54 protein-coding genes, 1 tRNA gene and 6 pseudogenes are annotated in these 57,671 nt (G+C 50.5%); 24 read left to right on the plus strand and 37 right to left on the minus strand.

Features of this window, described 5'->3' with window-relative positions:
• A partial coding sequence (locus tag A7589_RS17015; protein WP_050484504.1) for an IS30 family transposase occupies positions 1 to 264 on the plus strand: 264 nt, incomplete at its 5' end.
• Positions 265 to 276: 12 nt separating this feature from the next.
• On the opposite strand, the pseudogene A7589_RS17020 reads toward A7589_RS17015, so the two are convergent.
• Positions 277 to 534: pseudogene (locus tag A7589_RS17020) on the minus strand (IS3 family transposase); the annotation flags it as partial.
• A gap of 31 nt (positions 535 to 565) precedes the next feature.
• On the opposite strand from A7589_RS17020, the gene tnpC reads away from it, so the two are divergent.
• Positions 566 to 1,546, plus strand: coding sequence for an IS66 family transposase (tnpC, locus tag A7589_RS17030; RefSeq protein WP_286174539.1), 981 nt, complete (start codon positions 566 to 568; stop codon positions 1,544 to 1,546).
• A 39-nt stretch (positions 1,547 to 1,585) separates the two neighbouring features.
• Positions 1,586 to 1,663: pseudogene (locus tag A7589_RS23335) on the plus strand (DUF6404 family protein); the annotation flags it as partial.
• A 121-nt stretch (positions 1,664 to 1,784) separates the two neighbouring features.
• Here the strand turns inward: A7589_RS23335 and A7589_RS17035 are convergent.
• Positions 1,785 to 3,143, minus strand: coding sequence for an esterase-like activity of phytase family protein (locus tag A7589_RS17035; protein ID WP_000823247.1), 1,359 nt, complete (start codon positions 3,141 to 3,143; stop codon positions 1,785 to 1,787).
• Between the two features lie 281 nt (positions 3,144 to 3,424).
• Between A7589_RS17035 and A7589_RS17040 the strand changes: the two are divergent.
• Both A7589_RS17040 and A7589_RS23340 read left to right on the plus strand, forming a co-directional pair.
• Positions 3,425 to 3,556 (plus strand): annotated as a pseudogene (locus A7589_RS17040) (IS3 family transposase); the annotation flags it as partial.
• A gap of 64 nt (positions 3,557 to 3,620) precedes the next feature.
• A pseudogene (locus tag A7589_RS23340) lies at positions 3,621 to 3,751 on the plus strand (IS5/IS1182 family transposase); the annotation flags it as partial.
• A gap of 187 nt (positions 3,752 to 3,938) precedes the next feature.
• Here A7589_RS23340 and A7589_RS17050 read toward each other — a convergent pair.
• The 3 genes and pseudogenes from A7589_RS17050 to A7589_RS17060 all read right to left on the minus strand — a co-directional run.
• Positions 3,939 to 4,105: pseudogene (locus A7589_RS17050) on the minus strand (transposase domain-containing protein); the annotation flags it as partial.
• Between the two features lie 258 nt (positions 4,106 to 4,363).
• Positions 4,364 to 4,927, minus strand: a complete 564-nt coding sequence (locus A7589_RS17055; protein ID WP_096180045.1) for a YagK/YfjJ domain-containing protein — start codon at positions 4,925 to 4,927, stop codon at positions 4,364 to 4,366.
• Positions 4,928 to 6,136: 1,209 nt separating this feature from the next.
• On the minus strand, positions 6,137 to 7,960 hold the full coding sequence (locus A7589_RS17060; protein WP_001242276.1) for a hypothetical protein: 1,824 nt from the start codon (positions 7,958 to 7,960) through the stop codon (positions 6,137 to 6,139).
• A 100-nt stretch (positions 7,961 to 8,060) separates the two neighbouring features.
• On the opposite strand from A7589_RS17060, the gene A7589_RS17065 reads away from it, so the two are divergent.
• The gene (locus A7589_RS17065; RefSeq protein WP_001349431.1) at positions 8,061 to 8,309 is read left to right on the plus strand and encodes a helix-turn-helix transcriptional regulator; all 249 of its coding nucleotides are present in this window, start codon (positions 8,061 to 8,063) and stop codon (positions 8,307 to 8,309) included.
• 15 nt (positions 8,310 to 8,324) lie between these two features.
• Positions 8,325 to 9,890 (plus strand): DUF3987 domain-containing protein, encoded by a 1,566-nt coding sequence (locus tag A7589_RS17070; protein ID WP_063084857.1) that lies wholly within the window; start codon positions 8,325 to 8,327, stop codon positions 9,888 to 9,890.
• A gap of 223 nt (positions 9,891 to 10,113) precedes the next feature.
• Here the strand turns inward: A7589_RS17070 and A7589_RS17075 are convergent, their stop codons facing one another.
• From A7589_RS17075 to putP, 7 genes are all read right to left on the minus strand, one after another.
• Positions 10,114 to 11,322, minus strand: coding sequence for a tyrosine-type recombinase/integrase (locus A7589_RS17075; protein WP_000279862.1), 1,209 nt, complete (start codon positions 11,320 to 11,322; stop codon positions 10,114 to 10,116).
• Between the two features lie 458 nt (positions 11,323 to 11,780).
• A complete protein-coding gene (gene phoH, locus A7589_RS17080; protein WP_000533536.1) occupies positions 11,781 to 12,569 on the minus strand; it encodes a phosphate starvation-inducible protein PhoH in 789 nt (262 codons plus the stop codon).
• A 464-nt stretch (positions 12,570 to 13,033) separates the two neighbouring features.
• The gene (locus tag A7589_RS22870; protein ID WP_133174897.1) at positions 13,034 to 13,231 is read right to left on the minus strand and encodes a hypothetical protein; all 198 of its coding nucleotides are present in this window, start codon (positions 13,229 to 13,231) and stop codon (positions 13,034 to 13,036) included.
• A 79-nt stretch (positions 13,232 to 13,310) separates the two neighbouring features.
• On the minus strand, positions 13,311 to 14,582 hold the full coding sequence (gene efeB, locus A7589_RS17090; protein ID WP_001199152.1) for an iron uptake transporter deferrochelatase/peroxidase subunit: 1,272 nt from the start codon (positions 14,580 to 14,582) through the stop codon (positions 13,311 to 13,313).
• Positions 14,583 to 14,587: 5 nt separating this feature from the next.
• A complete protein-coding gene (gene efeO, locus A7589_RS17095; protein WP_000154421.1) occupies positions 14,588 to 15,715 on the minus strand; it encodes an iron uptake system protein EfeO in 1,128 nt (375 codons plus the stop codon).
• A 57-nt stretch (positions 15,716 to 15,772) separates the two neighbouring features.
• Positions 15,773 to 16,603 (minus strand): iron uptake transporter permease EfeU, encoded by an 831-nt coding sequence (gene efeU / locus A7589_RS17100; RefSeq protein ID WP_108188931.1) that lies wholly within the window; start codon positions 16,601 to 16,603, stop codon positions 15,773 to 15,775.
• A 219-nt stretch (positions 16,604 to 16,822) separates the two neighbouring features.
• A complete protein-coding gene (gene putP / locus A7589_RS17105) occupies positions 16,823 to 18,331 on the minus strand; it encodes a sodium/proline symporter PutP (protein WP_001018481.1) in 1,509 nt (502 codons plus the stop codon).
• A gap of 421 nt (positions 18,332 to 18,752) precedes the next feature.
• Here putP and putA point away from each other — a divergent pair, with 421 nt between their 5' ends.
• Complete coding sequence (putA, locus tag A7589_RS17115; protein ID WP_010357053.1) at positions 18,753 to 22,715, plus strand: trifunctional transcriptional regulator/proline dehydrogenase/L-glutamate gamma-semialdehyde dehydrogenase; 3,963 nt, start codon at positions 18,753 to 18,755, stop codon at positions 22,713 to 22,715.
• 38 nt (positions 22,716 to 22,753) lie between these two features.
• Here the strand turns inward: putA and rutR are convergent, their stop codons facing one another.
• Both rutR and A7589_RS17125 read right to left on the minus strand, forming a co-directional pair.
• Positions 22,754 to 23,392 (minus strand): HTH-type transcriptional regulator RutR, encoded by a 639-nt coding sequence (rutR, locus tag A7589_RS17120; RefSeq protein WP_010352087.1) that lies wholly within the window; start codon positions 23,390 to 23,392, stop codon positions 22,754 to 22,756.
• A 221-nt stretch (positions 23,393 to 23,613) separates the two neighbouring features.
• Positions 23,614 to 23,787, minus strand: a complete 174-nt coding sequence (locus A7589_RS17125) for a con-10 family general stress protein (protein ID WP_001273661.1) — start codon at positions 23,785 to 23,787, stop codon at positions 23,614 to 23,616.
• A gap of 361 nt (positions 23,788 to 24,148) precedes the next feature.
• Here A7589_RS17125 and wrbA point away from each other — a divergent pair, with 361 nt between their 5' ends.
• Positions 24,149 to 24,745 carry an NAD(P)H:quinone oxidoreductase gene (gene wrbA / locus A7589_RS17135; RefSeq protein WP_001151442.1) on the plus strand — a complete coding sequence of 199 codons (597 nt, stop codon included), beginning with the start codon at positions 24,149 to 24,151 and terminating at the stop codon, positions 24,743 to 24,745.
• Between the two features lie 20 nt (positions 24,746 to 24,765).
• Positions 24,766 to 24,993: a YccJ family protein gene (locus tag A7589_RS17140; protein WP_001143120.1), complete on the plus strand. Its 228-nt coding sequence runs from the start codon at positions 24,766 to 24,768 to the stop codon at positions 24,991 to 24,993.
• Between the two features lie 37 nt (positions 24,994 to 25,030).
• Here the strand turns inward: A7589_RS17140 and agp are convergent, their stop codons facing one another.
• Both agp and A7589_RS17150 read right to left on the minus strand, forming a co-directional pair.
• Complete coding sequence (gene agp / locus A7589_RS17145; RefSeq protein WP_000751740.1) at positions 25,031 to 26,272, minus strand: bifunctional glucose-1-phosphatase/inositol phosphatase; 1,242 nt, start codon at positions 26,270 to 26,272, stop codon at positions 25,031 to 25,033.
• Positions 26,273 to 26,429: 157 nt separating this feature from the next.
• Entirely contained in the window at positions 26,430 to 27,863 is a 1,434-nt protein-coding gene (locus A7589_RS17150) for a hypothetical protein (RefSeq protein ID WP_001285184.1), read from the minus strand.
• 272 nt (positions 27,864 to 28,135) lie between these two features.
• On the opposite strand from A7589_RS17150, the gene admX reads away from it, so the two are divergent.
• The 5 genes from admX (at position 28,136) to cbpM (ending at position 32,146) form a co-directional block, all read left to right on the plus strand.
• Entirely contained in the window at positions 28,136 to 29,050 is a 915-nt protein-coding gene (gene admX, locus A7589_RS17155) for an HTH-type transcriptional regulator AdmX (RefSeq protein WP_000776563.1), read from the plus strand.
• A gap of 50 nt (positions 29,051 to 29,100) precedes the next feature.
• Complete coding sequence (locus tag A7589_RS17160) at positions 29,101 to 30,354, plus strand: D-amino acid dehydrogenase (RefSeq protein ID WP_000746241.1); 1,254 nt, start codon at positions 29,101 to 29,103, stop codon at positions 30,352 to 30,354.
• The gene (locus tag A7589_RS17165) at positions 30,351 to 30,707 is read left to right on the plus strand and encodes a RidA family protein (RefSeq protein WP_024257426.1); all 357 of its coding nucleotides are present in this window, start codon (positions 30,351 to 30,353) and stop codon (positions 30,705 to 30,707) included. The genes A7589_RS17160 and A7589_RS17165 overlap by 4 nt, the downstream gene beginning before the upstream one ends.
• A 213-nt stretch (positions 30,708 to 30,920) precedes the next feature.
• Positions 30,921 to 31,841 carry a curved DNA-binding protein gene (gene cbpA / locus A7589_RS17170; protein WP_000420627.1) on the plus strand — a complete coding sequence of 307 codons (921 nt, stop codon included), beginning with the start codon at positions 30,921 to 30,923 and terminating at the stop codon, positions 31,839 to 31,841.
• Positions 31,841 to 32,146, plus strand: a complete 306-nt coding sequence (gene cbpM, locus A7589_RS17175; RefSeq protein ID WP_000024560.1) for a chaperone modulator CbpM — start codon at positions 31,841 to 31,843, stop codon at positions 32,144 to 32,146. Before cbpA ends, cbpM begins: the two co-directional genes overlap by 1 nt.
• Positions 32,147 to 32,186: 40 nt before the next feature.
• On the opposite strand, the gene torD is transcribed toward cbpM, so the two are convergent.
• From torD to torC, 3 genes are read right to left on the minus strand one after another with little or no spacing between them, the layout of a single operon-like run.
• Positions 32,187 to 32,786 carry a molecular chaperone TorD gene (torD, locus tag A7589_RS17180; protein ID WP_105282672.1) on the minus strand — a complete coding sequence of 200 codons (600 nt, stop codon included), beginning with the start codon at positions 32,784 to 32,786 and terminating at the stop codon, positions 32,187 to 32,189.
• Positions 32,783 to 35,329 (minus strand): trimethylamine-N-oxide reductase TorA, encoded by a 2,547-nt coding sequence (gene torA, locus A7589_RS17185; protein WP_001062081.1) that lies wholly within the window; start codon positions 35,327 to 35,329, stop codon positions 32,783 to 32,785. The genes torD and torA overlap by 4 nt, the downstream gene beginning before the upstream one ends.
• Positions 35,329 to 36,501, minus strand: coding sequence for a pentaheme c-type cytochrome TorC (torC, locus tag A7589_RS17190; RefSeq protein WP_105282673.1), 1,173 nt, complete (start codon positions 36,499 to 36,501; stop codon positions 35,329 to 35,331). The genes torA and torC overlap by 1 nt, the downstream gene beginning before the upstream one ends.
• 129 nt (positions 36,502 to 36,630) lie before the next feature.
• Between torC and torR the strand changes: the two genes are divergently transcribed.
• Complete coding sequence (torR, locus tag A7589_RS17195) at positions 36,631 to 37,323, plus strand: two-component system response regulator TorR (RefSeq protein WP_001120128.1); 693 nt, start codon at positions 36,631 to 36,633, stop codon at positions 37,321 to 37,323.
• Here torR and torT read toward each other — a convergent pair.
• Complete coding sequence (gene torT / locus A7589_RS17200) at positions 37,296 to 38,324, minus strand: TMAO reductase system periplasmic protein TorT (protein ID WP_001264944.1); 1,029 nt, start codon at positions 38,322 to 38,324, stop codon at positions 37,296 to 37,298. The genes torR and torT overlap by 28 nt on opposite strands.
• A gap of 81 nt (positions 38,325 to 38,405) precedes the next feature.
• On the opposite strand from torT, the gene torS reads away from it, so the two are divergent.
• Both torS and A7589_RS17210 read left to right on the plus strand, forming a co-directional pair.
• A complete protein-coding gene (gene torS / locus A7589_RS17205; RefSeq protein ID WP_108188935.1) occupies positions 38,406 to 41,150 on the plus strand; it encodes a TMAO reductase system sensor histidine kinase/response regulator TorS in 2,745 nt (914 codons plus the stop codon).
• Between the two features lie 72 nt (positions 41,151 to 41,222).
• Positions 41,223 to 42,296: a 4Fe-4S binding protein gene (locus A7589_RS17210; protein ID WP_000136745.1), complete on the plus strand. Its 1,074-nt coding sequence runs from the start codon at positions 41,223 to 41,225 to the stop codon at positions 42,294 to 42,296.
• A 48-nt stretch (positions 42,297 to 42,344) separates the two neighbouring features.
• On the opposite strand, the gene A7589_RS17215 is transcribed toward A7589_RS17210, so the two are convergent.
• From A7589_RS17215 to cspG, 5 genes and pseudogenes are all read right to left on the minus strand, one after another.
• Positions 42,345 to 42,518: a GnsA/GnsB family addiction module toxin gene (locus A7589_RS17215; RefSeq protein WP_001019202.1), complete on the minus strand. Its 174-nt coding sequence runs from the start codon at positions 42,516 to 42,518 to the stop codon at positions 42,345 to 42,347.
• The gene (locus A7589_RS23600) at positions 42,508 to 42,558 is read right to left on the minus strand and encodes a hypothetical protein (RefSeq protein ID WP_135486412.1); all 51 of its coding nucleotides are present in this window, start codon (positions 42,556 to 42,558) and stop codon (positions 42,508 to 42,510) included. The genes A7589_RS17215 and A7589_RS23600 overlap by 11 nt, the downstream gene beginning before the upstream one ends.
• Positions 42,537 to 42,735 (minus strand): annotated as a pseudogene (locus A7589_RS23085) (protein YmcE). The gene A7589_RS23600 and the pseudogene A7589_RS23085 overlap by 22 nt, the downstream one beginning before the upstream one ends.
• Positions 42,710 to 42,898: a cold shock small protein YmcF gene (gene ymcF / locus A7589_RS17230; RefSeq protein ID WP_071524879.1), complete on the minus strand. Its 189-nt coding sequence runs from the start codon at positions 42,896 to 42,898 to the stop codon at positions 42,710 to 42,712. The pseudogene A7589_RS23085 and the gene ymcF overlap by 26 nt, the downstream one beginning before the upstream one ends.
• 10 nt (positions 42,899 to 42,908) lie before the next feature.
• Complete coding sequence (gene cspG / locus A7589_RS17235; RefSeq protein ID WP_000066493.1) at positions 42,909 to 43,121, minus strand: cold shock protein CspG; 213 nt, start codon at positions 43,119 to 43,121, stop codon at positions 42,909 to 42,911.
• Between the two features lie 285 nt (positions 43,122 to 43,406).
• On the opposite strand from cspG, the gene cspH reads away from it, so the two are divergent.
• Positions 43,407 to 43,619, plus strand: coding sequence for a cold shock-like protein CspH (gene cspH, locus A7589_RS17240; protein WP_000087759.1), 213 nt, complete (start codon positions 43,407 to 43,409; stop codon positions 43,617 to 43,619).
• Here cspH and A7589_RS17245 read toward each other — a convergent pair.
• From A7589_RS17245 to hyaA, 10 genes are all read right to left on the minus strand, one after another.
• Positions 43,607 to 44,917, minus strand: a complete 1,311-nt coding sequence (locus tag A7589_RS17245; protein WP_024191095.1) for an AppA family phytase/histidine-type acid phosphatase — start codon at positions 44,915 to 44,917, stop codon at positions 43,607 to 43,609. The genes cspH and A7589_RS17245 overlap by 13 nt on opposite strands.
• 87 nt (positions 44,918 to 45,004) lie before the next feature.
• A complete protein-coding gene (cbdX, locus tag A7589_RS17250; RefSeq protein WP_000270308.1) occupies positions 45,005 to 45,097 on the minus strand; it encodes a cytochrome bd-II oxidase subunit CbdX in 93 nt (30 codons plus the stop codon).
• 13 nt (positions 45,098 to 45,110) lie between these two features.
• Positions 45,111 to 46,247, minus strand: a complete 1,137-nt coding sequence (gene appB, locus A7589_RS17255) for a cytochrome d ubiquinol oxidase subunit II (protein WP_000460782.1) — start codon at positions 46,245 to 46,247, stop codon at positions 45,111 to 45,113.
• Between the two features lie 11 nt (positions 46,248 to 46,258).
• The gene (gene appC / locus A7589_RS17260) at positions 46,259 to 47,803 is read right to left on the minus strand and encodes a cytochrome bd-II oxidase subunit 1 (protein ID WP_000263589.1); all 1,545 of its coding nucleotides are present in this window, start codon (positions 47,801 to 47,803) and stop codon (positions 46,259 to 46,261) included.
• A 134-nt stretch (positions 47,804 to 47,937) separates the two neighbouring features.
• Positions 47,938 to 48,795 carry a hydrogenase expression/formation protein gene (locus A7589_RS17265; protein WP_001285386.1) on the minus strand — a complete coding sequence of 286 codons (858 nt, stop codon included), beginning with the start codon at positions 48,793 to 48,795 and terminating at the stop codon, positions 47,938 to 47,940.
• Entirely contained in the window at positions 48,792 to 49,190 is a 399-nt protein-coding gene (gene hyaE, locus A7589_RS17270; protein ID WP_000606444.1) for a hydrogenase-1 operon protein HyaE, read from the minus strand. The genes A7589_RS17265 and hyaE overlap by 4 nt, the downstream gene beginning before the upstream one ends.
• Complete coding sequence (gene hyaD, locus A7589_RS17275; protein ID WP_000003649.1) at positions 49,187 to 49,774, minus strand: hydrogenase 1 maturation protease; 588 nt, start codon at positions 49,772 to 49,774, stop codon at positions 49,187 to 49,189. The genes hyaE and hyaD overlap by 4 nt, the downstream gene beginning before the upstream one ends.
• A complete protein-coding gene (gene hyaC, locus A7589_RS17280) occupies positions 49,771 to 50,481 on the minus strand; it encodes a Ni/Fe-hydrogenase b-type cytochrome subunit (protein ID WP_001186409.1) in 711 nt (236 codons plus the stop codon). The genes hyaD and hyaC overlap by 4 nt, the downstream gene beginning before the upstream one ends.
• Before the next feature lie 18 nt (positions 50,482 to 50,499).
• A complete protein-coding gene (gene hyaB, locus A7589_RS17285; RefSeq protein ID WP_000107374.1) occupies positions 50,500 to 52,293 on the minus strand; it encodes a Ni/Fe-hydrogenase large subunit in 1,794 nt (597 codons plus the stop codon).
• The gene (gene hyaA / locus A7589_RS17290) at positions 52,290 to 53,408 is read right to left on the minus strand and encodes a hydrogenase 1 small subunit (protein ID WP_010344442.1); all 1,119 of its coding nucleotides are present in this window, start codon (positions 53,406 to 53,408) and stop codon (positions 52,290 to 52,292) included. The genes hyaB and hyaA overlap by 4 nt, the downstream gene beginning before the upstream one ends.
• A gap of 405 nt (positions 53,409 to 53,813) precedes the next feature.
• Here hyaA and A7589_RS17300 point away from each other — a divergent pair.
• From A7589_RS17300 to tusE, 3 genes are all read left to right on the plus strand, one after another.
• A tRNA-Ser gene (locus A7589_RS17300) sits at positions 53,814 to 53,901 on the plus strand.
• 206 nt (positions 53,902 to 54,107) lie between these two features.
• Entirely contained in the window at positions 54,108 to 54,767 is a 660-nt protein-coding gene (yccA, locus tag A7589_RS17305; RefSeq protein WP_000375136.1) for an FtsH protease modulator YccA, read from the plus strand.
• A gap of 91 nt (positions 54,768 to 54,858) precedes the next feature.
• Positions 54,859 to 55,188, plus strand: a complete 330-nt coding sequence (tusE, locus tag A7589_RS17310) for a sulfurtransferase TusE (RefSeq protein WP_000904443.1) — start codon at positions 54,859 to 54,861, stop codon at positions 55,186 to 55,188.
• Here tusE and yccX read toward each other — a convergent pair.
• Positions 55,185 to 55,463, minus strand: coding sequence for an acylphosphatase (gene yccX, locus A7589_RS17315; RefSeq protein ID WP_000048236.1), 279 nt, complete (start codon positions 55,461 to 55,463; stop codon positions 55,185 to 55,187). The genes tusE and yccX overlap by 4 nt on opposite strands.
• Positions 55,464 to 55,556: 93 nt before the next feature.
• Here yccX and rlmI point away from each other — a divergent pair, with 93 nt between their 5' ends.
• Together rlmI and hspQ are read left to right on the plus strand one after the other, a co-directional pair.
• Positions 55,557 to 56,747, plus strand: coding sequence for a 23S rRNA (cytosine(1962)-C(5))-methyltransferase RlmI (gene rlmI, locus A7589_RS17320; RefSeq protein WP_000116310.1), 1,191 nt, complete (start codon positions 55,557 to 55,559; stop codon positions 56,745 to 56,747).
• A 57-nt stretch (positions 56,748 to 56,804) separates the two neighbouring features.
• Positions 56,805 to 57,122, plus strand: coding sequence for a heat shock protein HspQ (gene hspQ / locus A7589_RS17325; protein ID WP_001295356.1), 318 nt, complete (start codon positions 56,805 to 56,807; stop codon positions 57,120 to 57,122).
• Positions 57,123 to 57,166: 44 nt separating this feature from the next.
• On the opposite strand, the gene A7589_RS17330 is transcribed toward hspQ, so the two are convergent.
• Positions 57,167 to 57,580 carry a CoA-binding protein gene (locus A7589_RS17330; RefSeq protein ID WP_010348869.1) on the minus strand — a complete coding sequence of 138 codons (414 nt, stop codon included), beginning with the start codon at positions 57,578 to 57,580 and terminating at the stop codon, positions 57,167 to 57,169.
• Positions 57,581 to 57,671: the final 91 nt, after the last annotated feature.

A 57,671-nucleotide genomic window follows, 5' to 3' on the forward strand; every position in this document is an offset into this window, starting at 1 on the left:
GAACTGGCCAGACATCTAGAATTTACTGTCAGTACCGGCGTTAAAGTTTACTTCTGCGATCCTCAGAGTCCTTGGCAGCGGGGAACAAATGAGAATACAAATGGGCTAATTCGGCAGTACTTTCCTAAAAAGACATGTCTTGCCCAATATACTCAACATGAACTAGATCTGGTTGCTGCTCAGCTAAACAACAGACCGAGAAAGACACTGAAGTTCAAAACACCGAAAGAGATAATTGAAAGGGGTGTTGCATTGACAGATTGAATCTACAGTAGCCTTTTTTAATATTTCATTCTCCATTTCAATGCGTTGTAGCTTTTTCCTCAGCTCACGTATTTCGATTTGTTCTGGTGTTATCGGAGAGGCTTTTGGTGTTTTGCCCTGACGCTCATCACGCAGTTGTTTGACCCATCTTGTCATTGTGGAAAGGCCAACATCCATAGCTTTGGCGGCATCTGCCACCGTGTAGTTCTGATCAACAACCAGTTGAGCGGATTCGCGTTTAAACTCTGCGCTGAAATTTCTTTTTTTCATTGGAGCACCTGTGTTGTTCTGAGGTGAGCATATCACCTCTGTTCAGGTGGCCAAATTCAGTGTGCCACTTCAGACGGTACGGGAAAAACATGCCTGTACTCAGTGCGATGCCATCGTGCAGGCACCTGCACCTTCGCGGCCCATCGAGTGGGGTATCGCCGGACCGGGGCTGCTGGCCCGCGTGCTGACCTCGAAGTATGCAGAGCACACCCCGCTGTATTGCCAGTCAGAAATATACGGCCGGCAAGGTGTGGAGCTGAGCCGTTCACTGCTGTCGGGCTGGGTGGATGCATGCTGCCGGCTGCTGTCTCCGCTGGAAGAGGCGCTTCATGGCTATGTCATGACTGACGGCAAACTCCATGCCGATGATACCCCGGTCCAGGTACTGCTGCCGGGTAATAAGAAGACGAAGACCGGGCGGTTGTGGGCGTATGTTCGTGATGACCGCAATGCCGGGTCAGCGTTGGCACCTGCAGTGTGGTTCGCTTACAGCCCGGACAGAAAAGGCATCCATCCGCAGACTCATCTTGCTTGCTTCAGCGGTGTGCTGCAAGCGGATGCGTACGCCGGGTTCAACGAGCTGTATCGCAATGGTGGGATAACGGAAGCTGCCTGCTGGGCTCATGCCCGCCGAAAGATCCACGATGTGCACGTCCGCATCCCGTCAGCACTGACGGAAGAAGCCCTGGAGCAGATCGGTCAGTTGTACGCCATAGAGGCGGATATAAGGGGAATGCCGGCAGAGCAGCGGCTTGCTGAACGTCAGCGAAAAACGAAACCGCTGTTGAAATCCCTGGAAAGCTGGTTGCGTGAAAAGATGAAGACCCTGTTCTTCGGCTCTGGCCATGGTGGTGAGCGGGGAGCGCTACTGTACAGCCTGATCGGGACGTGCAAACTGAATGACGTGGATCCAGAAAGCTACCTTCGCCATGTGCTTGGCGTCATAGCAGACTGGCCGGTCAACCGGGTCAGCGAACTGCTTCCGTGGCGCATAGCACTGCCAGCTGAATAACACATCCCCGTCAATACGGCCCTCGCTGTACGCTTACTTTTGTTCGGACTGCTTATGGCCTTTTTCCACTGGTGGCGCAGGAAAGTTAACCGGCTGCCACCATGGGATGACGTGTAAACCGTGCAGGCATGTTTTCACGTGGTGACGCTTTCATTGGGGGTCTACGCCGGAACCCCAATATTGTTCACATACATGAATTTGAAAAACTAAGCGATACTGCTGTCCGTACCTTATAAACTTATTTCAACGCTTCCGGCAGCGTCACAATCCACAGTTCACTGTCAGACTCCGGTTTCTCCAGTGGCTTCACTCTGAGGGTCGTTTCAACCTGCTTGTCGTCAAGCGTCAGCTTTCCTTCCGCGTTCACCCGATAATCCTTGAATGTCTTGCCCTCGACCGGATGTTGCATCGCCACCTTCACGCCAAAGTCGTTATCGTTCGCCACCGCCAGCGTTTTGCTGTCGATCAGCGCCAACCCTTCAGCCTTCTCCTGCTGCCAGCCCAAGGAGCGCAGATCAACAACCTGCGTTTTCTGCGCAAGGGTAATGCCGCGCTGTGACAGGGTTTTCTCATCATCAAACTCCGGATACTCACCCGGCTTGTCGAAGCCTGACAGGTCGCTCGCCTTATTGAGATCGACCTTGTAAATCAGGTTACGCATTCTGTTGTTTTTATCTCTTCCCTGTTCGATCAGCAGGATGTGCTGGTTATCGAGCGCCACGATGTCTCCGATTTTAGCGTCGCTGTTTTTGCTGTAGGCCGCGCTGTCGATGGGATAACCGTACATCGCGGTTTTTCCGCTTGCCGGATCGAAGCTCACCAGACGCGTAAACAGCGCCTTGTTCTTGCTCTTAGCGTCGATATCCAGCGTACTTTGCACGGCGACAATAATACGCCCGTCCGGCATACGGGTGAGGCCTTCAAAGCCGCGGTTCGCCTGACGCCATTTGAGGATATTTGGCAAACCGCCCGCAATCGCTTTTTCCCCTTCCGCCGCCTGCGGACCGTGGATTGCCAGGATTTTCCCTTTACTGTCGATGTTAATCAGGAACGGGCCATACTCATCGCACAGCCAGTAACCTCCTTTACCATCCGGAGTGATCCCTTCCGTATCCAGCCCGCGATTATCCCCCTTCAGTCTATGTAACGTGTCGCTGAAGGCCACTTCATTGGTGGAGCCAATCACGTCGCTTGCCAGCGGCAGACCGTTGATCGCGCCTTTATCGTCATGCAGAGGACGGGGATCGATGGCCTCCGCTTTGCCGTTTTGTACACGAATCGTCATCAGCAGCGGCGCGAAATCTGGCGTAACGAAAATTTTAGTTTCGTTTTTCCCCTCTTTCGGTGAATCCGCGTTCGGACCGCGATCGGTAATGGTTGCGAATGTCAGGGCATCGCCCTGTTTACCGGTGAACAGCAGGCCAGAACCTATCCCAACCGGAAGGCCGTTCGGGAATGCACTGGCAAATGCGCCGGCGTAGTTCACGTGCGTGCCTTCTGGAAAACTGACGACATAGCGCTCAGCCGTAGGTTGTGCCGCCAGGGCAGAGAAAGAGAGCGTACAACCGATTAGCACGGGAATAATTTTTCTTTTCATATTGTTAGCATCCATAAAGTGAAGATCACACTACACCATAAAGAAGAAATGAGTCAGGAAAATGACATCGAATGGCAACATGCGCGGGCCTGAGGCCAAATAAATGTAAAACACTGTTGTTATTTGTAACAACGGAAACATTTACGGAAATTATTTGTCTTTCTTCGTGATCAAAAATGCTGTGTCTTGTTGGATTGGAGTGATGAGGGCTGCGTTTAGGAAACGCCCTATATTGTACGGTTGCATTATCGCGGTAGGGGTAATGCACGTGTCAGTATGATGAGCTGACCACACTCACGTGGGTGGACTGGTATAACAATCGACGATTGCTGGAAAGGCAGGGCCATATCCCACCGGCAGAAGCAGAAAAAGCTTATTATGCTTCCATCGGAAACGATGATCTGGCAGCCTGAATTCACAGATAAAACACTCTCCAGGAAACCCGGGGCGGTTCAATTGCTGGATAAGATCATAACGATACACCGGGTTAAACAGGTGGTCACTGCTTCACTGAAGCTACGTGATTATGATGGTCAGGTAGCAGAAGCTATGCCCATGATACCAAAATGACGAAAGCAGGTATACCTGAAAGCGTGCGTATTGCCTGAAAACACAACCCGCTACGGGGGAGACTTACCCGAAATCTGATTTATTCAACAAAGCCGTTGCCAAACCTGAAATAACACTTAGCTGTGATGATTCGCTATTACCTATCGATAGCTTCGGAAAACATAAATTAAAAATGCCCAGAGGAGTAATATTATCGTTAGCATTACCCGAACGCCGTATTAACGGTTATTTATTGGTAAGTGCTACGTTCCATGGCAAGAGTTCATCAACAGGTTGGAAGGCCATTCCGGCAAAACTCTCAGTATATGGCGCAGATACCATTCAGACAGCAGGTCCCGCTCAGCCCGTACAGTAGAGCGCCGTTCACTACCGTAATCGCTACCGAAGAACACATTGATTGCCCCTCAATAATCCTGCTGTTAACATCAAAATTGTTGGTCGGGCTCGATTTATTTAATTGTGTAAACAGGGTCTCTCAGAGAAAGGCCCTTATGCATCACCTGACGTTAAAAGTCACTACACCCAAGATGACGTTCAAAGTGTCATAGTCCCCTGCGCTGAGGACAAAGCTACGCATTAACGACAAAGCTACGCATTAACGACAAATCCACGCGATAACTTACGATGGTTCGGGCATAAGCCCCCGTAATTCAGTTATGTCGTGGTCGGCCCCGGTTACTTTTTTCGGGAAGCCTGCTACGGCCCAGAATAATACCGTGTTCTTTCTGATCCTGTTTAGCCAGGTAGCTGAGGGCGTAACGTAAGTCGTCTACTGCGGACTTATCACTATAGTGAATCACGTGATCGATACGCACCGGGTATTTATCTTTAGCCCGGCACAGATGAAAATAACCCTCCCCTTCCGTGATCCGCCTCCAGATATCCCCCAGTTGCCTGGATATCTGATAAGAGTTCTTGTGACGTTGTCCATCCAGATAGCCGATAAAATGAATATGAAGCCCTTTGTCTGGTGTATATTCCATAACCCAGTAATATCCTGCCAACATCGTCTGGGTTTCGCTAAGTAAACGGTATATTTCCATACACATACTGTGCTTACAGGAATGCCCGAAACTGGGCGTGTCTTTCCTGTAGGCAAAATCAATTCTGAAAGGTAACAGTTTAGAAAAACGTTGAAACAATCCCTCTATGTGTTCATTCACATCTTTCAGAATCGCGAAATTCATTTCGTAATTGGGATTGGCATTATACATTTTATAGTCCTTAATTTATAAAACTCACAGGAAGAGGAAATTATGTAAATACTGAGAGAACATAAACGCCGTAGCACGGCATTAATAAACGAAGTAAACCAGCAGCACAGACACCCTGATAAAACTGTTTTGTATTACCGCATCGCTGTAACAAGGTAATACTTCAGAATTCAGTGAGGCTCTCTTAAACAGAGGACCAGTAAGAATTACAATGGTAAAAACACACCTCATAGAATTGAGTTTAAGGAAGCACCATTCACTCAACCTGACATTCACAAAAGTCAGTACCAGGTAGCCTCAGGTAACATCGCTATTAATATTATCCTGCCATTAAGTAAAAACAGAAACTCTGTGAGGAAGCCTCACCAATATTTGACCAGTAGCATAAAGAATAACGATATGAGAGATACGCCCACACCAGAGATGATTAGCCCATACAAAAAGATAATATTTATTAATACCACCGAACCTCAATAGACTAATAACACACTAATAGCGTTTTGGTACACACTTAACACTAACTATGCACCAGACACACACTCAGGATTAACATTCCCAACACTTATGGTACTCTCAAAGAGTATAATTCACCACACAGGTAAACTCTCACACCAGTAGTATGGAGATAATGCTGTACACATACTTACAGAGTAAAGTGTACAGTTAGCATACAGTGGCGAGCAGACATTACAACATAAAGACATAAGATAGCATAATAAGAACATAACAAAACTCCCACTAATAATACTAATTAACCTTAATTCTTTTTTGAACAGGAAATCAACATTGCTCCAGACCTCTTCAGGTCATACACTTTTGTATTGGATGTTCAATGTGTACTTCTGCACAAACAAAAAAATAAAACCCGCAAAATAAAATATCAGCCCCAAAAATACAGCGTGAAACACCACGTTATGGATATGTTTTCATATCACCAGAAGCATATTTCACACATACAATACAGAAACAATTCATCATATAATCAGGGTTACTGTTCACTCCTCTCGGTTATCCGCGAGACGATAAAACATGACACTAATCACAAAAACGAGAGATAGTATTTGCGAAATATAAACAACATAAAAATCAATGCGTTGCGATTTTTTATTTTTTCAGACATGCATGCCCCCTCTGCTATTGTTGCTAGCCGGCTAGCAACAATAGCAGGGATATACAAACATCGGATGCCAAAAACACGTTCCGATAATATCATCGAGGATCTGACTGGTTGTTTTTAGTATCATCACCACAAATGATGGTTAATGCGTTGTAGATCAGTCTGCGTCTGTTCTTGTTTTCAGCATTATTTCCATACAACATCATGACGTTTTTAATATCATCAACCGGTGATATTACATAATCAACCAATACGCCAAGCTTCTCAATACATTGCAGTAAAGTATATTTGTGTCTGCCCGTAAATAATCCTATCAGGTTTTCTTTACTTTCACGACTGGATAATATTTTGTTCTCTGTAATTAATTCAGCCAACGTTTCACCATCGTAAACACGTTCTTTATCTATCAGAATATTTATCTTATCTAACGCCCTCTCTACATTATCAAGAAGACCTGTAATATACGGAGGCTGAATATCTGACTTTGTACTAATATTTGCAAGCATCGAATTATACATTTTAATGACACGCATCAGAGTAAAATTATTCGCATCATATTGTATTTCATCTTCATTATACGCAGGATCCGTCACGACCCTTAAGTCCATAAATGCATCCTGATAAGCTTTTACATAATCAAGTAATTCGAACAGTGAACCATGCTTTATTTTCTCCCTGTTTAATTTGATCTCCAGCGCTATCCTGAGAACTGAAAAAGCGCCGGGAAGATACCCAGAAGGTAACTCGTATTTTGGGGATTCATCATAAAACCGAAGAGCTTTGTGGAGTTTGTTCCGCCGAATCAGATAAATAAGGACGGCCAGTAACATGTAGCACCTGGTCACATAACCACGGGCATTCTGCAACTGTTCAAAATAATTAATAATGTTTTCCAGATATACATCATCATAACTTTTCTTATCAGAAAGATTAAACACCATATCTTTTAAAGATTCGATATATTCTTGTGATTTATCATCAAGTGACACAATATAACGAGTTAATGCTCCTTTGGGGCCACTCTCAAACTCATGAAACCGTTCAAGTAATGCTCTTGCATAAGGCGTTGTGTCAAAAATATTAAAATCATAAAGATAGCGTGCAGCGTAGCCATACAACCCATGTACCCAAAGCCCTTCTCTTATCAGCACTCTGAGATAATATGCAATACTGTCAAGTATCTTTACCTTCCGTTGCATATCAAGCAAAATACTTAATGAATAAAATGCATAATAGAACTTGTCAATGTTGTTGAGTATTCTGTCCAGCTCACTCTTATCAAGCTTCTTCTCTCTGTAATCCTTCTTGTATTCATTCTTACAGGCCTTTATATATTGTTTCATAAGGCTCTTCCTTTTACCGTACCCTTTTCGAATAGTTCCCTGGTATTTTCCCAGCTCATACATTTTTCCGTTTTCCCGAAAATCTTCTCTGTTAAATCCCAGTTCAGCAAGATACTCCCGGAGATAACGTTTAACGGCAGCCTCATCGCTTTCTGTACCAGAGTAATCCAGGCAGGGACAATATGATTTTTGCAAAAAATTATAGATATGATAATAAAACCCTGTTTCATTCTCCGGACGATATGTGTTATATATATCCAGCACAATAAAAACAACTCCAAAACTTTTCAGAAAATAGTTACGGATATATTCGGACTTTAATGTTGAATACACAGGGTAAGAATTCATCATGTAATAAAAATATTCATACCGGGAAAATATAATTCGCCGTTGTTCCAGACTATACACCCCTTCAGCATCAATAATGTGACTGAGCTCATTATAACGTTGATCCCAGAATCTTTGATGCGCTCCAAAATCAGTACTCTTCCGCTTATCTCTCGGACTCTCTCCTTCCTTAAACAACTCAAAAACTGTACAAATATCATACAAAAGATTTGTAAACATGCGCATCTGCTCTGATCTCCGGTTGGTTTCCGTTTTATCACAGGGGACATTCTGGCCTTAACGTAGCAAATTAATGACATAGCCTTCAACTCACATGGAGAACAATATGTCAACCCAGACCGGACATTTTTATACCCCCTCACGCATCCTGCGTATGGCTGAACTTACCCGACTCCTTGGTATATCAAGATCGACCATCTACGAAAAAATGAATCCGGCATCAAAATACTACGATGCCACCTTTCCCCGGCCTGTCCGGCTTGGGAGTTCGGCTGTAGGCTGGCGGGCATCTGCCATTGATGAGTGGTTAACTTTACATACAACACCAACCAGATCCGTAACTAAGGATAAATAAGGAAAACTGTACGCCATGACAAAATTATCCCCCCCTGAACTTGACATAACTAAACTGCCTGACAGGTGCCAGGCATTACTTGATGAAATGCATGAAGAAACGGGAATAAGCCGTGAAATACTGCTGTCTGTTATGCTGACGGTCAAGGCTGCCTCGGTCCAGGATACGCATGAAGTTGAACTTTCTGGAGGGCAGCGTACCAGTCTTCAGATATATATGTGTCTTTCATCAGCATCAGGCAGTGGAAAAACCTCTGCCTGCGCAAAATTAATCGCCCCTGTTCATGAAACAGAAGAAGAACTACATCAGGCATATATCGACGATAAAAAAAACTATGATCGCATGATGGAAATGTGGACAACAGATAAAAAAATCCTGGAGCGGAGATATAAAAAGGAAATGGAAAGATCCCCGGAAAATGCTGCTGCTGCACGAGCAGCGCTTGAAAAGTGTATAGCAAATAAACCCGTACCTCCCGTACAACAGGTTCTCATCGTGAATGACGCGACACCAGAAGGGATAGCTTTGAAACTCAGCCAGTCACCTTCTCTTCTGTTGCTGTCTGATGAAGGAGGAACTATTCTGGATAAGCGTTTCGAACGCAAATCGGCGCTGTACAACACATTATGGAGTGGGCAACCAGTCACCGTAGAACGGGCATCCAGACCCGGGTTCCGGGTAAAGGATTCCCGTCTCACTATGCTTATACTGACTCAACCGGTAATATTTGATAAGTTTTTTACTCTCACTGGCGACCAGATCCGGGGCAATGGCTTTCTGGCCCGGGTGCTATTTTGCGAACCCGGAGCAAATAAAATAATGACGACAGAACCGCATACTGCCACTCCTGTTGTAACGCAGCAATGTGCAACCTGTTTTCATGAGAAAAGTTTTGGCAGTCAGATCAGAGACTCTCTGAGAGCGTCCCGGGAAAGGCGTGCAAAAGGTGAGCAACGCATCCGCATGACATTATCACACGCAGCATCCCACGATCTGGAAATCTTTCACGAAGAAAATATGAGTGCTGTCAGGCAGAACCCACGTATGACCACTTTCGAAGACATTATCGTCAGGAAAAGAGAACAGGCTGTTCGAATAGCCGCACTTCTGGAGCTGGAGAACAATCCACATGGTACAGTAATAACACGAGAAAGTATCAATAGTGCTATTTATCTCGTTGATTTTTATTTTCAGCATCTTATATCCAAACTGGAATCACTTCGGGAAATATCTCCTGCAGAAAAACTGGATAAATGGCTCAGAGAAAATATCATCCGGGTAAAAGGATACGAATATCAAAAAAGCCATATACTACAATATGGTCCATATGCTCTCAGGAATAAATGTGTTCTTGATGAAGCACTTGAGATACTTGCAGAACAGAAAAAAATCGTAATTGATTATTCAATCGGCCAAAAAATCATTTATATCGGTGACGCGATTACACCTTGTGAATTAGCAAATGAGGCAAACATCCCGATAATGGAGCGTGGAATGTTTATAGTCTGTTGGGACCATAAGCTGAATAAGTACAGAAATGAAGAACAGACTAAAATATGGAACATAACTACAAAAAATTAAAGTTCCCGTCTTTTATCATTCAGTTACCAACCTGAATATCTGAAACAATGCCAGACATCGGTTACAGACTGGCATTGTTTTTATCATTCAATTTATAAACTACAATATTACGTATTATTTTTACATTTATGTCATTGCAAATATCAGACAAACAAGCATTATAACTCAATAAGTATATTTTTCGTGATTACAGACGACATCTGCAAATCTGTGAGATGTGATTTCATCGCTGGTTTTCCATAATCTGAGACATCACATAATCCGCCCATGCCTGCATCATCGGTATACGCTGATCCAGCAGATCAGTCCGGTGATATGCCGCCTCAACCTTATTTTTCAGCGTATGGGCAAGCGCCCTTTCCGCCAAATCCCGCGAATATCCCTGTTCGCTACACCAGTCCCTGAATGTTGAACGAAAACCATGTGCTGTAGCCACTCGTCCGGGTATATCACTGATGGCCTTCTTTTTACGCAGAAAACTCGTCAACACCATATCTGAAAGGATCTGCTGCTTTCTGGGAGAAGGAAACACCAGTTCGTCATGCAGACCACGTATATTTTCCAGAACGTGAATGGCCTGTCGGGATAAAGGAACACGATGCTGTATCCTGGCTTTCATTCTTTCTGCGGGTATCGTCCATATCCGCTTATGAAAATCAATTTCAGCCCAGCGCATTCCCCTTGCTTCGCCCGAGCGGGTTGCTGTCAGTATCACCATTAATAACAGTGCCCGGGTAACATTATAAGGTTCATCTGTATACACACTGGTCGCCACAAAAAGCGGTAACTGCCTCCAGGGCATTGCCGGCTGGTGTTCATCACGTCCTCTTGATTGCTGTGGAAGCAAATGATCAACCACATCAACAGGATTCGCCACACAAAAACCATGCGCCCAGCCCCACTGCATAACAACATGAATGCGCTGTTTAACCCGGCTTGCCGTTTCTGACAAGGTTAACCAGACTGGACGCAGTGTTTCTGCCACGTCCGCAGCCGTAATCGAATCCAGCGTTTTTGCTCCCAGTTGAGGAAACGCGTAATTCTCAAGCGTCGATAACCACTGCCTTACATGCTTTGGATTTTCCCATCCAGGAGACAGTTCTGCATGTACACGCCTGGCTGCATCGGCAAATGTTGGGATAACAACTTTTTCAGCTTCAGCCTTTTTAATCTCCAGAGGATCATCACCTGCAGCAAGTTGCTCTCGCATTATCCGGGCAGTACGTGCAGCTTCAGCAATACTGACCTCAGGATAAGTTCCCAATCCAGCATTACGCCTTTTTTGTGTCACCGGACTTACATAACGAAAAACCCATTTACCCCTCCCCTTTACTGAAGAAGGATGAAGAGTCAGTCCTGTAATTCCCCCATGGGGCAATGGTTTGTCATCAGGTTTGATATGCCTTGCTTTAGTATCCGTCAATACTGCCATACGCTAATTCCTGTTACTCTGGTATGCCATTCAGTATGCCATTAGTCTCTCACTTCACTAAGAATACATTAGATAACATCGGACAGCAAAAATTGTAATGCATTGTTTATAATGAGGTTATATAACACTCCCGGATTAAGTCAGATTTATTTCAGGCGGTCCCCCTCACCGCCATATTTTAAGAAGAGCCCGTACGTAAGTACGGGCTTTTTTTTCGCATATTGCACAACACCGGGGGGATGAGAAATCCCGACCGGGGTTCGTCAACTGGCGACAGCCAGTTGGACAGTCCGCGAACGCAGTGAGTGGACTGCCCGCAGGGCGAGCGAAGCGAGTCAATCCCCCCCTCATCGCTATATTTTAAGAAGAGCCCGTACGTAAGTGGACTGCACCTTACTCAGCTGAGTGTCCAACTTTTGGGGTGCACTCCACGCCAGAGCTCTCTACCATTAAAAATCTCAACTATAGGCATGTAGTGTACGTTGGCAAAGTGCCGAACGTACGCAATCCTCTTTACCGAATCGGACAATCCCGACCATTTCATCTTCTTCGAAACGTTCCAGCGCGTCACTTAATCCGGAGCGCACACCGCGAGGTAAATCGCACTGTGTAATATCTCCGTTAACAATAACCGTCACGTTTTCCCCGAGGCGGGTTAAAAACATTTTCATTTGCGCGGCAGTCACATTCTGCGCCTCATCAAGGATGACGACTGCATTTTCAAAGGTACGTCCACGCATATAGGCGAACGGCGCGATTTCGACCTTCCCTATCTCCGGTCGCAGGCAGTATTGCATAAAGGAAGCGCCCAACCGCCGAACCAGCACGTCGTAGACCGGACGAAAATAAGGAGCAAACTTTTCTGCGATATCTCCAGGTAAGAAGCCAAGATCTTCATCGGCTTGCAGAACCGGACGGGTGACGATAATTCTGTCGACATCCTTATGTATCAGGGCTTCTGCCGCTTTTGCCGCACTGATCCAGGTTTTACCACACCCGGCTTCGCCCGTGGCGAATATCAGTTGCTTACTCTCAATAGCCTTCAGATAGTGCAATTGCGCTTCATTTCGCGCGAGGATTGGCGAGGTATCACGACTGTCGCGAGCCATGCCAATGGCTTCTACGCCGCTCATCTGCACAAGCGAGGTGACCGATTCTTCTTCACGCTGTTTATGGCTGCGCGAATCCCGTCTCAGCACACGTTTTGCCTCGCGACGAGCTTTGATCACTGCTTTTTGTCTTCCCATGGAGAGCACCTTGAGTTGTTTGTATTCATCACACGCGCCGTTGGCAGCGCGATTATGCGCACGAACATCAGAGGGTTGGCTTCCTTGTAAGCCATAGTTTGCTTTTGGAGATAACACCGAAAACGGCTACGCGCACCGTTAAAGGCGTCGGTAACACGAATAAAGAAAGGAAGTGGGTAAAAATACAGAGTGACGAGATGACTACCGGAGGAGAACTCTCCGCGAGTGGTGAAGCGTTGCTTAACAAAACATTGTCCAGTACAGGACGTTACCATCCGCGATCTCCATAGTGACTGACTATCACTGCCGGGAACTACCGCTGTTACTTAATAAGTACAACAGTTTTTGCCTTTATTGCAACAATAAATTTACTTATATTTAACCATAAAACACCATTTTGATGACATTAGTTTCTACTGGAAAGATGACAGAGTGATGACAGTGATGGAAAAAGCTGTGTGCTTTCAGCAGGATTCGCGGTGCTGGTAAAATGTGCCTTGCGCTTGCCGGATGCGGCGTAAACGCCTTATCCTGCCTACCGATCCGGCACCGATTGTAGAACTGATAAGATGCGCCAGCATCGCATCAGGCACCAGCGCACGAACGTCGGATGCGGCGTAACGCCTTATCCTGCCTACCGATCCGCCACCGATTGTAGGCATGATAAGACGCGCCAGCGTCGCATCAGGCATCAGCGCACGAACGTCGGATGCGGCGTAAACGCCTATCCGCCTAAAAACATTAAACCCGCAATAATGCGCTTCCGAGATAATCGTTCGCGTCCTTCACCCCTGGCAACGCAAAGAAATAACCGCCACCGATAGGTTTAACGTATTCCTCCAGCGCCTCGCCGTTCAGCCTTTTTTGTACTGTCAGGAAGCCCTTTTCCAGATCGTGTTGGTAGCAAACGAACAGTAGCCCCATATCCAGTTGCCCGGAGTTGGTGACGCCCAGTGAATAACTGTAGCCACGGCGCAACATCAGGCTGGACTCACTCTCTGGCGTGCGTGGATTCGCCAGCCGGATATGGCTGTCCAGTGCTATCACCTTCCCTTCAGGATCGCTGGCGTAATCGGGCACATCATGCTCGTGCTGCATTCCTAGCGGAGCACCGGTTTGCTTATCACGACCAAAAATCATCTGCTGTTCTTTCAGTGGCGTTCTGTCCCAAAATTCCACCCGAAACTGAATCAACCGCACCGCCTGGTAGCTACCACCGATAGTCCAGGCAGGTTCCTGCTGATCTGCCGTGACCCACACCACTTTTTGCATCAACTTCGCATTATGGCTGTCGGGATTAGCAGTGCCGTCTTTAAAGCCCAGCAAATTAATCGGCGTCTCTTTGCCTTTACTACGCGCCGCATGATCGGAAATAAACCCTTCCCGCTTCCAGCGCACGCTGAGCAAATCCGGCGTGTGTTTAATGATATCGCGCAGCGCGTGGATCACCGTGTCCTGGGTATTGGCGCAAATCTGTAGCAACACATCTCCATGACATAACGCTGCATCAAGCGAGTCGTTGGGGAAACGCGTCATCTTCTGCAACTTTTTCGGCATCTGTGGCGCAAGGCCAAACCGCTCATCAAACAACGAGTGACCAACAGACAACGTGATGGTGAGATTATCAGGCGCAATGTAGCCGCCAAGAATACCGGAATCGAGTGGCGGCAGGCGCGGATTTGGCGTTTCTGGTGCCATTCCGCCCTGAGTCAGAAAAGCAAAACGCTGAGTCAACAAACGAAACAACCGCTCAAGATCGGTTTTATCACTGGCAAGTACATCAAACGCCACCAGCATCATTGCGGCCTGCTGTGGCGTCACAATCCCCGCCTGATGTTCGCCATAAAACGGCTGTTTCTCATTGCGCGCATCCGGCGAAAGCGTACCCGGCGCACTTTGCGTTTTTTGTGCATGAGCGACCGGGCAACTCCCCGCCAGCGCCAGCGCGCCAATCCCTTTCAGTAAACGTCGGCGTGACGGTTCATTCACGCCGTTTTCATCTTCATACTGCATAACGCTTAGTCCAGCCCCAGCACACCGCGAAGTTGCGCCAGATCTTCCGCCAGCGCGGTAATCGGGCCTTTTAGCGCGTTACGGTCGGCATCGGTCAATTTGTCGTAGGTTTCAAAACCGTCTTTGGTACGGTATTTCGCCAGAATGGTATCGACCTTTTTGAAGTTGGTATCGACTTTTGTTAACAGTTCCGGGTTAGCTTTTTTCAATTGTGGACGCAGCAGATCGACAATTTTCTGCGAGCCTTCAACGTTGGCCTGGAAGTCCCACAGATCGGTGTGGCTGTAACGATCTTCTTCACCACTGATTTTGCTGGCTGCCACTTCCTCAATCAGTCCGGCTGCGCCGCCGACCACTTTTGAAGGTGGGAAAGCCAGTTCACTGATGCGTTTATGCAAATCGACCACATCGGTATAAAGCTGGTCAGCGTACTGATCCATTCCTTTGGTGGTGTTGTCGCCAAACAAGGCTTTTTCCAGACGGTGGAAACCGGTGAATTTCGGGTCGGCAGCTTTTTGCTCGTAATCATCCTCACGGGCGTCAATGCTGCCATCCAGATCGGAGAACAGTTCAGCGATCGGTTCAATGCGCTCATAGTGCTGGCGCGTCGGCGCATACAGTGCTTTCGCTTTTTCGATATCGCCCGCTTTAATGGCGTCGGTAAAGGCTTTAGTGTCGGTCACCAGCTGCGTAGTTTCCGCCATGACATACGTCTTATATGCGGTAATTGCACCGCCGAGGCTTAACAGTGCATCACTTTGCGCCGCATCCGCCGTCGCCTCGCCTTTGACGATCAACTTCCCTTTCGGGTTAGTCAGCAGACCGCAGGTCATATCGTATTCACCAGGCTGTAAATTCGCCGTCATTTTTTGGCTAAAACCAGGGGCGATATTTTCCCGCTCTTCCACCACCATCACGCCTTTGAGGATCTCCCACTCCAGCGCCTTCTGACTGTGGTTCTGAATGATAAACTGCGTTTTCCCGGCGTTAACCGTAATAGTCATTGGTTCGCACTGCTTATCCGTCACGGTCACTTTGACCTGCGGCACATCAGCGGCATTTGCCATAAAAGCAGAAGAGAACAGCGCAGCCACGCTTAATTGCAGTGCACTACGGCGGAAGTTAATGGTCATGACGAGACTATCCCTTTAAAGTATGTTGTAACTAAGCAAGAGTTTGCGTCGTATTTGTTACGCGGAGCGAGACGCTGTCGTTCCTGCACGTGGCGGCAGAGCAAACGCCACCAGCGCCGGGATGAGATAAATAAACCAGACGGCGACTTCGCTGACGCTCGGCGCTTCCTGATAACCAAAAATACCTTCCATCAGCGTGCCGAACAGCGAGTGAGTTGAGAGCACCGCGCTCATATCGAAGGCGATTTCCTGAAAGTGGTTCCACAATCCGGCTTCATGAAATGCGCGAATGGCACCTGCTGCCAGCCCTGCGGCGACGAAGAGAATAAACAGGCTGGTCCATTTGAAAAATGCGCCAAGATTGAGGCGAATACCGCCCCAGTAGAGCAGGAAACCAAGCACCACGGCCGTGGCGAGGCCAAGCATTGCACCGAGCGGCGGCCAGATCCCGACATCTTGCTGAAATGCCGCCAGCAGGAAAAAGACCGACTCCAGCCCTTCCCGTGCAACGGCAAAAAAGACCATCATCACCAGCGCCCAGCCGTGATGATTCCCGCGATGCAATGCGCTATCGACCGCCTGCTCCAGTTGCACTTTGACGTTGCGCGACACCTTGCGCATCCAGAAAACCATCCAGGTGAGGATCACCACGGCGATCACCGCCACGATCCCTTCAAACAGCTCCTGCTCTTTTTGCGGAAATTCGCCGGTGGTTTCATTAATGAAGATACCCAAGCCCAGGCACAACGCAGCGGCAAACAGCATGCCAATCCACATCACACCAATCCATCGGCCTCGCTGGGTACGCTTAAGATAGCTGGCAATCAAACTGACAATCAGCGCGGCTTCAAGTCCTTCGCGCAACATAATGAGAAACGGAACAAACATGCCACCCACCCTTAAACGTTTTTCTGAGTCAATCTATGCAAAGAAAAGTAAATCGCAGTGATAGCGATTATCATTACGGTAAAGAAAAATACAAGCGGAATGTAGTGATAATGATGAGGAAATGTAAAAATATTTTGAGAGAAAACACAGAGAGCAATCACTGATTGCCCTCTGTCTGCTTCCCATTATGACGTGGAATTTTCGGTAAAACGCCTTCCCTTAACCTTCCTGCAACCGTGACGGTGGCGCCGAATGATAGTGCGCATCTGCTTCGGCAAAGCGTTTTTGCATCGCCGCTGACGGCGCTTTACCCAGCAAACTAAACACCACAATCCCAATGCTGCCGAAGATAAAGCCCGGAATAATTTCGTACAGACCCAGCCAGCCGAACTGTTTCCAGACGATAACCGTCAGCGCACCGATGATCATCCCCGCCAGCGCGCCGTTGCGCGTCATGCGTGACCACATCACCGAGAACAGCACCACCGGACCAAACGCCGCGCCAAAACCTGCCCACGCGTAGCTCACCAGCCCCAGCACGCGGTTTTCCGGGTTCGCTGCCAACGCAATGGCCACCAGCGCCACCACCAGCACCATAACACGCCCTACCCACACCAGTTCTTTCTGGCTGGCATGTTTACGCAGAAATGCTTTGTACAGATCTTCGGTAATCGCACTGGAGCACACCAGCAGTTGGCAGCTTAAGGTTGACATCACCGCCGCCAGAATCGCCGACAGCAGGATCCCGGCAATCCACGGATTAAACAGAATTTGCGCCAGTTCGATAAACACGCGTTCAGCGTTCTGGTTTACCGCACCTGCTACCGCCGGATGATCATTAAAGTAAGCAATCCCAAAGAAGCCGACAGCCACCGCCCCAGCAAGGCAGAGGATCATCCAGGTCATACTGATACGACGCGCATGGACGATGCTGTGGTGAGAATCCGCCGCCATAAAACGCGCCAGAATATGCGGCTGCCCGAAGTAACCCAGCCCCCAGCCCATCAGCGAGATAATGGCGACAAAATTCAGCCCTTTAAGCATATCAACGTTTTCAATGCTCTTTTGTTTGATCACTTCCAGCGAGTCGCCAAACCCACCAACGCTAATGATTACAATAACCGGCGTCAGGATCAGGGCAAAAATCATCAGGCTGGCCTGTACGGTATCGGTCCAGCTCACCGCGAGGAAGCCGCCAATAAAGGTATAAAGGATGGTCGCCGCTGCACCTGCCCACAGAGCCGTTTCGTAGCTCATGCCAAAGGTGCTTTCAAACAGACGCGCGCCTGCCACAATGCCCGAAGCGCAATAAATGGTGAAGAACAGCAAAATAACCAGCGCGGAGATAATGCGCAAAATACGGCTTTTATCTTCAAAGCGCCCGGTGAAATAATCCGGCAGGGTTAAGGCGTTATTGTTGTATTCGGTATGCACACGCAACCGCCCGGCCACCAGCTTCCAGTTAATCCACGCGCCTAATGTCAGGCCAATAGCGATCCAGCTTTCGGAAATCCCGGAAAGAAACACTGCGCCCGGCAATCCCATTAACAGCCAGCCGCTCATATCCGACGCACCCGCCGATAATGCCGTTACAAACGGCCCAAGGCTGCGACCGCCCAGAATATAGTCGTCAAAGTTTTTCGTTGATCGCCAGGCGATAAACCCAATCAATATCATGCCAAAGATATAGACACAAAATGTCACCAACATCGGTGTGCTAATAGCCATCTAAAGTCTCCAAAAAATTATTATCGGCAATGTCGAAACTCGCCGTTATATCTGCCACCGGAACGGGGTAACAGAGTTTATGTTTACCAGGGCGACCGTATCCTGCCGGAAGCGTTGGTTATTCACAATCGATTTAACACATCATTTACATTAAATTTTAGTGCCCAGCGATACTATTTTTCATCAGGTTGCACTCCCTCACATTTTTTGCGGTTGCACCTTTCAAAAATGTTAACTGCCGCAGAGAAAAAGTCTGCGTTATTTTTTTATTCCCTGTCATATCGATTTCTTTTATTAACATTTCATTCATTTTTAAGCTTGCTACGCAAGTCACATTTAACATGGTTGCACAAAGTTGCAACATAATGGATATTTCACAATAACGTTAAGTTGCACCTTTCAGAACAACAGGAGTAATGGCATGGGAACCACCACCATGGGGGTTAAGCTGGACGACGCGACGCGCGAGCGTATTAAGTCAGCCGCGACACGTATCGATCGCACGCCACACTGGTTAATTAAGCAGGCGATTTTTTCTTATCTTGAACAGCTGGAGAACAGCGATACCCTGCCGGAGCTGCCTGCGCTGCTTTCTGGCGCTGCCAATGAGAGCGATGAAGCACCGACTCCGGCAGAGGAACCACACCAGCCATTCCTCGACTTTGCCGAGCAAATTTTGCCGCAGTCAGTTTCCCGTGCTGCCATCACCGCTGCCTATCGCCGCCCGGAAACCGAAGCGGTTTCTATGCTGCTGGAACAAGCTCGCCTGCCGCAGCCGATTGCGGAACAGGCGCACAAACTGGCATATCAACTGGCAGATAAACTGCGTAATCAAAAAAACGCCAGTGGTCGCGCAGGCATGGTTCAGGGATTATTGCAGGAGTTTTCACTGTCATCGCAGGAAGGCGTGGCGCTGATGTGTCTGGCGGAAGCGTTGCTACGTATTCCCGACAAAGCCACCCGTGATGCGTTAATTCGCGACAAAATCAGCAACGGTAACTGGCAGTCACACATTGGTCGTAGCCCGTCTTTGTTTGTTAATGCCGCCACCTGGGGGCTGCTGTTTACCGGCAAACTGGTTTCTACCCATAACGAAGCCAGCCTCTCCCGTTCGCTAAATCGCATTATCGGTAAGAGCGGTGAACCGCTGATCCGCAAAGGTGTGGATATGGCGATGCGCCTGATGGGCGAACAGTTTGTCACTGGCGAAACCATCGCGGAAGCATTAGCCAATGCCCGCAAGCTGGAAGAGAAAGGTTTCCGTTACTCTTACGATATGCTCGGCGAAGCCGCGCTGACCGCCGCAGATGCGCAGGCGTATATGGTGTCCTATCAGCAGGCGATTCACGCCATTGGCAAAGCATCCAACGGTCGTGGCATCTATGAAGGGCCAGGCATTTCAATCAAGCTGTCGGCGCTGCATCCGCGTTACAGCCGCGCCCAGTATGACCGGGTAATGGACGAGCTTTACCCGCGTCTGAAATCATTAACCCTACTGGCGCGTCAGTACGATATTGGTATCAACATTGACGCCGAAGAGGCAGATCGTCTGGAGATCTCCCTCGATCTGCTGGAAAAACTCTGTTTCGAGCCAGAGCTGGCAGGCTGGAACGGCATCGGTTTTGTTATTCAGGCTTATCAAAAACGCTGCCCGATGGTAATTGATTACCTGATTGATCTCGCCACCCGCAGCCGTCGCCGTCTGATGATTCGCCTGGTGAAAGGCGCGTACTGGGACAGCGAAATCAAGCGTGCGCAGATGGACGGTCTTGAAGGTTATCCGGTTTATACCCGCAAGGTGTATACCGACGTTTCTTATCTCGCCTGTGCGAAAAAGCTGCTGGCGGTGCCGAATTTAATCTACCCGCAGTTCGCGACGCACAACGCCCATACGCTGGCGGCAATTTATCAACTGGCGGGTCAAAACTACTATCCTGGTCAGTACGAGTTCCAGTGCCTGCACGGCATGGGCGAACCACTGTATGAGCAGGTCACCGGGAAAGTTGCCGACGGCAAACTTAACCGCCCGTGTCGTATTTATGCCCCTGTCGGCACACATGAAACGTTGCTGGCGTATCTGGTACGCCGCCTGCTGGAAAACGGTGCCAACACGTCGTTTGTTAACCGTATTGCCGATACCTCTTTGCCGCTGGATGAACTTGTTGCCGATCCGGTCACTGCTGTAGAAAAATTGGCGCAACAGGAAGGGCAAACAGGGCTACCGCATCCGAAAATTCCGCTGCCGCGCGATCTTTACGGTCAGGGGCGCGACAACTCGGCAGGGTTAGATCTCGCCAACGAACACCGTCTGGCATCGCTCTCCTCTGCCCTGCTCAACAGTGCGCTGCAAAAATGGCAGGCCTTGCCAATGCTGGAACAGCCGGTAGCTGCAGGTGAGATGTCACCCGTTATTAACCCTGCGGAACCGAAAGATATTGTGGGCTATGTGCGTGAAGCCACGCCGCGTGAAGTGGAACAGGCACTGGAAAATGCAGTTAATAATGCGCCAATCTGGTTTGCCACTCCTCCGGCTGAACGTGCGGCGATATTGCATCGCGCTGCCGTGCTGATGGAAAGCCAGATGCAGCAACTGATTGGTATTCTGGTGCGTGAAGCCGGGAAAACCTTCAGTAACGCCATTGCTGAAGTGCGCGAAGCTGTCGATTTTCTCCACTACTACGCCGGACAGGTGCGGGACGATTTCGCTAACGAAACTCATCGTCCACTAGGGCCAGTGGTGTGTATCAGCCCGTGGAACTTCCCGCTGGCGATTTTCACCGGGCAGATCGCCGCCGCACTGGCGGCAGGTAACAGCGTACTGGCAAAACCGGCAGAACAAACGCCGCTGATAGCCGCGCAAGGGATCGCCATTTTGCTGGAAGCCGGTGTACCGCCGGGCGTGGTGCAGTTGCTACCAGGACAGGGTGAAACCGTGGGCGCACAACTGACGGGTGATGATCGCGTGCGCGGGGTGATGTTTACCGGTTCAACCGAAGTCGCCACGTTACTGCAACGCAATATCGCCAGCCGCCTGGACGCTCAGGGTCGTCCTATTCCGCTTATTGCTGAAACCGGCGGTATGAACGCGATGATTGTCGATTCCTCCGCTCTGACTGAACAAGTTGTCATAGATGTGCTGGCCTCGGCGTTCGACAGTGCAGGTCAGCGTTGTTCGGCGCTGCGTGTGCTGTGCCTGCAAGATGAAATTGCCGACCACACGCTTAAAATGCTGCGCGGCGCAATGGCTGAGTGCCGGATGGGTAATCCGGGTCGCCTGACCACCGATATCGGGCCGGTAATTGATAGCGAAGCGAAAACCAATATTGAGCGTCATATTCAGACTATGCGCGGCAAAGGCCGTCCGGTGTTCCAGGCGGTGCGGGAAAACAACGAAGATGCCCGTGAATGGCAAAGCGGCACTTTTGTTGCTCCGACGCTTATCGAACTGGATGACTTTGCCGAATTGCAAAAAGAGGTCTTTGGTCCGGTGCTGCATGTGGTGCGCTACAACCGTAATCAATTGCCGGAGCTGATCGAGCAGATTAACGCTTCCGGTTATGGTCTGACGCTCGGTGTCCATACGCGTATTGATGAAACCATTGCCCAGGTCACTGGCTCGGCGCATGTCGGTAACCTGTATGTTAACCGTAATATGGTTGGCGCAGTGGTTGGTGTGCAGCCGTTCGGCGGCGAAGGGTTGTCCGGTACAGGTCCGAAAGCAGGCGGTCCGCTTTATCTCTACCGTCTGCTGGCGAATCGCCCGGAAAGCGCGCTGGCGGTGACGCTCGCGCGTCAGGATGCAGAGTATCCGGTCGATGCCCAACTGAAAGCAGCATTAATTCAGCCACTGAATGCACTACGGGAATGGGCAGCAAACCGAACAGAATTGCAGACGTTATGTGCGCAATATGGTGAGCTGGCGCAAGCAGGAACACAGCGATTGCTGCCAGGGCCGACGGGTGAACGCAACACCTGGACGCTTCTGCCGCGTGAGCGCGTGTTATGTATTGCGGATGATGAACAGGATGCATTAACTCAGCTTGCCGCCGTGTTGGCCGTTGGCAGCCGGGTGCTGTGGACGGATGACACACTGCATCGTCAATTAGTGAAGGCATTGCCATCGGCAGTCAGCGAACGTATTCAACTGGCTAAAGCGGAAAATATTACCGTTCAACCGTTTGATGCGGTGATCTTCCACGGTGATTCGGATCAGCTTCGTGCACTGTGTGAAGCGGTTGCCGCGCGTGACGGTGCGATTGTTTCGGTGCAGGGTTTTGCCCGTGGCGAAAGCAATATCCTGCTGGAACGGCTGTATATCGAACGTTCGCTGAGTGTAAATACCGCTGCCGCTGGCGGTAACGCCAGTTTAATGACGATCGGTTAAGTGCTTGCCGGAGGATGTTGCAACTTCCTCCGGCATCATTAGCGTGGTCGAATCCCTTCAATAATAATCCGCTGCACGTTTTCAACCGTTTGATTGAAAAACACCTCATCGCGCAACGTCGCGCCTGTCACCGCCTCCACCTGGGGAGCGAAATCGGCGTAATGTTGGGTGGAAGCCCAAATCATAAAAATCAGATGCTGCGGATCAATCGGCGCGAGTTTGCCGCTTTTGACCCAACCGGCAATCAGCGCCGATTTCTCATCAATTAACGCCTTCAAATCCCCCGTCAGCTCATCCATTAACAGCGGCGCACCTGCCAGCATCTCCATACAGAACAGGCGCGAAGCCTGCGGATAATCACGGGAGACTTCCAGCTTCAGACGGATGTACTCTTTGATCGCCGCCAGCGGGGAAAAATCTTCACGAAACGCTTTTAACGGTGCCAGCCAGATATCGAGAATTTGCCGCAGCACGGCAATATACAGCGCCTCTTTCGACGGGAAGTAATACAGCAGATTGGTTTTTGACACGCCCGCCAACTCTGCGATCTGCTCCAGCCTTGTGCCGTGAAAACCGAATTGTGAAAAAGTGTCCAGTGCCGCACCAAGAATCGCTTTTTTCTTCGCGCTCACTGCGCGCGAACGTTTACCCGTTGTTTTCACTGCGCCTTGCGTCATGCACTCACCCCTCTTGTAGACTGGCAACAGGATAGCAAAATCAGCACGATGCCTCGACCATCAACATTCACGGTACAAATGAATAATGGTGAAATGAGCGAGAAAGGTATTAACACAAGGATATTAAGAAGAGTACCAGAACGAAAAACCGCCGGAATTACCGGCGGCAGTGGCGTAATGACGTGCGTCAGACAAAACGCATTGGTCATGGAGTAGCCCGGCTAGTTGTTGCTTTTGCCGTGACTGCTTTTGCCCCCTTTTTTTCCTGCTTCAGATGCGCGCTGCGGGTCATTTTTGAAATTCCCCCCGCTGTGCTGTCCACCTTTTTTACCTGCTTCTGATGCTCTTTCGCGGTCTTCTGCAAAATTGCCGGAACCGCCTCGATGGTTTGCCATTACTGACCTCCGTCATCATAGTGCCCAGGATTAACGCGGCGTATGGCGGGTGCCATATTTTCGCTACGTGGGACTAAGCTTAGTGAACTGACGCGGGTAAGCCTGCGTTTGGTAATATCCTGCAACAGCTTCTTAGCGAGAATAGATATCATTTCCGGTAATCAGCCATAAGCCGCTCTTATGATTAAAAAAACGCTATGGGATAAAAATGTATCATTTTGCGACAAAATTACATGCTTGTGAAAATTGTTATAAATCAAATAAGTGGTTGTGAAATTTGCACTCTGAATAGGACGTCTTATCTTTAAATGAGTGGTAGCGAATCGCTACGGAATAGAGATAACACGAGGAGTGGTTAGAAATGGCTAAAGTTCTGGTGCTTTATTATTCCATGTACGGACATATCGAAACGATGGCACGAGCTGTCGCCGAAGGCGCAAGCAAAGTCGATGGCGCAGAAGTTGTCGTTAAGCGTGTACCGGAAACCATGCAGCCGCAATTATTCGAAAAAGCAGGCGGTAAAACGCAAACTGCGCCCGTTGCAACCCCGCAAGAACTGGCCGATTACGACGCGATTATTTTTGGTACACCAACCCGTTTTGGCAATATGTCAGGCCAGATGCGTACTTTCCTGGATCAGACTGGCGGCCTGTGGGCTTCCGGCGCTCTGTACGGCAAACTGGCAAGCGTCTTTAGTTCGACCGGCACCGGCGGCGGTCAGGAACAGACTATCACTTCAACCTGGACGACCCTTGCACATCACGGCATGGTGATTGTCCCTATTGGCTACGCAGCGCAAGAGTTATTTGACGTCTCGCAGGTTCGCGGCGGAACGCCTTATGGCGCGACCACCATTGCAGGCGGTGACGGTTCGCGCCAGCCCAGTCAGGAAGAGTTGTCTATCGCACGTTACCAGGGGGAATATGTTGCTGGTCTGGCAGTCAAACTTAATGGCTAATCTTCAACAGGAGGATACACATGCCAACTCAAGAAGCGAAAGCTCATCACGTGGGTGAATGGGCATCTCTGCGCAACACGTCACCGGAAATAGCCGAGGCCATTTTTGAAGTCGCCGGGTACGATGAGAAAATGGCGGAAAAAATTTGGGAAGAAGGTAGCGACGAAGTGTTAGTCAAAGCCTTTGCCAAAACCGATAAAGATTCGCTTTTTTGGGGCGAACAGACCATCGAACGTAAAAACGTTTAACCAGTGACTCCCCCGCAGCTGACGGGGGAGTTTTCTGTTATTTCACCGCTTCATTCAACACGCTATCAAACTTATCCATCGGACAAAAACCATTAGCATCTATCGGGCAACCGCTTAATTCCAGCGTCACCCGCTGAGCCGGAGCCTGCAACGTTAACGCATCGGCATTACGTAACTGTTCCGCGCTCTGGTATACATACTCGATTTTCATCAAATTACGATTGGCTTTGCTGTCATGCCAACGCTGGAAAACGATTTTGCCGCCAATTGGCGTGCGTTCGTTCTGGTCATGCAACTGATAGGGTTTAAAATCCAGCGCGGTGAGCAGCGAGGCAATATTAGAGTCATGCCCTACCAACACAGTGATTTTCGGTGCGCTGGCGCGATCGGTGACCAGGGCTTTGTCGATATAACTAACCAGCGGTCTCGCAACATTGCGCGCTACTTCCGGTGAGGTAAACAGGCTGTCCTGGTAGCCGTTTTTCAGCTTCGACAACACCTTCCACTGTTGGTCAGATTTAATTTCCCCCCACGCCACCTGATCCATCGGGAAACCTTCGTAGTATTGCAACGTAAACGCATCTACCAGCGAGTTGCCGACTTTCAATGGCCCGGAAACGCCCGGCTCTTGTTGATACTTCGCACTGAAAGTATTTTTGCCATCCACCAGCGAACATTGCTGCTTCTCTTTACAGGCTGGAGAGTCTTTATAGTTAACGATTTTTTCCAGTAGCTGATAGCTGTCCGTCAGTTGTAGTTTGCTGAACTCTTTCTCCATTGCCGCCACCGCCTGCTCACTGAATGCGGCGGAATCATCGGTGATTACTGGGTTAAAAGTTGGGTCCATGGTGCCCATTTTTTCCTGGTGATGAACAGGAATATCACATCCAGGGAATGCGCCGGTAATAAAGAACTGCGCGGTAGCGACGGTACGTTGCAGGCTGTTCGCGTAGGCATAAACGGTGTCCGGCGGCGGGCATTCACCCGACTTTACCATCCCCTGCTCTGCCAGCCATTCACGCATGTAATGCCCCATATACACTTCCAGCACGCCACCTTTAGTGGTGAGCTGCCCGCCGGGAACATCCCATTCTGGCCATTTATTCGGCGTCGACTGCTCAAGCACGCTGCCATTATTTGCCAGCGGTGCACGTAAGTTATGGCGACTCATCATCAGCACTTGCTGTAGCTGATAGCCTTCCGGTACAGCCTGTGCCTGAGCATTTGAAGAAAGCAAAGCCATCCCTGCCACGGCTGCGGCGATTAGCGTTTTTTTCATTCCTCACACCTCTTTTGTTATCAATGATTAAAGAGTGTGACAGAAATATGACTTTTTTCCGGGAACAGGTTCGCAAATTAGCAGATAACGAGGCGGGAAACTTGCAGAGCACCAGGCGATAGCGGACAGTCGCTGCGCTATCGCCTGGTTTGTATCGTTAAACTAATACCTGAAACAGCACGGCAAAAAGAATGATATTAGCAATGACAATGGTCCAACCGTTATAAAGCATATATTTCAGATGGGTTGATTGTGCCAGCCCCATTTGACCAAACATATCCGATGAAGGGAAAGGCCCAAACCAGTCCACTTGCGATGAGGCTAACAATACCGCCGTTGTCCCCTGTGGCGGCACTCCCGCAGCCATCAACATTGGACCAAATATTTTGTGCGTAAAGGTCATCTGAGCAACAGCGGCGCCTGGCACATGACCGATAATGTTAAAAGCAAAAATACAGAAGCAAAGCCATGCCGGTGATATCCCGGTTAACAGTGGTTGGGTGTATTCGAGCAACCCCTGATACGCCTGCAGGCTATCCATAAGTTCGAGAATCGGGTTATACAGCCAGTAGAGCAGAAACATCCACACCAGTCTGCCACACCCCTTATACAGCGCCTGCAGTATCCCGGCAGGGCTTAATCCTCCCACTAGTCCGGTGATCAAAGCCACCAGTAACATCACGATAATGGCAAAACTAAAACCTGCTTTTATCACTACACCGATAACCGCCATAACAATAATGGTTGCGGCAAATGCCAGCGCACTGAGCTTGCGACGGCGAACGCGGGCGGGTTCCTCTTCTTCCTGAGTTTTCTCAGAGAGATCCACTTCGTAGTGTAATTTTCCTTCCGTCATCTTCTGAATTCGCCCGGCCATGATCCAGCCAGCGAATAACGTCACGGCGCTCATTGGTAATCCAACGTACATCAGGTATTGCGGATAAGTCAGGCCGCCGAGTTGTAAAATCGTCACGGTACTGGGGGTAAATGGCCCGGTAAACAATCCCACGGACCCCGCCGTCATCATCAGTGCAGCCACCGTAGGCGGTGTCAGCCGTACTGCCGCCGCCACAGGAATAATCACCGCGACAATAATGGCATTACCGCCTGCCATAGTGCCCAGCGCGCCACAGATGAGAATGGAAGAGACAACGATGCCAAATTTGACCCGCGTCTGGCTGGAAAGCCCGATACGATGTACCACAAATTTGACCAGTTCAACGGCGGCTCCGGTACGTGTTGCCACTTCACCAACACCGGCACCAAGCATAATGATCAGACCTACAGTGGCGATAAACGATCCCGTCGATTTTGCCAGCATGGTGCCCATTTCTGGTAAGCCGGTGGAGGTCATTATCATCGCAATAATAATCGATGAAATAACTGCCAGAACAATATCGACGCCTATCAACGAGAGCACCGCTAACGCTACCAGCGGTGTAAAACCAAGCAGTCCGAGTTCATTACCTGGACGCCCCTGACACCAGAACGCTGTCAGTAAAAAAACAACCAACAGCAAGCCAATAATGACATTCTTTTTGGTGATATTTTGTCTGGTTAGCGAACCACCAGCGAGCATTGAGTCACTCATATAACTCCTTAACCCCATCGAATCGACTTTCAATATCAGCCGATGTATTTGGACAGCTCAGAAAATATCCCCCCTCGTTATTATTGTTAGCAAAATGCACTGAGGGTTTGTCCGGGTACTACAGGTATTATTCTGAGTTCGTAATTAACCCCTTTAGGTGGGCAAATAACGCATTGTTACCAGAACAGGCGTTACAGATTAAATTTATGTTAACTTGGTGTTACCATGAAATGACTTTTTATCTATCGTCTATAACTCTGGGTTAACTCTTAATGAAACTGCGCCACCTGGAAATCTTCTATGCCGTGATGACATGCGGGACACTTTCCCGGGCTGCGGAATCGCTGAATATTTCCCAGCCGGCCGCCAGTAAAGCGTTAAAAAACGCTGAACAAAAACTCGGTTTTCAGCTCTTTCAGCGAGTTCGTGGCAAGCTTCTTCCAACCAGCGAAGCGATCACACTTTTTGAAAAAGCGCAGTCGATTTATCACGAACTCGATAACCTGCGACTGCTGGCCGATAACCTGACGCGAGATCCGCGAGCCAAAATAGCCCTGGGATGCCTGCCAAGTCTGGGGTTAAGTCTGGTGCCAGAAATAGTCACCGCGTTTTACCAGCAGAATGCGAATCTGGTAATGACACTGACGACAGAGCACACCGAAACGTTGGTTAAAAAGCTTGATCTGCGTGAGATTGATCTGGCTCTGACGCTACAGCCGATTCAACAGGGGGAGATTATGACGACGCTGATAGCCGAAGTTCCGCTGGTTTATATCGACCGGGACTATCGACAGGGCGCGGTAGAAATAGACAAGATTGACCAACAACGCTGGATTTCTCCCGGCCCCTATTCCCTTTCCGATGCAATAGCCAAACGGCGTGATTTTTTGACGACGCGCCTGAATGTCCAGACATATTACATGGCGACTGAATTTGTAAAACGAGGAATGGGATGCAGTATTACCGATATTTTCTCTGCCCGTCATAACCTCCCGGCAGAGACAATTCACTCCATCGAACCACCAATAAAAATTGATCTTTGCTTACTACGCCGTGCCGATGTTTCGCTTAGCCCTATTACACAAAAATTTGTCGATTTCCTCTGTCAGCAATTACGTCAGCAACTGCGAGCCATTAACCTTGAGTTATACCCTGAAAATAAAAAGTCAATTGCTCCTCAGGCCTAAATGTTTTGACATACCCCCAACGCATTTATTAGCGGTGGATATCTCAGGTGATGAAAAAACGCATTGTAGTTATTGGCGGCGGGGTAATTGGTCTGGCGACAGCATGGGTTCTGGTAAAACAGGGCCATCAAGTGCAATTGTTAGAACGTAACAGTCAGGCAGGCGTCGCCACCAGTTTCGCTAATGGCGGGCAACTCAGCTATCGCTACGTAGCCCCTCTGGCGGATAAAGGCGTACCGATGCAGGGGCTTAAGTGGATGGGGAAAAGTGACTCCCCTCTGAATATGCGTTTGCGCATGTCATTTAGCCAGTGGCGCTGGTTGCTGGCGTTTTTAATGTCCTGTAATAGCCGGACAAATAAACTCAATGGCGACCATATTTTACGCTTATCACTGTTAAGTCGTCAGGTCATGGAAGAGTGGCTGCTGGAGGATAATCTTGATGATTTTCACTGGCGCCGTTCTGGCAAACTGATTATTCATCGCCGCCAGCAAGATTTAGCCAAAGCAGCAAAAGGCATTGATCCGCAATTTCAACAGGCTTTATCACGCGAAGAGTGTGTTCATCTTGAACCAGCACTAAAACATATTGGTCATTCCCTGTGCGGTGGTATTTACTCCCCCGGCGATGAAACGGCGGATTGCTATAAGTTCTGTCAGGCATTACTTGCCAAACTTAATGCCAGTGCGAATTTTTCGCTACAGACCGATTGCGAAGTTTTGCAGTTGAATAAAAAAGGTGAGCGCATTGAGTCTATTACCACCCGCACTGGAACGCTGGTTGCGGATGATTATGTCGTTGCCGCCGGTAATGGCAGCACGCATTTGCTTGCCGGAACAGGGACTCACGTTCCGCTCTGCGGTCTGAAAGGTTACAGTCTGACGCTCCCCTTCCCACAAAAAATGGGGATCGCACCACAAATCAGTGTCACCGACTATGGTCATAAAATTGTCTATGCCCGGCTCGGTGACCGGTTGCGCATCGCCGCCATGGTCGATATTGGCTATGACGGTACTGAACTGCGCTCTGAACGCATTGGCGCCTTAAAACAGATCGTAGCTGCCAGTTTTCCGCAACTGCAAGGTATCGATGAGGCCGAATTATGGACGGGTATGCGTCCATCCACCCCTGCGGGTCCGCCACTATTAGGACGGGCGAAGTATCAAAATCTATGGATGAATCTTGGTCAGGGCAGTCTGGGCTTTACGCTGGCGGCGGGTAGTGCCGTGGTGTTAGGCGCTCTGCTGTCGGGCGAAGATCCTGCAATTTCACTTGATGGACTGACATGGAGCCAATCAGCTTGAATATCAAACGTAATAACCCACAACCGCGTCTTGCCGCCAGTGTGGAATATGGCAATCTTGTTTTTCTCTCCGGTCAGACACCGAAGAGCAATACTCCGTCCATCGCGCAACAAACGCGCGAAGTGCTGGAGAAAATCGACGCATTACTTGCTGAAGCTGGCAGTGATAAATTTCATCTCTTGTCCGCTCAGATATGGTTAAAAGATATCAGCCGCGATTTTGCAGAGTTCAACGACGTATGGGTTAGCTGGATACCAGAAGGATATAGCCCGGCACGTGCTGCCGTTCAAGCGGAGATGGCCCGCCCGGAGATTCTGGTTGAAGTGATGGTCACTGCGGTAAAAGCGGGATAAGCCCCCATTTTCTGCCCCCTGGCAAGGTCGTCATGGGGCATCCCTGAAGGTTAAATGTCCCCTCTTTTACCTGCCAACATTCAGGCTGAAAATATCATTTTTAGTTATGTTGTTGTCTCTGGCCTACGATTTTTTCTGATTTCCCCTACACTTAACACTGATACCTTGTCAGGGGTTTCCCTTTGTCTGTATTGATTTACGCGAGATAACGCTATGGAATTAAAGGATTATTACGCCATCATGGGCGTGAAACCGACGGACGATCTCAAGACAATCAAGACCGCCTATCGTCGACTGGCCCGCAAATACCATCCTGATGTCAGCAAAGAACCGGATGCCGAAGCCCGCTTCAAAGAGGTCGCTGAAGCCTGGGAAGTGTTAAGTGATGAACAACGTCGCGCTGAGTATGATCAGATGTGGCAACATCGCAACGATCCGCAATTTAACCGCCAGTTCCATCATGGCGACGGTCAGAGTTTTAACGCCGAAGATTTTGACGATATCTTCTCGTCAATTTTCGGTCAACATGCCCGCCAGAGTCGCCAGCGCCCCGCCACACGCGGCCACGATATTGAAATTGAAGTGGCGGTATTCCTTGAAGAAACGCTTACTGAGCATAAGCGTACCATCAGCTATAACCTGCCGGTTTATAACGCCTTTGGCATGATCGAGCAGGAAATCCCCAAAACGCTAAATGTGAAGATCCCGGCGGGCGTCGGCAATGGTCAACGCATCCGCCTGAAAGGCCAGGGGACGCCGGGAGAAAACGGTGGTCCAAATGGCGACCTGTGGCTGGTGATTCATATTGCGCCGCATCCATTGTTTGATATTGTCGGTCAGGATCTGGAAATTGTGGTGCCGGTTAGCCCGTGGGAAGCGGCACTGGGTACAAAAGTCACTGTACCAACACTGAAAGAAAGCATTTTGCTGACTATCCCGCCAGGCAGTCAGGCCGGGCAACGATTACGCGTTAAAGGCAAAGGTCTGGTGAGCAAAAAACAGACCGGCGACCTGTATGCAGTGCTGAAAATCGTCATGCCACCGAAACCGGATGAGAACACTACCGCGCTGTGGCAACAACTGGCAGACGCCCAGTCGTCTTTTGATCCACGTAAAGATTGGGGGAAAGCATGATGGCTAATGTTACGGTGACTTTTACCATTACCGAATTTTGCCTGCATACCGGCATCTCTGAAGAGGAGTTGAATGAAATTGTCGGTTTGGGGGTGGTTGAACCGCGTGAGATCCAGGAAACAACCTGGGTATTTGACGACCATGCCGCCATCGTGGTGCAACGCGCAGTACGCCTGCGTCATGAACTGGCTCTGGACTGGCCTGGGATCGCGGTGGCGCTGACGTTAATGGATGATATTGCGCACCTGAAGCAGGAAAACCGCCTGCTGCGCCAGCGGCTTTCCCGGTTTGTAGCTCATCCGTGAGTTTGTTGCCTGATGCGACGCTTAACGCGTCGTATCAGGCTTACAAATCGGCATTATCTCTATTGATTATCGCAAGCAACAACTGGCTTAGTGCCGCGTAAAAACCAAAGCTATCATACTGACGGCAACGCGCAGCAAACTCAGGTAACCATTGCCACAGTGCCGTTAGCGTTTTTTGCCGCAAACAGTCGATTCTTCGCGCAGGAACAGTCCCCTCTCCCAGTGAAAAATGCAGATGACTTAACAACTCTAGATAGATCGCCAGATGATCTGACGGTTCGTTGAAATTGCCACTGGTTTCCATCCCCGCCTCAACTAACAAGCGTTTAATCTCTTGCTCGTCCTGTTTGTAGGCCGATGCATAAGGCAGCGCCGCTTGTTTGTCAGTCATCAGAAACAGTCCGCAAAAGTCAGCGGCGAGTTCCAGACGGGCGTCGTCACGAACCGTCAATGCGGCGATTTTAGCTTCCAGTTCGTTCACCGCCGCAGCTAACGGCGGTTCGCTTTTCAGCAACGAAAACCATTCAGCCATCTGCGCACTGGCGATTTGCGTCAGTTGTTCATCGTCCAGTTCACGGGAGAACAACTGCGCCAGCCAGGCGTAAACACAGGCCGTCTGCTCCGCCGTTAGTGAAGTCATGATTTCACCTGCGACGCGGGAACATATTCGCACTGCGCCACCATCTCCACGGGGCCGTTAAACGCCGTCACCTGCTCCACTGTTCCGTTGTACTTCTCAATTTCCACCAGCGTAGTGTGCGCACTGGTCGCCTGCGCCAGCTGCGAAGTACCGATGTCGATGGTCAACACGTTGGGGTTACCGTATTTGCACAGCGCACCAGGCTCGCCACCTTTATCTGGATCGTACCATGCCCCTTCGTGAATTCGCGCCACGCCGGGTGCATAGCGGTCAGAAACTACTGCTCCTGCCAACACCTGACCGCGAGCGTTAAACACGCGTACCACATCACCGTTACGAATACCGCGCGCGCTGGCATCCTGCGGGTTAATGAACACTGGCTCTTTACCCGCTACCGTATATTGCTGACGCAGCGTTTCCGACTCACATAACTGCGAGTGAAGTCGGAAATCCGGATGCACAGATTGCAGATGCAACGGATACTTTTGCGAGCCAGGCCCACCGTGGGAGCGTTCGATTTTCTCAAACCACATCGGATGCCCCTGACAATCGTCGTAGTTCATATCGGCGATGGTTTTCGAGTAGATCTCAATCAGGCCACTCGGCGTGCCCAGCGGTTCGAGATCCGGATCTTCGCGGAATGCCTGGTGGCGAACAAACATCTGCGGATGGTCAAACTCGACGTACTCTTTGTTATTCCAGAATTCATCAAACGCTGGCAGATGAACGCCGCGTCCTTTGCCTTGTTGTACACCTTCCTGCCAGATGCGTTTCAGCCAGCCCATTTCGTCCAGCCCTTCGGTAAAGGCTTCTTCGCGATTAAAGCGGCGGCACAGCTCGCGGAAAATATCAAAGTCGTTGCGCGCCTCGAACTGCGGCGGCACGACCTGTTTCATGGCGATAATGCCACGGTTGGAGTGGTTGCCGTACTGGTCGAGATCGTTACGCTCAAACTGCGTGGTCGCAGGCAGCACGATATCGGCAAAGCGGCAGGTTGAGGTCCACTGGTTATCTATGGCGATAACCGTTTCCAGCTTGCGCCAGCCTTCAATAATACGGTTGATCTGCTGATGGCGATGGAACGGGTTAGTTCCGGCAAAAATACACATTTTCAGCGGCGGCAGTTTTACCGATTTACCGTTCCAGTTGATCACTTTCCCCGGTTCGAGGATCGCATCGACAAAACGGGCAATCGGAATGGTGCTGCTGTAGCCTTTGTAGTCGCTGTTGTCGTGGACAGGCGGAATCGACGTAGAGCCAGAGAAACCACTCAGAATAACGCCTTTACGCCCCGGCGTGCCTGCACCGTTATAGTGCCAGCCAAAACCAAAGCCACCGCCTGGCAGGCCAATTTGCCCCAGCATCGCCGCCAGAACGACAATCATCCACGCCCACTGTTCACCGTGCTGCATACGCTGCACGCACCAGCCAGCAATAATTTGCGTTCTGTTCGCCGCCATCTGCCGCGCCAGCCCACGAATGGTTTCGGCATCAATGCCGGTCAGTTTTTCAGCCCATGCGGCATCTTTCGGCTGACCGTCTTTCTCACCCAGCAGATACGGCAGGAACTGCTCAAAACCCACACAGTAGTTAGCGAGGAAATTTTTGTCGTACAGGTTTTCGCTGTATAACGTATGCGCCAGCGCCAGTTGCAGCGGCACGTCAGTTTGCGGGTTAACCGCAATGTGTTTTACATGCTCGCGCCCCAGATACTCGTGAGTTGACGTCACAACCGGATCGATGCTGATGACCTCAATTTCACCTGCGGCAACTTTCTCTTTTAGCTGCTCGTAATATTCATAAACATCGTGATCCGGGCACCACCAGTTCGCTTGCTGGTTTTTCAGCAAATCGGAACCCCACAGCACAATGGTTTTGCTGTTTTGCAATACCAGCGGCCAGGAGGTCTGCTGTTCATACACTTCCATTGAGCCAACCACGCGCGGCAGGATCACCTGCGCAGCACCGGTAGAGTAATCTCCGCCCGTACCAACGCTATTACCATGCAAGGCAATAGCTTTCGCCAGCATCCCCGAAGCGTTATGGAACATCCCCGTCGATTGCCAACCACTGGCGGTCAGCAAGGCACTCGGCCCGTGAGTTTTCTGCACGCGTTCCAGTTCTTCATAGAATATGTCGAGGGCTTCATCCCAGCCCACGCGCACAAAACGGTTATCGCCGCGCTGGGAGGTATCGCTCAGATGGCGCTTACGCAGCCAGTCCACGCGTACCATCGGGTAACGAATACGCGCCGCGTTGTGTACGTGATCCGGCAACCCGGCGATCATTTTCGACGGATATTTATCCAGTTCGAACGGTTTTGCCGCCACAAAGCGACCATCCTTCACCGTCGCGCGGATAGCTCCCCAGTGCGATCCAGTCAGAATGCCCTCTTTTGAGGTGACAGCCTCAGTCGCCGCTTGCGCCGCATTCGCACGGCGCGGCGTTAACAGTGACGGCCCCAGCATCCCGGCGACAGTTAAGCCGCCGAGTTGTGCCAGAAAACGTCGACGTGATGCCTGAAAGAGATCGTTATTGTTCATTATTTTTCTTCCTTCTTATCGCCGTGAGCCTTACCTGCGGTGTCAGACGCATTCATTTGCAGATATTTCAGCAAGGTGCGTTCTTCACGTTTATCGAGACTGGTAAAGCCAATCATGCCGTTGAGCGTGCCGATCCAACCGTTAGCGTCAAAGTGGGCGATTTCCGGTGCGCCGTGGCACTGGTTACAAGTGCCGTTGTACAACGAATCCGCATAAGCCCAGATCGGTTTGATATCGTTTACCATGTCGCCTTTTTTCATCCACGCGGTGGCCTGCAACTTGCTCCACTCGGTATTGGTGTCGGCTACGGTGGTTTTCTCCAGCGTTTTCACCTGCTGCTGCACATCACCACGAATCGAGGCAACAAAGATGCGTTTACCTGGGAACTGGGTGAGTACACGCTGACGTCCGGCACTTTCTGTCCAGCCGGTGATTTCAATTTGTAGCCAGTCGCCGTCACGTTTAAGAACTTTCACTGCCGAAGCAGGCAGCAGAGAACCAGACGCTTCTTTATCGCCTTTCGCCGCATAAATCGGCTTGATATCAATGGAGTACAGCGTGTCGCCACTGTCATTAGCACTGGCGCGCAACTCATCGAACTGCTTACGGAAGCCGCTACTCATATCCGGTAACTGGTGGGCAATACCTTTATGACAGTCGATGCAGGATTGATTATCTTTCGCTGCCACCTTCATCTGACGTGCCGCTTCCGGATGCTGCTTTGCATGATCCATCGCGTCGTAGTTATGGCAGGAGCGGCAGGTTGCCGAGTTGTTTTCTTTCATTCGCGCCCATTCACGCTCGGCAAGTTCCGCGCGTTTGGCTTCGAATTTTTCAGGTGTATCAATGGAGTGGGCAATAAAGGTCTGGTAGATGTCGTTGCTCGCTTCCAGTTTACGCTTCACCATGCCTGGAATATCCGGCGGGATATGGCAGTCATGGCATTCAGCTCGCACGCCGGAGGCGTTCTGGAAATGCACCGACTGTTTATATTCTTCATACACTGGTTGCATACTGTGGCAACTGACACAAAATTCGGTTGTGCTGGTGACTTTGATCCCAACGTGTGGCAACACAATCAGCGCAATGCCAATCACAATCCCAATAGCGACCAGCGCCAGTACCGACCAACGAGCACTGGGTCGGCGTAGCGCGTTCCAGAGTTTACGCATAATAGCCCCTGTAAAATTATGGTTTAGTGAAGCGATCTTAATGAGCAAATATGAACAGCGGCACTGGTCAGGATGAACGGCTTACGGCAGAATATGAACAGATATGAACAGAATGAGTAAAACCCTCTGATGCCACATCATATTGTTATTGTTGAAGATGAGCCAGTTACCCAGGCGCGATTACAAACCTACTTCACTCAGGAGGGGTATACCGTTTCCGTTACGGCGAGCGGTGCCGGGCTGCGGGAAATTATGCAGAATCAGGCAGTGGATTTAATTCTGCTGGATATCAATTTGCCCGATGAAAATGGCCTGATGTTAACCCGCGCCCTGCGGGAACGCTCAACGGTGGGGATTATTCTGGTTACCGGACGCAGCGATCGGATTGACCGCATTGTCGGACTAGAAATGGGCGCAGACGATTACGTCACCAAACCGCTGGAACTGCGCGAACTGGTGGTGCGGGTGAAAAATCTGCTCTGGCGCATCGACCTCGCGCGACAGGCTCAACCGCTCACTCAGGACAACTGCTATCGCTTTGCGGGTTATTGCCTGAATGTGTCGCGCCATACGCTGGAGCTGGATGGCGAGCCGATTAAACTGACCCGCGCAGAGTATGAAATGCTGGTAGCGTTTGTGACTAATCCAGGCGAAATTCTCAGCCGTGAACGTCTGCTGCGTATGCTCTCTGCGCGTCGGGTGGAAAACCCTGACCTGCGCACCGTCGATGTGTTAATTCGTCGTTTACGCCATAAACTCAGCGCGGATTTACTGGTGACGCAACATGGCGAAGGTTATTTCTTAGCCGCTGATGTGTGCTGATAAAAATAGACCGGACGAAATCCCCCTGGCGACAGCGAGCGGCGGATATGTTCACGGTCAGCATTTTTCGGCGTCAGAACTAAAATCGGTGGGCTGACATTATCAGACACCGATTGTCCCTGTAATTGCCTGATAGCCTGCTCGACCGCCAGTTCCCCCTGCCAGACCATTTGATCGCTGGCAGCCATAATCACTCTTCCCCGCTTCAGCCCGCGATACACCTGATGTGAAAGATAAAACGACACCACGGTAAGCGGCGTTTTCAGGTTGCGCCCTTCGCCCATTGCCGCCTCTGCCGCAATGGCCGTTCCGGCAACGACGTCGATTTCTGGATGGAGCTCCAGCATCTCCTGCAACAGGTTGCGCTGGATTTCAATATCGTTGTCACCTAGCGCAATATCAACAATACGTACCGGACTTCCGGTAATGGCTGTGCGGAATCCCTCGACCATCTCCTTACTGCCCCCTGCGTTATCGGGGCCAGGCATCAACAGTACGTTCAGTGGTTTTCCGTGGCTCCATTGCACCAGATATCGCCCTGGCTGATAACCCATCTGAAACCAGGGCACGCCAACGCGGCTTTTTATCTGTGAGCCGTCAATGGCATTCACCAGTTCGATCACTGGCAGACTTGCTACCAGCTTTTGCAGATCGGGAAATGACGTTGTACTGCTGCCGAGCAAAATTGCCTCTGCGCCCCATTGTTTACACTGGTCGATTTGCGCCTGCTGGGTAGCTAACTGACTGTAACCGCCTGCCTCCAGCACTTTTAAATCCACACCGTAGCGGCGAGCGGCCTCCTGCATTCCATAGTTCAACGATAACCAGTATGAATCTTTCAGGCTGGGGTAAAGCGCACACAGTTTCCATGCGCGTTTGGCTTTAAGCGGCATAGAGGCTTGCACCATGAAATGCTGCGCATCATGCCAGCGCAACAGGTTATCAGCCGAAAATGCCGACAACATGAAAAGAGAAAGAAGTAAAAATAGCAGTACGCGCATGATAGCCTCATCAATAATAAGGCTTTATGCTAGATGCATTCCGCTTTGCGACTCAACTTTTTTCACCTTAGTGCACCGGCCGTGAATTTAACCCTGACCCGAAGACTCTGGATGGGCTTTGCCCTGATGGCACTGTTAACCCTGACCAGTACCCTGGTGGGATGGTACAACCTGCGTTTTGTCAGCGAGGTGGAAAAAGCCAATACTCAGGCATTGATTCCTACCATGAATATGGCGCGCCAGTTGAGCGAAGCCAGCGCCGGGGAACTTTTCGCCGCGCAGAACCTGACCAGTGCCGATAACGAAAAGATGTGGCAGGCTCAGGGGCGAATGCTCACCGCACAAAGCCTGAAGATTAACGCATTGCTGCAAGCGTTACGGGAACAAGGTTTTGACACCTCCGCGATTGAACAACAGGAGCAGGAGATCTCCCGTTCGTTACGTCAACAAGGGGAGCTGGTGGGGCAGCGTTTGCAACTGCACCAGCAACAACAGCAACTCAGTCAGCAGATAGTCGCCGCCGCCGATGAAATCGCACGCCTGGCGCAAGGTCAGGCGAATAACGCTGCAACCTCCGCCGGAGCTACCCAGGTCGGGATTTACGATTTGATCGAACAACATCAGCGTCAGGCCGCAGAAAGCGCACTCGACAGGCTGATTGATATCGATCTTGAGTATGTTAACCAGATGAATGAACTGCGCCTTAGCGCCCTGCGGGTACAGCAAATGGTGATGAATCTGGGGCTGGAGCAGATCCAGAAAAATTCGTCAATGCTGGAAAATCAGCTCAATAATGCAGTGAAAATTCTGCAACGTCGGCAAATACGTGTTGAAGATCCGGGGGTTCGTGCGCAGGTCGCAACTACGTTATCTACCGTTCGCCGTTATAGCGATTTACTGGTGCTTTATCAGCAGGACAATGAAATCAGCAATCGCCTGCAAACTCTCACCCAAAATAACATCGCCCAGTTCGCGCAGTTTAGTAGCGAAGTCAGTCAGCTGGTCGACACCATTGAGCTGCGTAATCAGCACGGACTGGCGCATCTGGAAAAAGCCAGTACACGCGGGCAATACAGCCTGTTATTGCTGGGAATAGTTTCACTTTGCGCACTGATTCTGATCCTCTGGCGTGTGGTTTATCGTTCAGTCACTCGCCCACTAGCCGAACAAACGCAGGCGCTGCAACGCTTGCTGGACGGCGATATCGACTCCCCTTTCCCGGAAACCGCTGGCGTGCGGGAACTGGATACCATTGGGCGGCTGATGGATGCGTTTCGCAGCAGTGTTCATGCGCTTAATCGCCACCGCGAACAACTGGCGGCGCAGGTCAAAGCGCGTACAGCTGAATTGCAGGAGCTGGTGATAGAACACCGACAGACACGGGCGGAAGCAGAAAAAGCCAGCCAGGCAAAATCGGCATTTCTGGCGGCGATGAGTCATGAGATCCGCACACCGCTGTACGGTATTCTCGGCACCGCGCAACTGCTGGCAGATAACCCCGCACTTAACGCCCAGCGTGATGATTTGCGGGCAATTACCGACTCTGGAGAATCGCTGCTGACCATCCTTAACGATATTCTCGATTATTCGGCTATCGAAGCAGGCGGCAAGAATGTTTCGGTCAGCGATGAACCCTTTGAACCACGCCCGCTGCTGGAAAGTACCCTGCAATTAATGGGCGGACGGGTGAAAGGTCGTCCGATTCGACTGGCAATGGAAATTGCCGATGATATACCGACCGCGTTAATGGGCGATCCGCGACGTATTCGCCAGGTTATTACCAATCTGTTGAGCAACGCCCTGCGTTTCACTGACAAGGGGCAGATCGTTCTGCGCAGTCGCACTGATGGCGAGCAATGGCTGGTCGAAGTAGAAGACAGCGGCTGCGGTATTGCTCCCGCGAAACTAGTAGAAATCTTCCAGCCATTTGTTCAGGTGAGTGGCAAACGCGGCGGCACCGGGCTGGGGCTAACAATCAGTAGCAGTCTGGCTCAGGCGATGGGCGGCGAACTGAGCGCCACCAGCACGCCGGAGGTTGGAAGCTGTTTTTGTTTACGCTTGCCGTTACGTGTTGCCACTGCCCCCGTGCCAAAAACCGTCAATCAGGCGGTGCGTCTGGACGGTTTACGTTTGCTGTTAATTGAAGATAACCCGCTAACCCAGCGAATTACCGTTGAGATGCTGAACACCAGTGGGGCGCAGGTCGTTGCTGTTGGCAATGCCGCGCACGCGATAGAGACGTTGCAAAATAGTGAACCGTTTGCTGCCGCACTGGTGGATTTTGATCTGCCGGATATCGACGGCATTACCCTTGCCCGGCAACTGGCACAGCAATATCCGTCGCTGGTTTTGATTGGCTTTAGCGCCCATGTCATCGACGAAACGTTGCGCCAGCGTACCAGTTCGCTCTTTCGCGGGATAATCCCTAAACCGGTGCCGCGTGAAGTGCTCGGTCAGTTACTGGCGCACTATCTCCAACTGCAAACCAATAACGATCAATCGCTGGATGTATCGCAACTCCATGAAGATGCTCAGTTAATGGGGACGGAGAAGATTCGCGAATGGCTGACATTATTTAAACAACATGCCCTGCCACTTCTCGATGAAATAGACGCGGCCCGCGCCAGACGGGACGGCGAAAAAATTAAACGTGCCGCGCACCAGCTAAAAAGCAGCTGCTCAAGTCTGGGAATGCGTAGCGCCAGCCAGCTATGCGCGCAACTGGAGCAGCAACCATTATCTGCGCCCCTCCCACACGAAGAAATTACACGCAGTGTTGCCGCTCTGGAAGCGTGGTTGAATAAGAAAGACCTGAACGCGATTTGAATCAATATCAACCAGTTAAGAATTATTTAGAATAGTAGCATTTATTATGCAACTTAACGGACTGGCAAAATCATGACAGAGAAAAAAAGAACCCGCTGGCAGCGGCGGCCAGGCACGACGGGCGGCAAATTACCGTGGAATGACTGGCGCAATGCCACGACCTGGCGTAAAGCGACGCAATTATTACTGTTAGCAATCAATATTTATATTGCCGTCACCTTCTGGTACTGGGTGCGCTATTACGAAACAGCAGGTAATACGGCATTTGTCGCCAGGCCGGGAGGCATCGAAGGCTGGCTACCGATTGCCGGTCTGATGAATCTGAAATACAGCCTTGAGACAGGTCAATTACCTTCCGTCCATGCCGCCGCGATGCTGTTGCTGGTCGCTTTTATCATCATCAGTCTGTTGCTGAAAAAAGCCTTTTGTTCATGGCTATGCCCGGTTGGTACGCTTTCTGAATTAATCGGCGAGCTCGGGAAAAAACTGTTTGGTCGGCAATTTGCCCTTCCCCGCTGGCTGGATATTCCTCTGCGCGCAGTGAAATATTTGCTGTTGAGTTTTTTTCTCTATATCGCGTTATTGATGCCCGCTCAGGCGATTCACTATTTTATGCTATCGCCCTACAGCGTGGTGATGGACGTTAAAATGCTCGATTTCTTTCGCCATATGGGAACAGCGACGTTAATCAGCGTGATCGTTTTACTGATTGCCAGCCTGTTTATTCGCCATGCCTGGTGTCGTTATCTCTGCCCATATGGTGCGCTGATGGGACTGGTTTCATTATTTTCGCCGTTTAAGATTCGTCGCAATGCCGAAAGTTGTATCGACTGCGGCAAATGCGCAAATAATTGTCCGTCACGGATACCTGTCGATAAATTAATCCAGGTTAGAACGGTGGAATGTACCGGCTGTATGACCTGCGTCGAGTCATGCCCGGTCGCTTCAACATTAACTTTTTCGCTGCAAAAACCTGCGGCAAATAAAAAGGCCTTTGCGTTGTCTGGCTGGTTAATGACGCTACTGGTTCTGGGGATTATGTTTGCGGTGATTGGTTATGCGATGTATGCGGGTGTATGGCAAAGCCCGGTGCCAGAAGAATTGTATCGACGCTTAATTCCGCAAGCACCAATGATTGGTCATTAAAATAGCAACAAGCGGAACATCACCTCGTGCGGGGTGATGTTCACAAAATCACATTATTTTGATTTTGACGTCATAACCTTCAAGCCCGGTCATTTTCTCCCGCGCAGTAAAGCGAATTTCAGAGACTTCTTTCCCTGTGTTCTTATTCAACTCGGCGATTTTTTGCGCAATAAACTCGGAGATTTCCGTTTCGGCTTGTTTTTTTAGCTCTTCAATATTCACTGTTAACCTCTTCTGGTCTTAAAAGACAGCAACACGCCAGCAAGGTGTTGGTTCCGATCCCCTGGTCAGGTTAGAAATGTTATAAGCCATCTGCATGAAAGATTCAATAATCAGTAGGTTATCGCTCAATATGCGTACAGGGATAAGTGCAAACAGAAGATATAAAAAAGGCTCCGCGAGGGAGCCTGATATTATTTTGTGAAATCCAGCGGCGCATGGTCAGTGCGTATTTGCAAGGCAACGTTATCAAAGGTGATCATCGTCGATTTACAGAAAATACACTTAGCGCCCAAAGGGTTTCGCTCCGTCACATCGAATGCCGATGTGCGGTACTGTGAACCATGACAACATGGACAGCGGAAATGGAGATGTTGAGTAATAACGGCAACCTTAGAGCGTAACAACGTTCGCTGCCGAGGGACCACGCTGCCCCTGCTCAATAGAAAATTCGACTTTCTGATTTTCATTCAGCGTGCGGAATTCATTGCTCTGGATGGCGGTGAAATGAACGAAAACGTCCTTGCTGCCATCATCAGGAGTGATAAAGCCAAAACCTTTATCTGCGTTAAACCATTTTACTAAACCAGTCATTTTATTAGACATATTTTACTTCCTTCATTTTGGGCCTTTCGGCAAACAGGGCTTTATTACAGAAACTACTTAGTGTTCAGGAGAGAGACTCAAAAGAAGGGGATAATGCCTGATAATGAGAACTGCTTTAGTAAACTACTTTGTATGCTGTCTGTCTTTCAAACCGACGCAGCTATTAACGCATGATAAATATGATTAAGCAAATTTTATTTTAGCCGTCCGGCGGTCTTAAATATCGCTGGCTTTATTTTATTAACCCCGTATAGTGCAGCGCAGTATTTTTAGTAAGGAATTTGTTTGTCCCGTAAAATGACAGGAATTGTCAAAACCTTTGATCGCAAAAGCGGCAAAGGATTCATCATCCCCTCCGACGGTCGTAAAGAAGTCCAGGTTCATATTTCCGCATTCAGTCCCCGCGACGCAGAAGTGCTCATCCCAGGATTACGCGTAGAATTTTGCCGCATTAATGGCCTGCGTGGACCAACAGCGGCAAATGTTTATTTATCCTGATGTAAACTACATGCCGGAATGCGCGCTTCATTCACTATTTGCGTAAAATCCGCCAGTGAACACATGCCCTGCGCGTTTCTCTCCTCACATTCTGCCAGTGTCAGTTTTACCTCTCCAGGCGGCGTTTTTAGCGATAGCGGCGTTTTATCACGCATCTGCTGCAAGGTCTGGAATACCAGCGAAACCTGAATCCATTGACTGTTATCACTTAGCCGCCGCCAGCGTTCAAATACCAGTTCACCACCCGGCGGGGTGTTATCCGGTTGGCCCGGCAGCGTCCAGTTAAGCTTCAGTGCGCCGCCGAGATTCGCCAGGTTGGTATCGTGCCCGGCAATAAACAACAGTGAAGTCGGTAGCGTAATTCCATAGATCGATTTTTGCGGGTTGTTTGGCGTCAGCGCCGTCAGAACTAAATCCAACAACGGTGTGGCACGGCTACGAGCCACGTCAGGGGTACGTTGCAGCAAATAAAACTGCGCATTATGCAGACTTAACAAGGTGTTCCACTGATGTGAATCAGTGATTCGTCCCCAGCCAGGCTCCGGCATTCCCTGTGCTTGTTGCAGGAGAAAGATCTCCGTCAGCATGGATGCGAGGCTTACCGCACCTGTTAATGAGACGTTATCAGCACTCACCTTGAGTTCAGAGGGTAATGCCTGCGTAAACGAACAGCTTTCGTCTTGTTTCTCTCGTTTGAGGCACAGACTTGATTGCGGAAAATTGAGTACCCGCTCCAGTTCGTGAAATGCCGTTTGCCGATGATCGGTAAAATCAACGAGAGAGCCGCCTGCCCTGCTGAGAATCGCCTCAGTCACGTTCACTTTATCCAATTGGCAAACACCGGTTTTCAGGGGATTAAATAACGGATCGGGACGGGAAGTGTCTGACTGAGTATGTACGGTTATTGCACAATCGGGAGCCAGCCCGGCAGCAAAGGCTTCACCTGTTTTACGAGTGCGCTCATCGACATCGGCAATAATCTCGACCTGCCCAGCTTTCGGGCAACCATTTTTTGCCAGTAAACCGTCAGCCACCAGGCGTTGGCGTTGGTAATGTCCGAGATAAGAGATCAGCTCACCGCCTCGTGGTGTCAGCCAACCCAGCTTCACCGGCCAGCCAGGCCAGGTGTCTGGAGTAACGTCCTGCATGAGTTGCGTAGATTTGGTGGGTGCTCGCACACCATGACGGCTGACAATCACTACACTTTCCAGCTTCAGTTCCGGCGCCCCCTGAGCAAATGCAGGTAGCGGTGTTAACGGAAGCAAAAGAGAAAAAAAGGGGATCAAAATCGCTTTCATCGCCAGGTTTCCGTTTTTCATGTTTCGCATTATTGCCTGATGCGACGCTGATGCGTCTCATCAGGCCTACGTTCGTTGTGCGTCAAATCAACCTTTCAGACGCTGTTCCAGCCATACCAACACCACGGTGGAGAGTGAACACATCAACAAAATTCCGACGAACCACAATAAATACCACATTGATCATCCCTCCTTAGTACAGCTCACTATCGTGACGGCGAAGAGTTTCAGTTGTCATGCGCCCCCACATTTTGTAGTAGCTCCATACAGTGTAGAGCAACACAATAGGCAAAAATATCAGCACAATTACTAACATAATGCTCAACGTCAGCTGACTGGAGGTGCTGTCCCACAGCGTCAGGCTGGAGATCGGACTGATGCTCGAAGGCATGACAAACGGAAACAGCGTGATACCTGCCGTGAAGATAACGCCAAATTGCATCAATGATGCCAGCAGAAATCCCCAACCGGGGCGACCACGATAAATCGCCATCACCGTCAGTAACGGGCAGAAAAACCCCAGCAGCGGGAAGATCCACAATATCGGCGATTCAACAAAATTATTCATCCAGGCACCGGGCAGTACGGCAACCAGTTTCATTAACGGATTGGACGGGCCGTTAACATCCTGGGCAAGCAATACGAAGCCATCAATACCCACCCACAGCCAGTAGCCAGCCAGCAAAAAGCACAGCATGACCAACAGCGCAGCGCGTTTGGTCGCCAGTTGCGAACGCAGGTGAATAGCACCGACTGTTTTTAGTTGTAACCAGACGCCCCCTTGCAAAATCACCATGCCCAGACTGAGCAAACCACACAGTAATGGGAACGGTGTCAGCAATTGCCAGAAAGAACCGAGGTACTCCACGCGTAATTGCGGCGTGAAGACAAACGGCACGCCAAGTAACAAATTGCCGAACGCGATACCGAAGACCACCGGCGGCACCAGACTACCGATGACCAGACCGGCATCCCACATTTTACGCCAGCGCGCATCGGCGATTTTTCCACGATAATCAAAAGCCAGCGGGCGAAAGAACAGCGAGCACAGCACCAGAATCATCGCCACGTAAAAGCCAGAAAACGCCGCTGCATAGACTCTGGGCCAGGCGGCAAATAATGCCCCGCCCGCAAGAATCAACCAGACCTGGTTGCCTTCCCAGTGCGCACCTACGCTGTTAATCAATACCCGACGTTCATCATCATCACGCGCTACCAGCGGCAGCAGACAGCCAATCCCCATGTCAAATCCATCGGAGATCATAAAGACCACCAGGATGACGCCAATCAGCAGCCACCAGATGAAGCGCAATGTTTCATAATCAAACATGATTCTCTCCTTTACCCCTGTTGCTGCGTCGGTTGTTCACTCTGCATCGCGCTCGGCCCCAGACGGGCATATTTCTGCATCAGGTAGACTTCGGCGATTAAGAACAGGGTATAAAGCCCTACGATCATGATCAGTGAGAAAGCCAGTTGGCCCGTGGTTAATGCGGAGTGCGCGGAGAATGTCGGTAAAATGTCCTGAATCGCCCACGGCTGACGACCAAACTCGGTCATAAACCACCCGGCTTCAATGGCAATCCACGGCAGTGGCAAACTCCAGAGCGCCATTTTCAGCACCCAACGATGCTGGTCGATTTTGCCGCGCAGCGTCTGAACGAGCGCAATCAGCATTACCAGTAACAGCAGCGAACCGCAGCCCACCATGATGCGGAAACTCCAGAACACCGGCGCAACCTGTGGAATAGCGCCACGCATCGCCGCCTGATACTGCGCAGGTGTGACATGATTCATATCCGGCGCATAGCGGGAGAGCAACATGCCGTAACCGAGATCGCTTTCCAGATTACGAAACGCCTGCAGAACATGCGGCTCACGGTTGCCCTGCGAGATCTCCTGCATCAGCAGCCAGGCCATACGTCCGCGTTGCAAGCGTGGATAGGTTTCAGTCATCAAATTTTTCAGCCCCGGAACGGGCTTATCTAATGAGTGAGTGGCGAGGATCCCTAACAGTGCGGGAATTTTGATGGCAAAGGCATTACGTTCTTGATCCTGTTCCGGCCAGGCAACCACATGAAACGGCGCAGGTGCGGGTTCGGTTTGCCACTCCCCTTCCATTGCTGCCAGTTTTACCGGCTGAACGCGTGCGACTTCATAAGCAGAACTGTCTCCAAGTTGCAGCGCGCCGATTATCGCCAGTGTGCCAAAGACCGAGCCAATGGCAAACGAACGTAGCGCAACATCACGCTCCCGTCCGCGCAGTAAATACCAGGCGCTGATCGCCATAATGAACATCGCCCCGGTCACATAACCCGCCATCACCGTATGGACAAACTTCACCTGGCTGACAGGGTTAAAAACCAGATCGCTGAAATTGGTCATCTCCATACGCAGGGTGTCGATATCGAAATGCGCGCCGGTCGGGAACTGCATCCAGCCGTTGGCATTCAAAATCCACAATGCGGAGATATTGGAACCGAATGCCACCAGCCAGGTAACCAGCAGATGCTGGTATTTATTCAGCCGTTGCCAGCCGAAGAAGAACAGACCGACAAAGGTGGATTCGAGGAAGAAGGCCATTAATGCTTCCATCGCCAGCGGTGCGCCAAAAATGTCGCCCACATAGTTGGAATAGAATGACCAGTTAGTACCAAACTGAAACTCCATCGTCAGGCCGGTGGCCACGCCGAGAGCGAAGTTGATACCGAAGAGCTTACCCCAGAAACGCGTCATATCGCGGTAGACTGTTTTGCCGGTGACCACGTAAATGGTTTCCATGATAGCCAGCAAAAAAATCAGCCCCAGGGTAAGGGGCACGAATAAAAAGTGGTACAGCGCGGTCAGTGCAAACTGCCAGCGCGATAAGTCAATAACATCCCACATGCGAACTCCTGTAGGCGAAGAGAGGGAAATAACCCTTTAATAGTAGATCTCCCTTTTTACCCTTACAGTTTGTAGGTGGTTGTATTCGCTGATTGCGATATTCATAAGACTGAAAGCGACATTTGCCGCCGTTTTCACTGTTGCTCGTTTTCCACCAGCCACTGGCACACCTCGCCCAACCGCTGCGCAGAATCCGCCAAATCTTCCGGCGCTGCCAGCACAACTTCCGGTATAGGGCAGATTTCATAACTCTCAAGCAGCGGGCCTTTTAGGGTGTCCGTGCAGCGTAAATGCCAGACATGGCGTAACCCGGTGGCGTTGATATAGCTCTCGCCATAGCCAATAGTGCGAATCTGAATATTCCCCGCCCCGCAAAGGCGCGAGAGAAAAAGTCGGTCAGCCTCGCTGATGGGCAATTGCGTCAGGTTAATACTGTGCGGCTGCGTCTCAGGGTTACGCACATGCGCCAGCAATTCATGAGCCAGCGGCAGTCCGTTCATCAGGCCATCAACAGGCGGCGGTAACAGCGAATCTGTCGGCAAGACGTTTTGCGTTGCCGCCTGCCACAACGGCAGCGGCGCGCAGCCCACCTCCAGTTTGTCCTCCAGCAACTGTTCGCCGCGACGTCTGCGCACTCGCCATAATCCGCAGAAGATCGCCTCCTGAATTTCACTTTCACTGCCATCAACATGTTGGATGCGAACTGACACTTCCCCTTCCCCGAGAAGCGTATTGATAAAGTGGCGATCGTAAGCGTTGAGATTGAACAGATCGACTGCCAGCACCTCACCCAAAGGGGGGATACGTTGACTTAGCTGTTGTTGCAGTTCGTTTAACAGCACAATCACCTGCGGGCTATGTGCACACTGTTCCAGTGCCGCCATGCTCGGTTCATCATTCACCTGGCAGGTGATCGGCAGCGGATTCATACTGAAACTGTCGTCGTCAGGTTGCGTTCCTGGCCCCAGCAAATGGAAAAAAGTGTCACTCATGAGGCACGCTCCTGTTGCGGTTCGACAAGCCCACGCATCAGGTTTATCAGCTCCGCCCACGGGTGAATACCATTCAGCACGCCGCGATAGCTACCGCCGGTAAACACTAGTGTGGCGGGAAAGCGAAAAACACCAAAGCGATCGCCGATGGCTTCGCTCTGTGCAAGATCGGCTACCGCCACCTGCCAAACATAGTCTGGAAATTCGCGCAGTAATTCGCCAATCATTACCGGATTATCGCTGACCTCCGGCGTGCGTTTCGGATCGCTGCTTAACAGCACTACGCCGTCTGGCGCCTGCGATAACCAGTCATCAAGGCTGGATTCTGTGACAGGTGTCCATCCACGCGCCAGCATACGCTGCCACAACGCATTAAAAGGAGAGTCATTGATCATCCCTGCTCCTCCAGCGTCATCCGGTACTGGCGTAAGCGAACGCCTTCATAATTTTCCATCGACAGACAGTCATAGTTGAGACAGCGTGATTCCTCTGCCAGATGCGGCACTATTCCCCACTCAGCCAGTTGCGCCAGCGCCAACTGTTCTGCTGCTGGCAGTTGTTCACGCGCCAGCTCGCTCAGGCTGCCGCCGTAGTCGTCGAGCATTGCCGGTTGCAGCCCGACCAGGGCGATTTGTGCAGGCAAATGCCCACGAATATCCGCCAGCGCCAGCACTTCGGAGAAACTGTTCTGGTGCAGACTCATTTTCTTCGCGCTGAGGTATGCCGGAATGCGCTCTCCGGCATACGTCCGTAGCGTTCCTGGCTCCAGCCCATAATCAATGGCATCGAGGATCAACAAGTGGCTGGCGCTTTCAACGTAGCCCAGCAAATTCAGCCCCTGAGTGCCGCCATCGACAATCTCCACGTTTTCGGGCCAGTGATAATGGGCATATAGCCGTTCCGCCACCCGCACGCCGAAACCTTCATCGGCCCACAGCAGGTTACCCAGCCCCATCACCACCACGCGCTGCTCGCTCATGAACGCTCCTTGTTGCTTTTGACTTTAAAAAACTTGTGGCTGCGGTAGCCGTTCACCATCGTGGAGATCACCGTGTCGTCGGACATAATGTCTTCACGCAGCGCCATATAGACATGACCGATCACAAAAGCGCCAATCAACCACATGCCCAGCCGATGCCAGCTGTGAATGTCCATTGAGTTGCCGCCCGTCCAGTAGAAAAATTCCACCACGTAACGAAACGGTGTGAAGATAGCGTACTGACTGTGTTCGCTGAACAGCGCAAAACCGGTGACGATCATAAAGACAGACATCAGGAAATAGCCGAACATCGCCGCCTGGGCGATGGGGTTATGACCAATATCGGCACTCGGGCGTTTTGCCAGAAACAGATACCAGCGGATTTCATACCACACGCCCAGCCACCAGCTTTTACGCCATACCGGTACGATGAAAAGCTCGCGTGAATAGCGATTACCAACGAACGCCCAGTAAATCCGCATCAGCAATATCACGGTAAAAATCATCCCGGCGCTGAAGTGAATTAACCTGATGTAGCCCATATAGAACAGATACGTCGCCTCGCCGCTGACCGAAGGCAGCGGCTTGCCGATAAAGTAACCGGTGACCATCAACACCGCCATGCATAACACCGTCAGCCAGTGCCATATCCGCACAGGTGCTTCAAAGACATAATGGCTGACAACGTTGTCGCTTTTCTGTTGCATGATGATTCTCCTTCGCTGTTAACGCACCTGCACGGAGATAAGCTCGCTACCGTCGTCGCCCAGCACGTGTGTTGAACAGGCGAGGCACGGGTCAAAGCTGTGCAGAGTACGAAGGATCTCCAGCGGTTGCTCGGGGATCGCCATTTTGGTGTTCATCAGCGCCGCTTCATAAGCGCCAATCTGCCCTTTGGGATCGCGCGGGCTGGCGTTCCAGGTGGTCGGCACCACGCACTGGTAGAGATCAATCTTGCCATCGCGAATGGCGGCCCAGTGACCTAACGCTCCGCGCGGCGCTTCGGTAAAGCCGACGCCACGGCACTCTTTCGGCCAGGTCGCAGGCTCCCATTTTTCGGTAGAGGCAGTGGCAAGATTGCCGTTTTTCAGGTTGGTCATCAGCTTGTCGAAGAAATATTGCAACTTGCCTGCGGCCCACTGCGCTTCATGCGCGCGGCACAGAATGCGGCCTAACGTTGACTGGATGCCAGAAAGCGGCAGGTTCAGCGCCGACATCATGCGATCGACCGACTCAACGGTCGCAGCATCACCTTTGTGGTAGGCGATTAACGTACGCGCCAGCGGCCCCACTTCCATCGCATGACCGCGCCAGCGTGGCGCTTTGATCCACGAGTAACGTTCCTGTTCATTCAGTTGCTGAATGTTGGTATCGCTGCCTTTAACATCGCCAGGGTTGTACCACGGGTCGGTAATACCATCGAAGGGATGACGCCCGACCTGATCGTTGGGATAACGATACCAGGCGTGGTCGACAAACTCCTGCACCTGCTGCGGATCAACCAGATCCACTGGCAGCACATTGTTGAAGTCGCCGTTAATCACCGCGCCGCCAGGCATCAGCAGACTTTTCTCGCCAAAGTCGTTGGCAATATCCGGGAATGCGCCGTAGCTGAGGACACATTTATCAGAAAGACCAGTGCCGATTTCGCTCCACGGTTTGTTGAACTGACCGATGGCTAACGCGTCGGGGATCATCACGTTGTTAATGAAATCCGCCGTGCGGGTGATAATCGACTGCACCAGGTTCAGGCGTTCCATATTGACCGCCCCGACCGCGCCGCTTTCGTCAATGTTAATGGCGCACGGCATCCCGCCGACAATCCAGTTCGGATGTGGGTTTTTACCACCAAAAACAGCGTGAATTTTGACGATCTCCCGCTGGAAATCGAGGGCTTCCAGATAATGAGCAAAGCCCATCAGGTTGGCTTCCGGCGGCAGTTTGTACTGCGGGTGCCCCCAGTAGCCGTTGCGGAAAATCCCCAACTGCCCGCCTTCAACAAATTTCTTCAGTCGGTTTTGTACGTCGAAGAAATAGCCAGGGGATGATTTCGGCCACGAGGAGAGGCTTTGCGCCAGCTCTGACGTTTTCCGTGGGTCGGCTTTCAGCGCATCTAACACATCTATCCAGTCCATCCCGGCGAGCTGATAGAAGTGGACCAGATGGTCGTGGCACCAGAGGGTCGCCAGCATAATGTTGCGGATGATATTGGCGTTGTCCGGCACTTTAATGCCGATGGCGTCCTCAATTGCATAGACTGAAGCCAGAGCATGTACACCAGTGCAGACGCCGCAGATACGTTCAACGAACGCCCACGCATCGCGCGGATCGCGGCCTTGCAGGATGATCTCCAGCCCGCGAAACATAGTGCCGCAGGAAACTGCATTGGTGATCACATTCTGATCGTTAATATTCACTTCGCAGCGCATATGACCTTCGATGCGCGTAATCGGATCGACCACCAGGCGACGTCCGGCATTATTGATGGTATATCCCTGAGTTTCGTACTGAGTGCTCATGCCTGTTTATCCTCGTTGCCCGGCTGTTGTTCGGCTTCTGCAAGTTGTTGGTTATGACGTCTGCGCTGGTCAACGGCGCTGGCGACTGCATGTACACCAACAGCCGCTGCCACGACACCAAGCGCGGTTAAGCCCACGGTATCGGCGGTAGAGTGCGTTCCCATCTGCGGAATATCGACCACGCGACTGTAGAACGAGCCGCGATCCCAGAAGCCATTCTCAGAACAGCCAAGACAGCCGTGACCAGACTGAATCGGGAAGGAAACGCCATCGTTCCAGCGGGTAGAGGAACAGGCGTTATACGTAGTTGGTCCTTTGCAGCCCATTTTGTACAGGCAGTAACCTTTACGCGCGGCGTCATCATCCCAACTCTGCACGAACTCTCCGGCATCAAAGTGGGCGCGGCGATAACATTTATCGTGGATTCGCTGACCATAGAACATTAGCGGACGCCCCATTCTGTCGACATCCGGCAGGCGATCGAACGTCACCATATAGGTAATGATGGCGCTCATCACATCCGGGATCGGCGGGCAGCCAGGAACTTTGATAATAGGTTTGTCGGTAATAACTTTGTCGATGGGTGTTGCCTGCGTAGGATTGGGCCGCGCGGCCTGCACGCAACCCCAGGAAGCGCAGGTTCCCCAGGCGATAATCGCACTGGCTCCGGCGGCGGCACGTTTGAGTTTCTCAATAAACGGTCGACCGCTACTGATACAGAACATCCCCTGCTCGCCCAGCGGCGGGTTACCTTCTACTGCGAGGATATATTTGCCGTTGTATTGCGTGATGATGTCTTCAAAGACTTCCTCTGCCTGAGTGCCTGCGGCAGCCATCAGAGTATCGTCGTAGTCAAGAGAAATAAGGGAAAGAATGACATCCTTCGCCAGCGGATGAGCAGAACGGATAAAAGATTCGGTACAGCAGGTACATTCAAGACCGTGGATCCACACCACTGGAATGCGCGGTTTATTCTCCAGCGCCCAGGCAATCTTTGGTGCCATCCCCGCGCCTAATCCCAGCGACGTGGCAGCCAGACTGCAATATTTAAGAAAACTTCGCCGGGTAACCCCCTGACGTCGCATAGCCTGGTAAAAGGTTTCCTCGTTATTCATATAGCACGTCTCTTCTCCTTGCGACACCGACTGGAGTGCCGGGCGCTTTTGGTCGGCAAGCGACGTCCCTGGAGCAAGGCAAACCATCGCTTCACGAGAGAGACAGAAAACGAAAGCTCATCCTTCTGCACTGGCGCACGTCGCCAGAAAGTATTGTTAATAAAGCGTAGTGAAACTTTTGCACAAAACAATACAGAGTGTGTGGATTTATCTTTTAGCGATAAAAATGAACCTTATTTTCCTTAAGGTTTACCGCAGGAAGGTTATGAAGCGATTTTTATGGCGATGGAATGCGCAAATTGCTGTTATTTCACGCAATCAACACGATTTTGTCTGTTTTTCAGGCAAACAAACACATTGGGGGTTTACACGACGCATCGGGATGTTTATAGTTCGCGTCATTCCGGAAGTGTGGCCGAGCGGTTGAAGGCACCGGTCTTGAAAACCGGCGACCCGAAAGGGTTCCAGAGTTCGAATCTCTGCGCTTCCGCCAAATAAGATAAGGGGTTAGCTAAATGCTAACCCCTTTTTCTTTTACCTGTCAAAATCGCCATGCCGTTATGCCATCCCAATGACTTAATCTGTCTTTGCTAAACCTGTTCCAGATCAAATGCGTAAAGATGGGTAAAACCTCTGGGTAGCTTTCGGCAATATCATTATGCTGCTTTATTAATTACACCTGTCATAGAGAGTGACTCCATGGATCGTATAGTTAGTTCTTCACATGACCGTACATCGCTACTTAGCACCCATAAGGTGCTGCGTAATACCTATTTCTTGCTGAGCCTGACGCTGGCCTTTTCGGCGATTACCGCGACGGCCAGTACGGTTCTGATGCTACCATCTCCGGGTCTGATTCTGACGCTGGTAGGGATGTATGGTTTGATGTTCCTGACCTATAAAACGGCGAATAAGCCGACCGGGATTATCTCCGCGTTCGCCTTTACCGGTTTTCTCGGTTATATCCTCGGACCAATTCTGAACACTTACCTGTCTGCCGGAATGGGTGACGTAATCGCTATGGCGCTGGGCGGCACAGCATTAGTGTTCTTCTGCTGCTCTGCGTATGTGCTGACTACCCGCAAAGACATGTCTTTCCTCGGCGGTATGCTGATGGCAGGTATTGTGGTGGTATTGATTGGAATGGTAGCGAATATCTTCCTGCAGCTACCTGCTCTGCATCTGGCAATCAGTGCGGTATTCATTCTGATCTCTTCTGGCGCGATTCTGTTTGAAACCAGCAACATCATTCATGGCGGTGAAACGAACTACATTCGTGCCACGGTTAGCCTGTATGTGTCGCTGTACAACATCTTCGTTAGCCTGTTGAGCATTCTGGGCTTCGCCAGCCGCGATTAATCTCGCCCTATGCCACTTACAGAGCCTCGCTTTATGCGGGGCTTTGTTTTTTGTTACACTGCCGCCAGTCTGATTAAGGTAGTAAAAAATTATGCTGATCTTCGAAGGTAAAGAGATAGAAACGGATACCGAAGGCTATCTCAAAGAAAGCAGCCAGTGGAGTGAACCGCTGGCGGTGGTGATTGCAGAGAACGAAGGAATTACGCTGTCGCCAGAACACTGGGAAGTGGTGCGTTTTGTGCGTGATTTCTATCTGGAATTCAATACTTCTCCAGCGATTCGTATGCTGGTAAAAGCGATGGCGAATAAGTTTGGCGAAGAAAAAGGTAACAGCCGCTATTTATACCGACTGTTCCCCAAAGGCCCGGCAAAGCAAGCCACCAAAATTGCTGGCCTGCCAAAACCAGTAAAATGTATTTAACGGATACGAAAATCAGTTAATTCCCCTGAGGGATGATGCGGCTCGCTAAGTACCCGTTCCACACGCGCAGAACGCGGGCCGCCACTCTTTAACCACTGCATTAATTTTTCCACCTGTCCTTCTTCACCACACGCGACCACTTCCACGCTGCCATCGTCAAGGTTTTTGGCATAGCCGGTTAATCCCAGTTTTTTCGCTTCATACTGCGTGGTATAGCGAAAGCCTACCCCCTGAACTCGCCCATAGACCCAGGCAATTATGCATACTTTCGACATTACCGCTCTCCTTATCCTTATAGCTGCGTTGCAAATCCATGGAAAACTCCGGACAATGGCGCCCATTTCTTTGCATCGACAGAATAGTAGATTATGAGTGTACGTTTAGTGTTAGCCAAAGGGCGCGAAAAATCATTACTTCGTCGCCATCCGTGGGTCTTTTCCGGAGCCGTTGCCCGTATGGAAGGTAAAGCCAGCCTCGGTGAAACCATCGATATTGTTGATCATCAGGGAAAATGGTTAGCACGCGGCGCTTATTCGCCGGCTTCGCAAATCCGTGCTCGCGTCTGGACTTTCGATCCCTCGGAATCCATCGACATTGCCTTTTTCACCCGACGCTTACAACAGGCGCAAAAGTGGCGCGACTGGCTGGCGAAAAAAGATGGCCTCGATAGCTATCGTTTAATTGCCGGTGAGTCTGATGGCCTGCCAGGTATAACTATCGATCGTTTCGGTAATTTTCTGGTGCTGCAACTGCTGAGTGCTGGCGCAGAGTATCAGCGAGCGGCATTGATCAGCGCCCTGCAAACGCTGTACCCGGAATGTGCGATTTACGATCGCAGCGACGTCGCAGTACGTAAAAAAGAAGGAATGGAGCTGACCCAGGGGCCAGTCACTGGCGAACTGCCACCTGCCCTGCTGCCGATTGAAGAACACGGCATGAAACTGCTGGTGGACATTCAACACGGACACAAAACAGGCTACTACCTGGATCAACGCGACAGCCGTCTGGCAACGCGCCGCTACGTTGAAAATAAACGCGTACTGAACTGTTTCTCCTATACCGGTGGTTTCGCAGTATCGGCATTAATGGGCGGTTGCAGCCATGTTGTCAGCGTCGATACCTCCCAGGAAGCACTGGATATTGCACGGCAGAACGTTGAGCTGAACAAACTGGATCTGAGCAAGGCAGAGTTCGTGCGTGATGACGTCTTTAAATTGCTGCGTACTTATCGCGATCGCGGGGAAAAATTTGACGTTATCGTAATGGACCCGCCGAAGTTTGTTGAGAACAAAAGCCAGTTGATGGGCGCCTGCCGTGGCTATAAAGACATCAACATGCTGGCGATTCAGTTGCTGAATGAGGGCGGTGTTCTCCTGACTTTCTCCTGTTCAGGCCTGATGACCAGCGATTTATTTCAGAAAATCATCGCGGATGCCGCACTTGATGCCGGTCGTGATATACAATTTATAGAGCAGTTCCGTCAGGCTGCCGATCATCCGGTGATCGCTACCTACCCGGAAGGGCTATATCTGAAAGGGTTTGCCTGTCGCGTCATGTAACTTGAAATGTGGAATTTTACCCTTATATCAAAGGTGAAGATTTCCCGGGAGGTGACTATGATTGCCAGCAAATTCGGTATCGGCCAGCAGGTCCGCCATTCCCTGTTAGGTTATCTCGGAGTGGTCGTGGATATCGACCCGGTTTATTCGCTCTCTGAACCGTCGCCTGATGAGCTGGCGGTGAACGATGAGCTTCGCGCCGCTCCGTGGTATCACGTGGTGATGGAGGATGACAACGGCCTACCGGTTCATACCTACCTGGCTGAAGCCCAGCTAAGTAGCGAATTGCAGGATGAACATCCTGAACAGCCATCCATGGATGAGCTGGCGCAGACCATCCGCAAACAACTCCAGGCGCCGCGTCTGCGTAACTAATCCCCATACAAATACCCGGAAGGCAAAAACCTTCCGGGTATTTTTTATTTAGCCAGCCCCAGGCGAGGGATCTCAATTGCCGGACAGCGATCCATAACGACCTGTAAACCGGCGTCGCGCGCCAGTACCGCCGCTTGCTCATTAATCACCCCCAGCTGCATCCATAAGGTTTTTGCCCCAATGGCGATAGCTTCCTGCGCCACGCCCCACGCGGCTTCTGAATTACGAAAAACATCGACCATATCGACTTTTTCCGGAACCTCTGCCAGCGTGCCGTAGCCCTGCTGACCCAGCAGCGTTTTACCGGCGACTTTAGGTGAGACCGGAATGACGTGATAGCCCTGATCAAGCAAGTATTTCATCACGCGATAACTTGGACGGTCGGGTTTATCACTTGCCCCTACCAGCGCAATGGTATGAGTGGACGTTAAAATGGCTGCAATATCGGTCTCTTTCATCATTTCCTCCAGACTATTTATCAAAGTGTACGACAATCCCAACATACCAACCATGCAGCTAATACGAATGAATGAGAGCAAAAGCGGAAAA

Source organism: Escherichia sp. MOD1-EC6475, assembly GCF_003046645.1.
Classification (GTDB): domain Bacteria; phylum Pseudomonadota; class Gammaproteobacteria; order Enterobacterales; family Enterobacteriaceae; genus Escherichia; species Escherichia ruysiae.

Bases quoted from the DNA above. Each gene is read 5' to 3' on its own strand.
- A7589_RS17035 (WP_000823247.1), bottom strand. From the start codon at position 3,143: ATGAAAAGAAAAATTATTCCCGTGCTAATCGGTTGTACGCTCTCTTTC.
- A7589_RS17055 (WP_096180045.1), bottom strand. From the start codon at position 4,927: ATGTATAATGCCAATCCCAATTACGAAATGAATTTCGCGATTCTGAAA.
- A7589_RS17060 (WP_001242276.1), bottom strand. From the start codon at position 7,960: ATGCGCATGTTTACAAATCTTTTGTATGATATTTGTACAGTTTTTGAG.
- A7589_RS17065 (WP_001349431.1), top strand. From the start codon at position 8,061: ATGTCAACCCAGACCGGACATTTTTATACCCCCTCACGCATCCTGCGT.
- A7589_RS17070 (WP_063084857.1), top strand. From the start codon at position 8,325: ATGACAAAATTATCCCCCCCTGAACTTGACATAACTAAACTGCCTGAC.
- A7589_RS17075 (WP_000279862.1), bottom strand. From the start codon at position 11,322: ATGGCAGTATTGACGGATACTAAAGCAAGGCATATCAAACCTGATGAC.
- phoH (WP_000533536.1), bottom strand. From the start codon at position 12,569: ATGGGAAGACAAAAAGCAGTGATCAAAGCTCGTCGCGAGGCAAAACGT.
- A7589_RS22870 (WP_133174897.1), bottom strand. From the start codon at position 13,231: ATGCCTACAATCGGTGGCGGATCGGTAGGCAGGATAAGGCGTTACGCC.
- efeB (WP_001199152.1), bottom strand. From the start codon at position 14,582: ATGCAGTATGAAGATGAAAACGGCGTGAATGAACCGTCACGCCGACGT.
- efeO (WP_000154421.1), bottom strand. From the start codon at position 15,715: ATGACCATTAACTTCCGCCGTAGTGCACTGCAATTAAGCGTGGCTGCG.
- efeU (WP_108188931.1), bottom strand. From the start codon at position 16,603: ATGTTTGTTCCGTTTCTCATTATGTTGCGCGAAGGACTTGAAGCCGCG.
- putP (WP_001018481.1), bottom strand. From the start codon at position 18,331: ATGGCTATTAGCACACCGATGTTGGTGACATTTTGTGTCTATATCTTT.
- putA (WP_010357053.1), top strand. From the start codon at position 18,753: ATGGGAACCACCACCATGGGGGTTAAGCTGGACGACGCGACGCGCGAG.
- rutR (WP_010352087.1), bottom strand. From the start codon at position 23,392: ATGACGCAAGGCGCAGTGAAAACAACGGGTAAACGTTCGCGCGCAGTG.
- A7589_RS17125 (WP_001273661.1), bottom strand. From the start codon at position 23,787: ATGGCAAACCATCGAGGCGGTTCCGGCAATTTTGCAGAAGACCGCGAA.
- wrbA (WP_001151442.1), top strand. From the start codon at position 24,149: ATGGCTAAAGTTCTGGTGCTTTATTATTCCATGTACGGACATATCGAA.
- A7589_RS17140 (WP_001143120.1), top strand. From the start codon at position 24,766: ATGCCAACTCAAGAAGCGAAAGCTCATCACGTGGGTGAATGGGCATCT.
- agp (WP_000751740.1), bottom strand. From the start codon at position 26,272: ATGAAAAAAACGCTAATCGCCGCAGCCGTGGCAGGGATGGCTTTGCTT.
- A7589_RS17150 (WP_001285184.1), bottom strand. From the start codon at position 27,863: ATGAGTGACTCAATGCTCGCTGGTGGTTCGCTAACCAGACAAAATATC.
- admX (WP_000776563.1), top strand. From the start codon at position 28,136: ATGAAACTGCGCCACCTGGAAATCTTCTATGCCGTGATGACATGCGGG.
- A7589_RS17160 (WP_000746241.1), top strand. From the start codon at position 29,101: ATGAAAAAACGCATTGTAGTTATTGGCGGCGGGGTAATTGGTCTGGCG.
- cbpA (WP_000420627.1), top strand. From the start codon at position 30,921: ATGGAATTAAAGGATTATTACGCCATCATGGGCGTGAAACCGACGGAC.
- cbpM (WP_000024560.1), top strand. From the start codon at position 31,841: ATGGCTAATGTTACGGTGACTTTTACCATTACCGAATTTTGCCTGCAT.
- torD (WP_105282672.1), bottom strand. From the start codon at position 32,786: ATGACTTCACTAACGGCGGAGCAGACGGCCTGTGTTTACGCCTGGCTG.
- torA (WP_001062081.1), bottom strand. From the start codon at position 35,329: ATGAACAATAACGATCTCTTTCAGGCATCACGTCGACGTTTTCTGGCA.
- torC (WP_105282673.1), bottom strand. From the start codon at position 36,501: ATGCGTAAACTCTGGAACGCGCTACGCCGACCCAGTGCTCGTTGGTCG.
- torR (WP_001120128.1), top strand. From the start codon at position 36,631: ATGCCACATCATATTGTTATTGTTGAAGATGAGCCAGTTACCCAGGCG.
- torT (WP_001264944.1), bottom strand. From the start codon at position 38,324: ATGCGCGTACTGCTATTTTTACTTCTTTCTCTTTTCATGTTGTCGGCA.
- A7589_RS17210 (WP_000136745.1), top strand. From the start codon at position 41,223: ATGACAGAGAAAAAAAGAACCCGCTGGCAGCGGCGGCCAGGCACGACG.
- cspG (WP_000066493.1), bottom strand. From the start codon at position 43,121: ATGTCTAATAAAATGACTGGTTTAGTAAAATGGTTTAACGCAGATAAA.
- A7589_RS17245 (WP_024191095.1), bottom strand. From the start codon at position 44,917: ATGAAAGCGATTTTGATCCCCTTTTTTTCTCTTTTGCTTCCGTTAACA.
- cbdX (WP_000270308.1), bottom strand. From the start codon at position 45,097: ATGTGGTATTTATTGTGGTTCGTCGGAATTTTGTTGATGTGTTCACTC.
- appB (WP_000460782.1), bottom strand. From the start codon at position 46,247: ATGTTTGATTATGAAACATTGCGCTTCATCTGGTGGCTGCTGATTGGC.
- appC (WP_000263589.1), bottom strand. From the start codon at position 47,803: ATGTGGGATGTTATTGACTTATCGCGCTGGCAGTTTGCACTGACCGCG.
- A7589_RS17265 (WP_001285386.1), bottom strand. From the start codon at position 48,795: ATGAGTGACACTTTTTTCCATTTGCTGGGGCCAGGAACGCAACCTGAC.
- hyaE (WP_000606444.1), bottom strand. From the start codon at position 49,190: ATGATCAATGACTCTCCTTTTAATGCGTTGTGGCAGCGTATGCTGGCG.
- hyaD (WP_000003649.1), bottom strand. From the start codon at position 49,774: ATGAGCGAGCAGCGCGTGGTGGTGATGGGGCTGGGTAACCTGCTGTGG.
- hyaC (WP_001186409.1), bottom strand. From the start codon at position 50,481: ATGCAACAGAAAAGCGACAACGTTGTCAGCCATTATGTCTTTGAAGCA.
- hyaB (WP_000107374.1), bottom strand. From the start codon at position 52,293: ATGAGCACTCAGTACGAAACTCAGGGATATACCATCAATAATGCCGGA.
- hyaA (WP_010344442.1), bottom strand. From the start codon at position 53,408: ATGAATAACGAGGAAACCTTTTACCAGGCTATGCGACGTCAGGGGGTT.
- yccA (WP_000375136.1), top strand. From the start codon at position 54,108: ATGGATCGTATAGTTAGTTCTTCACATGACCGTACATCGCTACTTAGC.
- tusE (WP_000904443.1), top strand. From the start codon at position 54,859: ATGCTGATCTTCGAAGGTAAAGAGATAGAAACGGATACCGAAGGCTAT.
- yccX (WP_000048236.1), bottom strand. From the start codon at position 55,463: ATGTCGAAAGTATGCATAATTGCCTGGGTCTATGGGCGAGTTCAGGGG.
- rlmI (WP_000116310.1), top strand. From the start codon at position 55,557: ATGAGTGTACGTTTAGTGTTAGCCAAAGGGCGCGAAAAATCATTACTT.
- hspQ (WP_001295356.1), top strand. From the start codon at position 56,805: ATGATTGCCAGCAAATTCGGTATCGGCCAGCAGGTCCGCCATTCCCTG.
- A7589_RS17330 (WP_010348869.1), bottom strand. From the start codon at position 57,580: ATGAAAGAGACCGATATTGCAGCCATTTTAACGTCCACTCATACCATT.